The 45,826-nt window shown below is 57.3% G+C and carries 46 protein-coding genes and 1 pseudogene; 18 read left to right on the top strand and 29 right to left on the bottom strand.

Features of this window, described 5'->3' with window-relative positions; genetic code table 11:
- Positions 1–581: 581 nt before the first annotated feature.
- A complete protein-coding gene (locus AWB72_RS27235; RefSeq protein WP_143754702.1) occupies positions 582–1,061 on the top strand; it encodes a hypothetical protein in 480 nt (159 codons plus the stop codon).
- A 31-nt stretch (positions 1,062–1,092) separates the two neighbouring features.
- Here the strand turns inward: AWB72_RS27235 and AWB72_RS28710 are convergent, their stop codons facing one another.
- Positions 1,093–1,896, bottom strand: a complete 804-nt coding sequence (locus AWB72_RS28710) for a hypothetical protein (RefSeq protein WP_143754701.1) — start codon at positions 1,894–1,896, stop codon at positions 1,093–1,095.
- A gap of 712 nt (positions 1,897–2,608) precedes the next feature.
- Positions 2,609–3,109: pseudogene (locus AWB72_RS27230) on the bottom strand (tyrosine-type recombinase/integrase); the annotation flags it as partial.
- Positions 3,110–3,970: 861 nt separating this feature from the next.
- Between AWB72_RS27230 and AWB72_RS27225 the strand changes: the two are divergent.
- The 4 genes from AWB72_RS27225 to AWB72_RS28700 are packed head-to-tail and all read left to right on the top strand — an operon-like array spanning position 3,971 to position 9,455.
- A complete protein-coding gene (locus tag AWB72_RS27225; RefSeq protein WP_143754700.1) occupies positions 3,971–5,068 on the top strand; it encodes a hypothetical protein in 1,098 nt (365 codons plus the stop codon).
- Complete coding sequence (locus tag AWB72_RS27220) at positions 5,065–8,172, top strand: hypothetical protein (RefSeq protein ID WP_087129038.1); 3,108 nt, start codon at positions 5,065–5,067, stop codon at positions 8,170–8,172. Before AWB72_RS27225 ends, AWB72_RS27220 begins: the two co-directional genes overlap by 4 nt.
- A 57-nt stretch (positions 8,173–8,229) precedes the next feature.
- Positions 8,230–8,997, top strand: coding sequence for a hypothetical protein (locus AWB72_RS28705; RefSeq protein WP_143754699.1), 768 nt, complete (start codon positions 8,230–8,232; stop codon positions 8,995–8,997).
- Between the two features lie 20 nt (positions 8,998–9,017).
- Positions 9,018–9,455, top strand: a complete 438-nt coding sequence (locus AWB72_RS28700) for a hypothetical protein (RefSeq protein ID WP_143754698.1) — start codon at positions 9,018–9,020, stop codon at positions 9,453–9,455.
- A 794-nt stretch (positions 9,456–10,249) separates the two neighbouring features.
- On the opposite strand, the gene tnpC (AWB72_RS27215) is transcribed toward AWB72_RS28700, so the two are convergent.
- The 6 genes from tnpC (AWB72_RS27215) to AWB72_RS27190 all read right to left on the bottom strand — a co-directional run bounded on the left by tnpC (AWB72_RS27215) (position 10,250) and on the right by AWB72_RS27190 (position 15,106).
- The gene (gene tnpC, locus AWB72_RS27215; RefSeq protein ID WP_087129006.1) at positions 10,250–11,842 is read right to left on the bottom strand and encodes an IS66 family transposase; all 1,593 of its coding nucleotides are present in this window, start codon (positions 11,840–11,842) and stop codon (positions 10,250–10,252) included.
- Between the two features lie 29 nt (positions 11,843–11,871).
- Positions 11,872–12,243: an IS66 family insertion sequence element accessory protein TnpB gene (gene tnpB / locus AWB72_RS27210; RefSeq protein WP_241269968.1), complete on the bottom strand. Its 372-nt coding sequence runs from the start codon at positions 12,241–12,243 to the stop codon at positions 11,872–11,874.
- Positions 12,240–12,626 (bottom strand): IS66-like element accessory protein TnpA, encoded by a 387-nt coding sequence (gene tnpA, locus AWB72_RS27205; protein WP_244285770.1) that lies wholly within the window; start codon positions 12,624–12,626, stop codon positions 12,240–12,242. The genes tnpB (AWB72_RS27210) and tnpA (AWB72_RS27205) overlap by 4 nt, the downstream gene beginning before the upstream one ends.
- A 79-nt stretch (positions 12,627–12,705) precedes the next feature.
- Positions 12,706–13,299, bottom strand: coding sequence for a hypothetical protein (locus AWB72_RS28695; RefSeq protein WP_143754697.1), 594 nt, complete (start codon positions 13,297–13,299; stop codon positions 12,706–12,708).
- A 246-nt stretch (positions 13,300–13,545) separates the two neighbouring features.
- Positions 13,546–14,472: a DUF3553 domain-containing protein gene (locus AWB72_RS27195; protein ID WP_159459413.1), complete on the bottom strand. Its 927-nt coding sequence runs from the start codon at positions 14,470–14,472 to the stop codon at positions 13,546–13,548.
- Between the two features lie 97 nt (positions 14,473–14,569).
- Positions 14,570–15,106, bottom strand: a complete 537-nt coding sequence (locus AWB72_RS27190) for a recombinase family protein (RefSeq protein WP_087129034.1) — start codon at positions 15,104–15,106, stop codon at positions 14,570–14,572.
- A 193-nt stretch (positions 15,107–15,299) separates the two neighbouring features.
- Here AWB72_RS27190 and AWB72_RS27185 point away from each other — a divergent pair, with 193 nt between their 5' ends.
- Positions 15,300–15,938, top strand: a complete 639-nt coding sequence (locus AWB72_RS27185) for a recombinase family protein (protein WP_087129032.1) — start codon at positions 15,300–15,302, stop codon at positions 15,936–15,938.
- Between the two features lie 206 nt (positions 15,939–16,144).
- Entirely contained in the window at positions 16,145–16,336 is a 192-nt protein-coding gene (locus tag AWB72_RS29010; RefSeq protein WP_087129031.1) for a hypothetical protein, read from the top strand.
- A 274-nt stretch (positions 16,337–16,610) separates the two neighbouring features.
- Here the strand turns inward: AWB72_RS29010 and AWB72_RS27175 are convergent, their stop codons facing one another.
- A complete protein-coding gene (locus AWB72_RS27175) occupies positions 16,611–17,876 on the bottom strand; it encodes an RNA-guided endonuclease InsQ/TnpB family protein (RefSeq protein WP_087129029.1) in 1,266 nt (421 codons plus the stop codon).
- Positions 17,877–18,161: 285 nt separating this feature from the next.
- Here AWB72_RS27175 and AWB72_RS27170 point away from each other — a divergent pair, with 285 nt between their 5' ends.
- The 7 genes from AWB72_RS27170 to AWB72_RS27140 all read left to right on the top strand — a co-directional run bounded on the left by AWB72_RS27170 (position 18,162) and on the right by AWB72_RS27140 (position 22,634).
- Positions 18,162–18,443 (top strand): hypothetical protein, encoded by a 282-nt coding sequence (locus AWB72_RS27170; protein WP_143754696.1) that lies wholly within the window; start codon positions 18,162–18,164, stop codon positions 18,441–18,443.
- A gap of 7 nt (positions 18,444–18,450) precedes the next feature.
- On the top strand, positions 18,451–18,753 hold the full coding sequence (locus AWB72_RS27165; protein ID WP_087129026.1) for a hypothetical protein: 303 nt from the start codon (positions 18,451–18,453) through the stop codon (positions 18,751–18,753).
- Positions 18,754–18,774: 21 nt separating this feature from the next.
- Positions 18,775–19,383: a hypothetical protein gene (locus AWB72_RS27160; protein ID WP_087129024.1), complete on the top strand. Its 609-nt coding sequence runs from the start codon at positions 18,775–18,777 to the stop codon at positions 19,381–19,383.
- Positions 19,384–19,538: 155 nt separating this feature from the next.
- Positions 19,539–19,748: a DNA-binding protein gene (locus AWB72_RS27155; RefSeq protein ID WP_087129023.1), complete on the top strand. Its 210-nt coding sequence runs from the start codon at positions 19,539–19,541 to the stop codon at positions 19,746–19,748.
- Positions 19,745–20,110: a hypothetical protein gene (locus tag AWB72_RS27150; protein ID WP_087129021.1), complete on the top strand. Its 366-nt coding sequence runs from the start codon at positions 19,745–19,747 to the stop codon at positions 20,108–20,110. The genes AWB72_RS27155 and AWB72_RS27150 overlap by 4 nt, the downstream gene beginning before the upstream one ends.
- A 70-nt stretch (positions 20,111–20,180) precedes the next feature.
- On the top strand, positions 20,181–22,271 hold the full coding sequence (locus tag AWB72_RS27145; protein WP_087129019.1) for an AAA family ATPase: 2,091 nt from the start codon (positions 20,181–20,183) through the stop codon (positions 22,269–22,271).
- A 174-nt stretch (positions 22,272–22,445) separates the two neighbouring features.
- A complete protein-coding gene (locus tag AWB72_RS27140; protein WP_087129018.1) occupies positions 22,446–22,634 on the top strand; it encodes a hypothetical protein in 189 nt (62 codons plus the stop codon).
- Positions 22,635–22,961: 327 nt separating this feature from the next.
- On the opposite strand, the gene AWB72_RS27135 is transcribed toward AWB72_RS27140, so the two are convergent.
- The gene (locus tag AWB72_RS27135; RefSeq protein WP_143754695.1) at positions 22,962–23,399 is read right to left on the bottom strand and encodes a hypothetical protein; all 438 of its coding nucleotides are present in this window, start codon (positions 23,397–23,399) and stop codon (positions 22,962–22,964) included.
- A gap of 748 nt (positions 23,400–24,147) precedes the next feature.
- Between AWB72_RS27135 and AWB72_RS27130 the strand changes: the two genes are divergently transcribed.
- Positions 24,148–24,747 (top strand): YjaZ family protein, encoded by a 600-nt coding sequence (locus AWB72_RS27130; RefSeq protein WP_510183655.1) that lies wholly within the window; start codon positions 24,148–24,150, stop codon positions 24,745–24,747.
- A 779-nt stretch (positions 24,748–25,526) separates the two neighbouring features.
- Entirely contained in the window at positions 25,527–26,228 is a 702-nt protein-coding gene (locus tag AWB72_RS27125) for a replication initiation protein (protein ID WP_244285771.1), read from the top strand.
- Positions 26,229–26,465: 237 nt separating this feature from the next.
- On the opposite strand, the gene AWB72_RS28690 is transcribed toward AWB72_RS27125, so the two are convergent.
- The 7 genes from AWB72_RS28690 to tnpA (AWB72_RS27095) form a co-directional block, all read right to left on the bottom strand.
- The gene (locus AWB72_RS28690; RefSeq protein ID WP_143754693.1) at positions 26,466–26,735 is read right to left on the bottom strand and encodes a hypothetical protein; all 270 of its coding nucleotides are present in this window, start codon (positions 26,733–26,735) and stop codon (positions 26,466–26,468) included.
- 162 nt (positions 26,736–26,897) lie between these two features.
- Positions 26,898–27,299, bottom strand: coding sequence for a surface-adhesin E family protein (locus AWB72_RS27120; RefSeq protein ID WP_087129011.1), 402 nt, complete (start codon positions 27,297–27,299; stop codon positions 26,898–26,900).
- Between the two features lie 253 nt (positions 27,300–27,552).
- Positions 27,553–27,792 (bottom strand): type II toxin-antitoxin system HicB family antitoxin, encoded by a 240-nt coding sequence (locus tag AWB72_RS27115; protein ID WP_087129010.1) that lies wholly within the window; start codon positions 27,790–27,792, stop codon positions 27,553–27,555.
- 30 nt (positions 27,793–27,822) lie between these two features.
- A complete protein-coding gene (locus AWB72_RS27110; protein WP_087129008.1) occupies positions 27,823–28,470 on the bottom strand; it encodes a division plane positioning ATPase MipZ in 648 nt (215 codons plus the stop codon).
- A gap of 720 nt (positions 28,471–29,190) precedes the next feature.
- Complete coding sequence (gene tnpC, locus AWB72_RS27105) at positions 29,191–30,783, bottom strand: IS66 family transposase (protein ID WP_087129006.1); 1,593 nt, start codon at positions 30,781–30,783, stop codon at positions 29,191–29,193.
- Positions 30,784–30,812: 29 nt separating this feature from the next.
- Entirely contained in the window at positions 30,813–31,184 is a 372-nt protein-coding gene (gene tnpB / locus AWB72_RS27100) for an IS66 family insertion sequence element accessory protein TnpB (RefSeq protein ID WP_241269968.1), read from the bottom strand.
- Entirely contained in the window at positions 31,181–31,567 is a 387-nt protein-coding gene (gene tnpA / locus AWB72_RS27095) for an IS66-like element accessory protein TnpA (RefSeq protein WP_244285770.1), read from the bottom strand. Before tnpA (AWB72_RS27095) ends, tnpB (AWB72_RS27100) begins: the two co-directional genes overlap by 4 nt.
- Before the next feature lie 93 nt (positions 31,568–31,660).
- Between tnpA (AWB72_RS27095) and AWB72_RS27090 the strand changes: the two genes are divergently transcribed.
- On the top strand, positions 31,661–32,215 hold the full coding sequence (locus AWB72_RS27090) for a hypothetical protein (protein ID WP_143754692.1): 555 nt from the start codon (positions 31,661–31,663) through the stop codon (positions 32,213–32,215).
- A gap of 298 nt (positions 32,216–32,513) precedes the next feature.
- Complete coding sequence (locus AWB72_RS27085; RefSeq protein ID WP_208863192.1) at positions 32,514–33,287, top strand: HNH endonuclease; 774 nt, start codon at positions 32,514–32,516, stop codon at positions 33,285–33,287.
- Positions 33,288–33,858: 571 nt separating this feature from the next.
- Here AWB72_RS27085 and AWB72_RS27080 read toward each other — a convergent pair.
- The 12 genes from AWB72_RS27080 to AWB72_RS27020 form a co-directional block, all read right to left on the bottom strand.
- Positions 33,859–34,101: a type II toxin-antitoxin system CcdA family antitoxin gene (locus AWB72_RS27080; RefSeq protein WP_087129002.1), complete on the bottom strand. Its 243-nt coding sequence runs from the start codon at positions 34,099–34,101 to the stop codon at positions 33,859–33,861.
- Between the two features lie 939 nt (positions 34,102–35,040).
- Positions 35,041–38,187 (bottom strand): error-prone DNA polymerase, encoded by a 3,147-nt coding sequence (locus AWB72_RS27075; RefSeq protein ID WP_087129000.1) that lies wholly within the window; start codon positions 38,185–38,187, stop codon positions 35,041–35,043.
- Between the two features lie 12 nt (positions 38,188–38,199).
- Positions 38,200–39,663 (bottom strand): Y-family DNA polymerase, encoded by a 1,464-nt coding sequence (locus tag AWB72_RS27070; protein ID WP_087128998.1) that lies wholly within the window; start codon positions 39,661–39,663, stop codon positions 38,200–38,202.
- Positions 39,587–40,300, bottom strand: a complete 714-nt coding sequence (gene imuA / locus AWB72_RS27065) for a translesion DNA synthesis-associated protein ImuA (RefSeq protein WP_087128997.1) — start codon at positions 40,298–40,300, stop codon at positions 39,587–39,589. Before imuA ends, AWB72_RS27070 begins: the two co-directional genes overlap by 77 nt.
- A gap of 304 nt (positions 40,301–40,604) precedes the next feature.
- A complete protein-coding gene (locus AWB72_RS27060) occupies positions 40,605–41,237 on the bottom strand; it encodes a hypothetical protein (RefSeq protein WP_143754691.1) in 633 nt (210 codons plus the stop codon).
- A 59-nt stretch (positions 41,238–41,296) separates the two neighbouring features.
- A complete protein-coding gene (locus AWB72_RS27055; RefSeq protein WP_087128994.1) occupies positions 41,297–41,611 on the bottom strand; it encodes a hypothetical protein in 315 nt (104 codons plus the stop codon).
- Positions 41,612–41,714: 103 nt separating this feature from the next.
- Positions 41,715–42,041, bottom strand: a complete 327-nt coding sequence (locus AWB72_RS27050) for a hypothetical protein (RefSeq protein ID WP_087128993.1) — start codon at positions 42,039–42,041, stop codon at positions 41,715–41,717.
- Between the two features lie 45 nt (positions 42,042–42,086).
- The gene (locus AWB72_RS29580) at positions 42,087–42,794 is read right to left on the bottom strand and encodes a DUF2283 domain-containing protein (RefSeq protein WP_244285769.1); all 708 of its coding nucleotides are present in this window, start codon (positions 42,792–42,794) and stop codon (positions 42,087–42,089) included.
- Between the two features lie 54 nt (positions 42,795–42,848).
- On the bottom strand, positions 42,849–43,937 hold the full coding sequence (locus AWB72_RS29005; RefSeq protein WP_087128992.1) for a BPSL0761 family protein: 1,089 nt from the start codon (positions 43,935–43,937) through the stop codon (positions 42,849–42,851).
- A 17-nt stretch (positions 43,938–43,954) separates the two neighbouring features.
- The gene (locus tag AWB72_RS27030) at positions 43,955–44,275 is read right to left on the bottom strand and encodes a hypothetical protein (protein ID WP_143754689.1); all 321 of its coding nucleotides are present in this window, start codon (positions 44,273–44,275) and stop codon (positions 43,955–43,957) included.
- A gap of 125 nt (positions 44,276–44,400) precedes the next feature.
- Positions 44,401–45,054 (bottom strand): hypothetical protein, encoded by a 654-nt coding sequence (locus AWB72_RS27025; RefSeq protein ID WP_087128988.1) that lies wholly within the window; start codon positions 45,052–45,054, stop codon positions 44,401–44,403.
- A 116-nt stretch (positions 45,055–45,170) separates the two neighbouring features.
- The gene (locus AWB72_RS27020) at positions 45,171–45,707 is read right to left on the bottom strand and encodes a GIY-YIG nuclease family protein (protein WP_087128986.1); all 537 of its coding nucleotides are present in this window, start codon (positions 45,705–45,707) and stop codon (positions 45,171–45,173) included.
- Between the last annotated feature and the right edge of the window lie 119 nt (positions 45,708–45,826).

Below are 45,826 nucleotides of genomic sequence, written 5' to 3'. Positions count from 1 at the left end.
CGCTGACCCACTTCGCTATCACACATCACGCGCTCTACCACCTTACTCTGAGGGGCGTCGTTCGCGGATCGCTTACGGATAAAAAAGTCGATAGTCAAGACACAGACGGGAGCTGCTACGCGGTTCAAGTCTGCGCGGAGGCGGCTCTTGCGTTGGCTCGCAGGGCTGCTGATTGCGGGTGTCGCGACTGCGCTGAGCGGCTTCGTTACAGGTCAACTGCAGCCGTTGTTGACGTCAGCCTCCGAAAAGCTAGGTGGAATCAAATGCCACCTTCTTGCTACGAAGCCAAAACAAGACGACAAACGGCTGCTTGTACTCATATCACCTCTTGCTGGAGACGATTCAAGCGAAACACAGACCGCGCGCCTCCTCGGCGCATTTCGCGGACAAGGCGTGAATGCGTACACCTCCTGCGAGCGAATTGCATTCGATCCCGTGAAGGAAAACAACTCATCGCAGGAGGAAGTGGTCCGAGCTAGCAAAGCTTTGTTGCAAAAGTATGGCGGAGATGTGCTCATGTTCGGAGAGGTCGGCGTCACAGATAAGGCCGTACGCGTTTGGCTTGTCAACGAACTCGGCGGATGCGAAGAACGACCGACGCTAGTCGTCTTCGAGAACGGTTTCCCGCCTCCTTCAGCAGGGTTAGCTCCAGCGATAACTCGGAAAGCTTTGGATCCGATGGTGAGTGCAGTGTTAGCCGCCTGCAACGCCGTGCTGCGGACTATAAAGGTTTGGAGCGCAGGACCAGAAAGGTTGGCGTCTATCTCGAGCACTTCAAAGCAGACAGCAAATTAGAGCTAACGAGTCCGGTAGCATGGGCGTATGCCACAGCATTGAAACTTCTTTATCGCGAGCAATTCAAACAGAAATGGTACGACACAGCGACCGCCTTCAACCTCGACCGGGCGAATCGAATCTTTGCGCAAGATCCGAGAGGTCGAGCTCTCTGGCTAGCAATGCAAGCCGATATGGAAGCCCAGAGGGCCTACTGGTCTTCGAGCGAAAAGGCGTTCGACACGGCACTCGGTCAGGCTTATCTGCTAGCGCAGCGGCTGCCGTAAAAAATCCCCTTCCGTCCGGCCCGCATTGCTTTTAGTTTGCATGGCTGCAATATTCGTCTGTGGGTAAAGATCGGAGAACGGAAATTTTCGATCCCGGCAGCACGATGAATTCGGACACGCCGTAGTGTCCTGACGCACCATCGGTGTTGCTGCCCCAGTCATAGGTATATCCAAGACGAGTAAAGGGATATCCTGGCGCACCGCTGTCGCCAACGACATACGCGTAAGCCATCTGGTCGTTGACAATACGTAATTCGATTTGGTCCTGACTTCCATCCGCCCGAAGCGCACATTGCGGACGGCCATCATCGGTTGAATGTACGCCAAGACATGGGCGCGCAATATTGCTCCGCGGCGCGGCCAGCTCAACAAACGCTACCTTACGATAAGAAGGAGGAGAGTTAGGAGGAAGCCCAAGAAGCTGTTCTAGTCGATTCCGAAGTGCGTCGCCGGAAAGCCCCCAGCTTCGACAAATCAGCTGAATCTCGGTAGGCAATGAGACCCAGATGGGTGTAGCTCCAACGGTTATTTCGCACGCCCCCTCGGCTTGGCAGTAGTGTTTAGAGGCACCTACCCAGGTGACGACGGTGACGACGTCGCCTTCTGGAAGCGGCTGCAAGGTTCTGACGTTGCGTGGAGTAACCACTGCCGCGTCCACGATCGCGGATTCATATCGGTTGTCGGCGCCAGAGTTACCAAGCGAGCCGACGGCGCACCCTGAAAGTGAAAGCGCAAGAAGAGCCAATAGAGACGCGGCTATTCCACTTCTTGCGACCCGTTGACTGGCGGTCTGCGAACTGACGCAGCAGCGATATAAACTGATTAGGCTTAGCATCACTCAGTCCTCCGCGATAGTAGGTGCTGACTTGCGCCAGCCGAACTGCACCCGCATCCGACGTAAGAGGCAGGGCGGCTGAACGTTCAATTCCGCGCGCCCATTACATCGGATTGCCAGATGTGTTAACGCGTACGAACGTACACGTTCGAATCGTCCGGGACAGCGCACATCATCGATGCCATATCACTATCCCTACGGTTTGGACGGAGGCGGCGCTGGCGGCTTCTCGGTCGACTGCTTCTTTAACTCCTCAATTTCCTTTATGGTTATCTCCTCCTCCTTTGATTGACCTGTCGCGCCACATCTCTGGTCTTGGGCACTGGGAGAACTCTCACTCCGGTTTTCCTCATTGCTGCCATCCTGATGTCCCGCGCATACCAAACCAGCGTGCGCCGAAGCCGGTCCGACTCTTCGTTGTAACATAGCACCCTCCGGCAAAAAGCGAATTGAAGCTGATAAAAAAATTAGCCCGCGCTAAGAACTTGGTGCGGTGTGCGGCACGAGTCTGTCAGACATGACGGTGGTCGTGGCATTCCATGCAGTTACTTGGGCTACGATGCGAACATCTAGTGGAAAAGCGGCATAGTCGTCGCTTGAGATGAAAATCAATCGTTCCTGGTTTATCGTTTCCCCGGGCTCTATCCACTGATGCTCCGGAGCAAAGATGTCAGAAGCCCCGAGTGTGATTCACTCTCGGTTGATGAACGACCTTACGGCCCTTGCCCTGTTCGACACGCAGCGTCATGCGCTGGCTATCGATGTCGCCCACTTGGAGCGCGACCATTTCGCCGGCCCGCGACCCGGTGCCGTAGGCGAGCGACAACGCTGTCTAATGCTTTGAATTACAGGTTGCCGCAATCAGTCGCCGGACCTCGTTCGGGCTGAGGATAACCGGCAGTACGCGCGGCACGCGCACCGGCTGCATCGAGCTCATCAATTCCGGCTTCCAAAGCGTAATGTCGAAGAAGAACTTCAGGCCGGTGATTGCCGCATTGAGAGAGATAGGCGATGTTCCGCGATCGACCAGATACAACTGGTAGTTTCGCAGGTCTTCGACCGTCGCGGTGTCGGGCGAGCGTTTGAGATAGCGAGCGAATTCACGCACGATGCGCAGATAGTTCGCCTGAGTCTTCGGAGAAAGCTGGCGCATGCGCATGTCATCTGTCATACGCTGACGCAGAGGGCTGACGCCCGGTTGAATGGAGGTCATGATGCGGCTCCGTTGAAGAACGGGGCGGATTGCCCCGACCTTCAACATACGGAATCGCACCATCCACCTCTCAATACCCACCAAGTCGAACCGCAGCCCCTACCGCGCGAGCGGTTTCGTTCAGCGGCCACAAAGCGACAGTCAACAATGACCGAACTGAAAGAACCGGAGTGTGAATTATTTACAGACATTCGAGCTGCCAGAATTGCTGGCCACGTGAGGAAGAGCATCTTTAATCACAGCCGACGCGGGACTATGCTTCGATGAAAGTATCAGAGCCGTCCACCGTGCATTAATTTGGGACAGGAAGTAACCCCAGTCTTCGGGGTCGGCCGACCAGTCCGTTACGGCTGAATCCGTGTTGTCTGGCCTTGAAGCGCTGGTTCCCAGCACCGGCATGGACTCTCCTGGTCAGTACTGAGGTTCGGCGTCCGGAATAAATTGCGAGTCAGTAGAATTCAGTTCATTGCGCAGAAACGGGTAACCGCCGAGAGACCACTTCACCGTTTGTGGAAACCGCAATTACAACTAGCCAGCAACCTACGCTCAATCCTCGCCGGTATTAGAAGGGCAGCACTTCATTAAATTTTCACTTACATCCGCAGATCGCAACCCACTACACGCTCTAATGTGGGCAACCCAACATAACGAAACATCGGATGCCAAAATCAGCTCCGAAATATGCCAAAGCAATCCCGTAATGCCTAAAATTTGAAACCAAGTCGTCTGCGTAATGGAAGAGCGCATCGATGCAAATAGCGGGCTCTCGTAGCCTTATGCCCTTCTTATAACCGCGGGTACGTCACATGAGGCGGTTCTTCGTTTTCCGCAGCGTATGGCCATGGAAGGAGGATGCACCTCATGCAACCGGCTTACTGCGCACCCCTTGCTATTTCCTGCAGACGGGATTTCAAAGCCATGAAGCGACACAGTTTCTTCGACGGTCGCTTGCGGATCTTGCTCGCCCTTTTCGCTTATCTGCTCATCGACCCGGTGCACGCGGATCCAGTCGCCACGGTAGCGCAGCTCTCAGCGCAAGTTTGGCGTCCCGCTGCCCCATGGTGTACCGATGGGCAGGGAAAAGCGTTCCCATCAAAGGTTGACGCCAATGGAAATTGCGATGACGGCGACGCAGTGATTTTCAACGGTCTGCTTTGCTATTCGGGCGAAAACGTGGCTTGTGACGCCGTGCAGAACGCTCAGTCTCGCGAGGCGGCTTTACCGCGCCGCGGCGAATGGTTTCGTTCACCCCGTCTCGCGCTCAACCCGGAACTGCACCCTTCGAACTCCTTCTCCAACGACCAGAACCTTGGAGTGCTGCTTAGTGTCGTCAACCATCGCTCCGAACAGAAGTATCTAGATCGGCTTTCCGCTTGGACAACGTGGATCGAAGCCAATGCAGCATGCATCATTGGGAACGAGCCTCTTTGTCTGCGAGGATGGCCGCGCTTTTGCAGGGACGACAATGAGCATGGTTGCGGATTGCGCCCTGGCGACATCGCCACATTGGCAACTGTTTTGCACCGGCTGAATCTTCCGTTACCGCAGGGCCCAGGCGGAGCCATGGGGCAGTTATTTGACGCTTTTGTCGAAGCGGCTATCCCGATTACCTTCGCGGACGCGAATACGAACGACACCGACTATCCGCTACATCTAGTAGCGGTCGAAATTCTCTTGTGGCGTAGTTTCGGCGCCAGCGACGACACCTCTCCGATTCTCGACCGCGCAGCTGCCATCCTCCATCGCCGCCAGCCGAAAAACCCATTCTTCGCATACCTGGCGGGCGAACCGAAGAACACTGTCGCGCAAGGGGTCTTGCAATTTTGTCCCGACAGCGCACTGAGCGTACCGAAAGATAAGGTGCAGTGGACTTGGGAGCGCGCCGACGGCACGGGCGCAGAAAAAAAGAGCATGGTTTGGGATTGCATTTTCATGGCCAACCTTCTGGCGCGCCCATGAAATTACGCCAAGTATTGAAGCATTCCGTTCTCGGGATTGTCTCCTTTGTCACCGCGCTAACGCTGAGCGCGCCGGCTCTTGCGACAGACGCGAGCGTGGGTCAACTGTGCTTCAGCGGAGTAAGCGGGAGACAGTTCCAAGGAGACGTATCGACCAAGGGCAGTATTGACTGGGTCCGAGTGAAATATCAATACCCAGGGCCAGGGACCGAGCCCAACGCTCGATTCGTGATTTTCTCCAAACCTGTTGATGACCCTCGGCCGACGCCAAGCTGTGATCGACAACTTGCGCTAGCAAAAGCGCAGGGAATTAGCGTGCTCATCGCGGGAAGGATCGAACACCTGACTCTTGACGGTCGCATAGGTCGTGGTCTAAGCAACTCGTTGTGGATTCCAAGCGGCGAAGGAAAACTCGATCTAACGCTCGGTTACGTCTCGACCGGATTGCTTCCTGTCGGCGGAGGAAAACTTGATCTCGCAAAGTCAAGGTTATACATCGAGAGCACGCGCGAGTGGCTTGTCCAACCCAGTTCCGTCGAAGGCGAAGTCGAGATCCACGGTTACTTTCCCCGAGCAATCACCGGTGTGCAACTAGCATTTCCCGGGCAGGCGAAGGCGACGTCGGACCTTAGATTGAAAGATCCTGCAAACGACAATCTGCAGATTAGATTGGACATCGCAACGGGGGCCGCGACGATATGGCAGGGAAAGTATGCGATGATGCCCGTGACGATCGATGGCGACGAACTGGATGTAGGTCCCATGAGGTTCGGAAAGCCGAAACTCTCGACGCATGGCGCTAGTCTAACAGCAGACCATGGGAAACTGATCACGTCTGTGAATGATGTAAGTGGTTCTGCTGCCAACTTCTCAACGACCGCCGGCGGCTTGAGCGCTCAAGGTAAACAAATTTCACTGGTCGCGACTTCACTTAATGGATCAACGTCCCAAAGTACTACCGCATTCGCCATCGAATCCCTCGCTGCCACCAATATAAAGCTCAGTGGCGCCGACGTTGGTTTGTCTCCCAAGGAAGGGAACTCCGATATTGTAGAGGGGCCTATGTCGGCTACTTTCAACACTTTATCGAAAGATACACTCGATGGGATTGTTGATTGGATAAAGCCTAAGGTCTCGGGTCTACCGCTTCGCTTTGCGCAAGACTCTGTACAGCGTATCAACGTTCAATTGAAGGGAACAACGAATGCGCCAGCCGTCAACGGATGGCTGCAGGCCGCCTCTTTCGGATGGAGGGGAGTAGGCATTGCAAGTCCTGTTAAGCTCCTGTTTGGCCGAGCGCCCAATGCTCAAGAACTGAGACTGCCCATTGATTTGAACGTGCCCGCGGGTGGCGGTAGCATAGAACTGAGCGATTACGATCAGAAAGTACTTGTTACAGCGAAGCTCCAGCGACTTCGTTTGAAAGCGGAGGTGGCTATTCCGATAACCGCCCCCGATGCGGCAAGGCTCGAAATCGCTCCCAATCAATTCGACGTGGCCATGCAAAACAGCATCTCCACTGAGCCGTGGCTTGCGGGCACAAAGCCTACGCTAGCGAATCTAAATGTCGAATTATCTAATCCTGTTGCAGTGCGTATAAGCGAAGACTTAAGTGTGGGACACTTCATACTTAGCACGGATGTCTTAACTCTTGGTCAGCCTATACTTCGTATTGGCAAAGGTGGAACCGAGCGGCGCGCAAACCTTGATCTAGATTTAGACGGAAAGGCACTATTCGCGATGCCAATTGCTTCTCCCTCGTTGGTACTAACGAAGGCGATACTAAAAGCCAAAGCTGGGTTCAAATTTATCGACGTAGCAGGGTCTAGTATAGACATCGGGGGAACAATCGTTACCGAACCGAATGTCGAGCTCAAGAACCTAGAAATAGACATCGACGCTCTGAGCAAAACGAACTCGATAGTCGCACAAGGACTTAGCATCAGTGGTTCGCGGTTTGAGCGTCCTCGCCAAAGTCCATCTGAAACGGCCTTTTCAGGAAGGCCAGAAGGCGCGTTTCAGATCGAAAAGATCGATGCTATCCCTCGTTTGAGTTCGGCGAGTATGTTTATCGATGAGATCGATGCTTCCGGTCTACGCCTTTCTCTCACTGACGCAATGCTAACCTTGGGTGAGACATTAGTTCTCGATAGTGCGGGTATCAGCGTTAGCGTTGATGTTGTCGCATCTAAGAATGAACGCGATAAGAACGACGATGGAACCGCGAAATGCGACGAAAACTGCAGGCCGGTTTCGGTAGCCCGCCAGTACTTCACAAACCTTGAGGTTCACGCGAGCGGAAGACTCAAGGAATCGGAGTTCTCACCAAACATGGCTCTCGATGTGCCCCCCACTGTGAGTAACCTCGTGCTAAAAGTATCAGGACGCTCGGACAGACTAGATGGGGCGGGTAAGGTTCGAATCGGGGCGTTCAGCGGAACCTATTCGACCCCTTATGAATTTGCATTCGGGTGTGAAGATGGCTCCAAACCGAGAACAACCCTTGACGGCCGATTTGCGACTGGCGGAACCGTTGGCGATCTCGCAATCTCCGTCGATAAAGGTGACTTTGGCGTCTCAGGAGCATTAGCAGCGGTTGGATATGCCTTCACCAGTAACAAAGCGACCGGCTGCCCAGGTTCGAGTAAAGACATCATAGTTTCCGAAGAGAAAAAGATCTCTATGACTGGCTGGTGTCCTACTTGGAGTAACCCGGGCCGCACCTGCGAGTGGTACACCATCATTCCAGCTATTAAGTTTTCCTATAGACTCCAGTTTGACTTCGGCGCCATGGCGGGAGGCGCCGCAGCCACTAGCGCCTATCTGAAAATGGATAAAAGCGAAAATCTCGTTTGTCTTGTTCCACCGATGCAAGTGACACCGCAGGGAATAGCTATGGGAATTACGCCGCAATTCGTTTTCAACAACACCCTCCCTCAAATTGCAAAGGATATTGTTAACGGCACGATCCGCGCGACGTTACTATCTTACGAGTCAGCACTATTGACAGCAATTGGAACATCCGCAGCCGGTATTGCTGGCTTCGTGTTCAACGACCCCGTCTTAGGTACTTTAGCGTGCCAGATATTGGGTAAGAAACACTGACAGATCGGTGGGCTCGTGGACATACGCCTACTATCCCATACAACGAAACTGCGATCGATGGATACTTGGAAAAAGCTTCTCTTCATGATCATTTTCGCATCTTGGATGGTGATATCGTTTGCGCAACCGAATATCTCTGTCGTAAGCGTTTCGATTCCGCCAAGGAACACTTGGTGTGCGCAGACGCAGATTAGAAGTAGTGACGCAGATTCGCTCGATAAGTACGCTGCCACACTACAACAAGCGCTTCGAAAGCTCGATTCCACTTTGATCTCGGCGAACGCGCGAGCCAGTGGGACGCCTTTTCTTGGCGGATACACGAAGCTCGAAGGTAAAGACGAAGGTGGAAAATTGCTCAAAACGCTGAGCTTGGACGTTTGCACAGTCGTTTCAACGTCACTTCCTTCACCAACGACGCCTGATGTGACATTACATATAGAGCCGCAGTCCAACGCGATCGTGACGGTTTGCGCTCGAGCTAGTTCAGACAGCTGCGTTGCGGACCTTCGCCAAGCAGTTGCTCAACAGTACCCGCAGTTATCCATTGATGAAATAGGAACATGGAACTGGCGTATGGTCAGCGCCAAGGGCAGCACTGTCAGTGAGCAGAATGCGCGGGACGCTCTAACGGACAGTACCTCGCGGCCGATAACCTTGAACCCTTCGACCGTGGTAAGCGGCGACATATCTGTGCCGGATCCGCACGTTTTTCGCCCCTTCCTGAGCGGCAGTGGCAACGTCACGGTTACACAGTTTTTTCCCACCGACTGGGTCTTGGTAGCCATATTCCCTCCGCCGCTTCCAGCGGCGGCTGCCGGTCACTAAACTCAACACGAGGTGAAAATATGCCCAAAAATCGCTATCAAGCATCGTTGATATTTAGCCTCTGTATCATTTGCTCGATTGGCTCTGCCGCACCTAGATCGTTGATCGCCTGCTTCGAGCCGATTGACTCTACAGACAAGCGTTTCGTGCCCTTCTGCGTGGCGCGTATTGCTTCAACCTCTATACCGCAAGGCGCGAACATGGTTTCGCAATCGGCGATGAAAAAGATCGTTGCATTGGCATTTGCTGGGCTCGCGACACCATCACCTCCGCAGGCCGGCTCATACAAAACTACTGGGCAGGCGGACGCACAACCAGACGTCGCTGGAATCATCGGTCCCGAAGATATCAGTTCGATTGTTGGAGTCGTTATTGAGGACTTGCGCAATCAAGGCAAGCAAGCACCCGACGTACTATGTCAACTCCGAAAGGATATCAATTCGCTAGGTAACTCATAGATGCACGCTGACACCAACCGAGCCGACTGAGGTGACGCGCCTCGCCACACAGGCAATTCTCAATTTAACGGTCAAGGAAGGAAAAATTCTGGCCACGTCCGTCGGTAAGAGGCGGCCAACTTTCGTGTATAAAGTTTGAATGCGCCGCTGACCGTCATCTACAGACTCTTCACCGAGACCGAAGTCGCCCCGGCGAAAATCAATCACTTAGCGAGACAATTCGATGAAGAAGGTATCGTGCCCCTTTAGATATGGCGCGCCGAGAAATAATTGATTCGTTCACTTTTCGGCGTCAGCCGACATACGGTTTGTCAAACGACCAAGAATGGCCGCTTTGGAAGGGGTAGAGTCGTTCGCAGAATTCAGCTGAGAGTTAGCTTCGGGTCGGCTAGGGACGAACAATCGGGCCGCACGCGCCCGTGAACGGACGGTCCAGGTGGTCATCCAGTCGGCAATCGGGGGGCCCGTCCGCCTTGGCTCAATGACCGTTGTCCGCAAAGCCGATCGCCGCCGGCGCTACCGCAAGCGGGCCGTGAAGGGATGGTCGAAGTCGTCGTCCAGTTCAGTTGGACCAGACCTTATCGGCCCTCGTACAATGACCGCTATTCAGCGAGCACATCGCGGGCCGCACCGCCTCGACCCGGCCAATTCCGGACATCAGGTCGACTCGCCGTAGCATTGATGAGCATAATAAGGAGGCTACGCGTGCTGAAAACTATCGATGAGCAAAACAAAGAACTATCAGAAAAGCGTAAGCGTGGCTCCAGCGACGTCTTGACTGGAGACTGAGATCTTTAGAGCGCGGTGCGGATCTGATCGGCGACGACCCACGGTGTGAGTTCATCGATGCGGTTGATCGCATGCCCCGCGATGCGCGCGAGCACGAAGCGCAGATACGCCTCTGGATCGATGCCGTTGAGTTTTGCGGTGCCAATGAGGCTGTAGATCGCGGCGGCACGTTCGCCGCCGGAGTCTGCTCCAGCGAACAGATAGTTGCGTCGACCGATGGCCACCCCGCGTAGCGCGCGCTCGACTGGCAGGTTATCGATTTCGAGCTGGCCGTCATCGCAATAGCGTGTGAGCGCTTCCCACCGGTTCAGCGCATAGAGGATCGCCCGGCTCGTATCCGATTTGCGCGAGAGCGTCTCCAGCGTCGTTGTGAGCCACGCGTGGAATTGATCGAGTAGCGGTCGCGCATGCTCCTGGCGATGCGCACGGCGCTGGTCGGGCGGCTTGCCCCTGATCGTTTCCTCAATCCTGTATAGTGCGCCGATACGCGCAAGCGCCTCGGTGTTCAACGCATTCGGGCGCGCTGCGTGCAGTTCATAGAACTGACGTCGAGCGTGCGCCCAACAGGCCGCCTCTGTGACGCGCCCGGTTTCGTAGATGGCCTGGTAGCCGCCGTATGCATCGGCTTGCAGCGTGCCGTCGAATGACTTGAGATGCTGTCGCGGATGGATACCCTTGCGATCTGGCGTATAGGCGAACCACACCGCGGGCGGCGTCATATCGGCCGATGTACGATCATCGCGCACGTACACCCACAAGCGACCGGTCTTCGTCTTGCCGTTACCCGGTGCCAGCACTGGAACCGGCGTGTCGTCGGCGTGGAGTTTCGTCGCCGACATCACGTGTCGACGCAGCGTTTCAACGAGCGGCTGCAGCAGCGTCGAAGCGTGACCGACCCACTTCGCAAGCAGCGAGCGATCAAGCTCGACGCCTTCTCGCGCGTACATCACCGACTGCCGGTAAAGCGGCACATGGTCTGCGAACTTCGAGACCAGCACGTGTGCCAGCAGCCCTGGGCCGGCGAGACCGCGTTCGATAGGACGACTGGGTGCGGGGGCCTGTGAGATGTTGTCGCAACACACGCACGCAAACTTCGGGCGCACATGACGGATAACCCGGAAGCTTGCCGGTACGTACTCGAGTTGTTCGGCAACATCTTCGCCCAGCAGCTTCATCTCGCCACCGCAATCGGAGCACTTCCCGGCAGATTCGGGCAAGTGCGTCCGGAGCTCGCGCGGCAGATGTTCAGGCAGTGGCTTGCGCGGCGCTTGTTCCACGGCCGCGCGCGGCGTCCTAGGGATTTCGACCGGCGTCGCGCCTTCGTCGGCCTCAAGTTCTTCGAGGCGCAGTTCGAGTTGCTCGATCTGATGGTCCAGTTTCTCCGACTTGCGGCCGAACTGCATGCGGCGCAGCTTGGCAATGAGCAGCTTGAGGTGTTCGACTTCGGCGATGCGTGAAGCCAACGCAGCTTGTTGCGAGTCGACAGTTTCCTGCAGTTTGAGCACTTGTGCGTCGCGCTCGCGCAGCGTCGCTTCCTGGCTGAGCAGCATGGCCTTCAGCGTTTCGACATCGTCGGGAAGTGGGCTCGCGCGCGTCATGCAGGCAGTTTACGCGCCCGCAACGACGTTTACAACGCCGAGGTCGGTCGTGCCGTTCTCGTCGGTTGCCGCCAGTCGATGCCTTCCAGCAGCATCGACAGTTGCGCCGGGCTCAGGCAAATAACGCCACCGTCGGCCTGCGGCCATACGAAGCGCCCCTTCTCGAGTCGCTTCATCAGCAGGCACATGCCATCGCCGCTCCACCACAGCACTTTGAGCAGGTCGCCGCGTTTGCCGCGAAACACGAAGATGTGCCCGCAGAACGGATCCCGTTCGAGCACGGTCTGCACCTTGGCGGCGAGACTGTTGAACCCGGCCCGCATGTCGGTGACTCCCGCGGCCAGCCAAACGCGGGACCCGGACGGCAGGCCAACGGCGGACGGCAGCATCAGCAGGCTCATCGGGCAAGGCCCCGCATGATCTTGATCAGGGTTGCGATGGGCGTATCCGCGCTCAGGCGTAGACGGACGTCGCCACATTCGACCTCGTACATGCTCGCGCTGTCCGACGCTGGGCACGCCGGTACTTCCGGTGAAGACTCAGCCACTGCCACTGGTAGCCAGTTGAGCACAGGCGCCTCTGGCAGCGTGACGTCGGGCATGCCGAAATCGCCGGCAAGATAATGACGACGCCATTTGAACAGCAGATTGGCGTTGATGTCGTGCTCGCGAGCGATGAGCGCGGCCGACGCACCCGGCTTGAGCGTCGCCTCGACGATCTGCCGCTTGAACTCGACAGAAAAATTGGGCCGCTTCGGCCGTTTGGATTGAGGAGAGCTGTCCACTGTTGCGTCCACCATTCATTTGGTGGGCACCAAAGTAGCCAAACTCAACGACGAAATCTACACGGTAATGAAGACGCGCTTACCCCTGCGGTACAGGGTCGGTGATAACAGTCGCATAGAAATAGATTTTCTCTGCGGACGTGCCATCGTCACGGCGCTCGGCGACAATGACGCCCACCTCGCAATCGTCCGGATGATACAGATTGTGGTTGCGAACAAGATCGCGCCACTCGGCGAGATAACGTGATGCATGGCCACCATGCGACCACGCGCAGGACCACTCGTCGCACACAATCAGAACCTTCAGGCGTGACGTAAGCGCACAGAGCTTCCTGACTTCGTGCCCTGCGCTTGGTGTGTTGTTCTCCGACTCGACATGAATGATGGGCACGAGCGTCGCCTTTTCCGCCGCGCTCTGCCCGACGCAAAACGTTGAGTCGACGCGAAACAACTCGTACACGTCAATAAGACCAAGGCACTGCGCGACCTTTGGGAGAATGCCGTTTTGATAGAAACTCGTCCTGTTTGCCGCCGACTCCCAAGCCCAGGAAAAAGAGCACGGGTCAGTCGCCTTGAGTGCGTCAACAAAACATGCCTGAAATTGGACCCAAAGCGCCTGACTTCGTTGCTTTGGTGAGGCGTAGTGCCGCCAGTGGAACGAGGGATTGACCATGTCTTTGTTCCTTTATAGGTTTTTTGCCCAGCGGTCTGAAAGCCAGGCTCGTCGCGATGAGCGTTTTTATTGCAAAGTCGAACGGCAGTGCCCGGAACTTTGGGCTGTTGAAGCGGATGGTTCGGCTACCGTCACGGCACATGCAGTTCTGAGTGCCGCCGGCGGTCCTTGGTCTGTGCGGGACGACGGCTTCCGTGCGGGTCATCGGAGGCCACGAAGACAGCGAAGGAAGGAAAACGGCGCTGCTTAGCTTTCCGCATAAGTGGGGGCGGTGACCCAGATAAATGATTGCACGTCGATCATGTCTCGCGGGACGAGTTCCGCGCGGCCATCCTTGATCAATCTGGCCTTCAGCGTCTCGAAGAGCGTCTGGACGCAGCGATAGGTAAGCCAGTTCAGCTCGGGCCGATAGTTGATATCGATCCGAAGCATATCGGCCGCAAACTTGGTGGCTTCGGGCTTAAGGAAGGCATGTGTCTTCGGAAAGCCGATGAAAAGGAAATATGTTGCGATAGGCCACTTCGCTGCGCCGACCTTGTCGAGCATTTTGCTAAAACGCTCGAACCGGTGTTGCTCGGATTCAAGGCCGTTAAGGAGATCGTTGAGCGCTTCAGCGAACACCTGTTGTCCACCATCGCGCGACAAACCATTCCCCAACGCGATCTTTTCCTGCTGGTGAATTAAATTGGTCTTGTTGATGACCGCCTTCGCTCGGTCGCATATTTCATTGAATGCATGGGCTTCGAGCAATTCGGTGAGCACTTTCTTTTCAAGACGTTCGTGCAGCAGGGTAACGGCCGAGTCTTTGTAATCCCGCTCGCTTCGTCGCCCGGAAAGGTAATCGGGATCGTTGAATCCTTTCGGAAAATATTTGAGAAAGTTTTCGGAGGCTTTCTCAAGGGAAAGGATCGTGGGCGGCTTCCTTGCCTTCAATGCCGTTCCTTTGACTGGAGCCAACTGGTGAGCAACACGTTCCGTCAGACGGACCGACTGCGCCTCATCGCCCGTCACGTTCGTGAAGCTCGCCCTTGTTGGATCGAGTTCTTTCAACCCCTCGACTTCGAACATGATACGAACGCGATCGGCCGATTGATCGGCGAGAACTTCTCCGACTCCCCATTCGGGTCTTGTCGCGTGCTTCACTCGATCGCCTTTCTTCAGTTTCGCTTGCATCCGCATCCTCACCGTCTTAGCGCAGTGCGTAGAGGCTAGTGCTTTCGGACCAATTCTCTGTGTGTGGCGACGAACAGTTTTCCTATTATGCAGGTGTTTAGTTGGTCCGCATATATTGGTGCAGCGTTTCCCGGCTAATCCCAAACGCCTTAGCGACGGCGGACTTGGTTTCCCCGGCTTCGACGCGCGCCTTCAACCGCCCGACCTGTTCGGCGGTCAATGCCGGCTTACGGCCCTTGTAGACGCCCTTGGCTTTCGCCAACTCGATCCCTTCGCGCTGGCGCTCTCGGATTAGCGCCCGCTCGAACTGAGCGAACGCACCCAGCATCGTCATCATGAGTTGCTCCATTGGATCATCGTTTTGCCCGGTGAACTCAAGCCGCTCTTTCACGAACTCAACTTTGATGTGCTTCGCGTTCAGCTCGCGCACCAGGCGCAACAAGTCCTCCGTATTGCGGGCGATACGGTCCATCGAATGGACGACGAGGGTATCGCCATCGCGCAGAAATTCGAGGGCTTCTTTCAGCTTTGGGCGGTTCGTGTCTTTGCCGCTCGCCTTGTCCGTAAATTCGTTGTCGATCTCAACGCCATCAAGCTGCCGTTCGGTGTTCTGATCCGCTGAGCTGACGCGCACGTATCCGACCCGTTTGCCTTTGCCCGCTTGGTCTTTATTCTGACACTGTCACCGGGGCCGCCTGACAGTCAAATTAGGCTATGCCTCAAGCAGACCGGTGCGGCACCTCTCATATCGGTACATAAAACCCCTTTACTGTACTTATATCAGACCGCATAATCAAAACCAGTTAAACCAGACCGACAGGTTAGAGATGCCGAAAAGCACTAAGCGCCATGTGTTCACCTACCTGCGTGCATCGACGAAAGAGCAAGACGCCGCGCGCGCACGCGCAGCCCTCGAAAAGTTCGCGGAAGAGCATGGGGAGCGCGTCGCCGCGGAGTTTGTCGAAAACGAAAGCGGTGCCACTCTGAAACGCCCGGAACTGTTCAAGCTGATCGAACGCGCGAAGGCTGGGGACGTGCTTTTGCTCGAACAGGTTGACCGGCTTGCACGACTGAATGAAGACGATTGGAAAACCCTTCGCCGCAAGATCGACGAGAAGGGCATCGTGATTGTGGCGCTCGATCTGCCTACGTCACATGCGGCACTCGCTTCGGGGGCGACTGACGCATTCACAGGCCGCATGCTTGCCGCCATCAACTCGATGCTGCTCGACATGCTCGCGGCAGTTGCACGCAAAGACTACGAAGACCGCCGCCGCCGTCAGGCCGAAGGCATCGCTAAAGCGAAAGACGAAGGCAAGTTCAGGGGTCGTCCGGTTGACATTGAGAAGCGTCGTGCGATTGCTGACGCTCTGCAAAAGGGCCTTAGCTGGTCGTGGATCGTCTCGCATCTCGACACTAGCCGCGCGACCGTCGCAAGCGTATCGGCGGAACTGAGGGCTGCTTGAACGCTTGAGTGAAGAGCGGGGCATCGACTCCGCTGGGATCACTCATGATCCTGGTCGATTGGCGGCGAGAGGATCACCCGCGCCAAAAAAACGACCCTTTGTAGGGAGTCGTGAAATCGTTCGCGGCGCAAATACCGGTTCCTTATACTTGATGTGTCGCAGCCCCTTTCATAACCAACAACAAGAAGGAGCACCAGTGCAGTTCAATGAAGAACTGCTTAATCGAAGGCTGGGGCCCTCATCGCCGTCATATTGCCAGCAATCCCGGAAAGACGGATTGCCAGCGGTTCACCCAGCCTTGCGGGACGCAGTTCGCGGCGAATGAACAGCAGCTGCGCGCGGGTGGTGGCTCGGAAGAACACGAACCCTGCATGGGGTTCACGGCAGACATCGAGTGAAACCGCACGTCTGGCGTTGCCCCCTCTCGCGGTGCTGGCTCTGTACCCCGCATGGGTGGCGAAACCCGCTCGCGATCTGCGGCACGCCCCACGGCGCATATTGGCGCTACTGGCCCGCGTGGCCGGCTTTTTTTTTTTTGCCCTCTACAACAACATTTGGCGCCCGTCGCGTAGTCGTTATCCGGCGTCCGTGGCATCCGTCGCTACACCAATGGCAAACAACAAGTCGTGGCATCCGTCGCGACGGAATATCATCCTCTTGGCGTCCTCGTCGCTAGGAGGAATATCGTCCTCGTGACATCCATCGGCTTTCGGCGACTTCTACTGCGCCCGGCCATGAAATGGCAAGGTCGCTTCGATGGGTTCCTGTTGCTGACGGAATTGCTGCACCGTTCACTCGGCAGGCTAACTGGGCGTGCCCCGCCCTTAAAACGTTCATCGCGCCAACAACATCGGCGTGATTGTGATAGCTACATTCCACACATGCGAACTGCTGTTTGCTTCGGTTGATCGCAGCGACATGTCCACACGCGGGACAGGTCTGGCTCGTGTACTTCGGTGGTACGGCAATGAAGATTCCGCCATTCCAAAACACCTTGTACTCAAGCATGCGTCGGAACGTGCACCAGCCCTGGTCCAGAATTACGCGATTCAAACTCGACTTCTGGCGAATGCTTTTCCCCGGCGCGTCAACCGTACCGGAAGCCGACCTGGTCATGTTTTTCACCTTCAGGTCTTCGACGCACACCATTGCGTGTTTTTTGCTGATGGCAGTCGACGCCTTGTTGAGAAAGTCACGACGAACGTTCGCGATCCGAGCGTTCAGCTTCGATACACGCGCCTTTTCCTTTCTCCAGTTGCGGCTGTTTAACACTTTGCGATCCATGCGACGCTGAGCCTTCGCAAGCGCATCTTGATGTTTCTTGTAACTATTGAGCGGCGCGATTGTCTGGCCCGTGCTCAGCGCCGCGAAGGTGGTGACACCGAGGTCGATACCGACAGCGCTTCGCGATTCCGGCAGCGGAATCTCCACCTCACGCTCGGCTAGGATGGACGCAAACCATTTCCCGGCTCGCAACGATACCGTGACGCTCTTGACGGTCCCGACGATTGATTGACTGTTTCGATAGCGCATCCAGCCGAGCTTGACCAGCCACACACGCCCATTTTGGTGGTCGATCTTGAAGTGCTGGGGGAACCGGACGCTATCGCCGTCGCCCTTCTTCTTGAAGCGCGGGCAATCAGCGCGCTTCAAGAAGAAGTTCACAAAGGCGGCTTCCAAATTCTTGAGCGCCTGCTGTTGCGTTTGCGCAGTGCCGCCCGCCTTAAGCCACGGGATCGTTTTGTCGGCCCGCCACTGAGTCAGCATCAACCCCATTTGACCAAAAGTCAGCCGCTTCTCGCCGCGCTCGAACCGCTCATTCTGCAACGCAAGCGCCTTGTTATAGACGAAACGACAAGTGCCGGCGAACTGCCGCAGCAAGCGGACTTGTGCGCCATTCGGGCGAAGCTCGAACTTGAAGGCTTGGTGTCGTTTCATGGACGAAAGCGTAGCCCAGGTCCATATCTGGCCGCAACGGTGAGTTGCGCGATGGCATTACCGTAGGAAGTATGTGCGGCCCCATCACTACTGCACGCCTAGACGGGCTTGCGGATCGTCCAGCGCGGTCCGACGACCACCGCTCAGCCATTGTATCGATCGTCGATACCAAAGCGAGTCTGACCGCGATACCAAAATAAATCTTCGACATTATGCAAATAAATGTCAAATCCCCAGCCGGCCGGCGTTGGGCGCTACCATTTAGGGAACCAACGGGAGGCTGCAATGGGCGCAATGATGGAAGACAAAGAGGCCGAACTGCGTGTAGAGAGGGAGCGCCGGGAAGCCAAGTGGGAAGCGGAACGAGCGGCAGTGCGGGCACAGGAGGAAGCGTACAGACGCGAAAGCGAACGCAAGTTGCGCCGATCCAAGTGGATGTTTCGCGGGTGGATCGGGACGCTCGGGGTGGTCTATGTGTACTTTCTTGGGCCGACGATCATTCGTGTTCTGATCAAAGCGGCTCACGAGTGGGGCCAGCTCTTTCACGATCTGCCCAGTCTTCTGTGAGGCCAACATGCTGACCGACGAAGAGCGCTTGCAGCGGTCACGCGAGACCGTCGACCAGATGCAGGACACCGTGCGGCAAATGCGCGAGGACAACGAGCGCTGGTTCAAAGCACGCGCGGCCGAACGCGCAGCGGAAGACTTGCGGAAGGCACAAGGTAAGTGGGGCGCAGACGATTGGATGTTGCTGCTTGCCAGATTTGCGATCGGTTTTATGCTTCTGATGTTCTGCGTGCTGATATACACCACGCTTCCTACGATCATTAACGCCGTCATCAAGGCGACGACTCAATGGCAGGCTTTGTTGCGATAACCTAAAACTGACACTGGAGAAATGATGAAAGACGTTGGCTTGCTGCAACTGCGGAAACAACTGACCGTTGAAGAAGCAGCATGCCTGCTCGCCGTTAGTGGACACGACGAGGGGCAGTGGTCTACGTTGCTCATCGAAGCCATCGAGAGCGGCGATTTGCTGGCTGAGCCGATTGTCCACTGGGAAGTGGTTGACTACCAAAGGGGAAACTACCTTGGCGCTATCAACCCAATGGCGACGATCGTACAGCGCGTGGATTTGGACGCCTGGTGCCAGCAGATGGGCATTACCCTGCCGAGCAAGACGGCCAATACTGCGGGCGAAGCAATCGCTGCCAGTGCGATGACAGCGGTAACGCCTCGCCCTAAAGAGCGCCGAGGTATTCTGGACGCCCCGATTGATCAGGCGATTGAGAAAGCGGGAAGGGGCGCTTCTAAAGCGGCGGTTTTCCTGGTGTTGAGAGAGATGGCGCTGGCTGAGGTACACCCTTTTTCCGGAACCGTCACTGAAAAAGGGCTGGAATACACTGACACGCAAAACAGGAAGGGCATGTTGACCAGAGACGCCTTAGATGCTCGTCTTCGCCGCCGCGAAACCGGTCCGACGGTTGCCGTCGATAAGCGTCGGTAAGATACCGTAGGCGACGTAGCTATAGGAACGTTGGCCATTCAGAAATAAGGTTGCAGCTAAGCGATTCGCAGCCAGCCCGGTCGATAGATAGTGCATTCCACATCGAAGCCCCGGACTCCTGTGACGTGAAACCCTGTTTCATGCTTGGAGACCTTATGACGAACCGAACCATGTCGAGCGAGCCTCAGCGCAAGCTCATTTCCACCGAAGAACTCGCGGCGAGTCTCGCGCTTCGCCCGCACTCCATCCGCAAGCGTTACTACCAGACCGGCGCGTACTTTTGCTTGCACCCGGTGAAGCTGCCGAACGGCCGCCTCATGTGGCCCGCCGATTCCGTCGAGCGCCTGACGGGAGGTGCGGCATGACGCAGGTTTCGGCTGACCACCTCATGCTTGATTTCTACAATACCCCGCGCGAACTGTTCGAAGTCCTCGACACGATCTGGGCAAAGTCTCGCTGGCTCGACCCATTCCGTTTCTCGTATGCGTGGCGTGAGAACGCGCCGCGCGGAGTGCCGCCTTTGTCCATCGATATCCCCCTCTCACAGCGTGTGACTTCTCTCCTCGACTACCTGGGCATTGCGGACACTGTCGCATTGGAATTCGAGGGATGGGGTCTGAAGCCCGTGCGCCGTTCTTCTGCAGCGGTCAGCACTGGCGTCTACTATCCGCCGTCCGCGCTCGGCGCGACATTCAATCCTGACATCTTTTTCATGCTCGGCAACTAAAAGAAAGCTCCAACCGTCTGCGCGAAAACAGGCGGTAAGCCGTTAAGGATAACTTACGTTTACAAAAACCATGGTAGCAAGCCAAACTCCCCAAGTCCTTGAAGAGCGCCTCTTGTCGGCGTCTACCGGTAAAGGAAACCTCGGCATTGTCCGCCCTACGAAGCCGATCAGCTTCGCCACGCTCGAAGCGTTTGTCTCGAAGCCGATGCAAAACCCGGTTCCGCACAGCGACTTCATGGCGCTGGGCAAAGCGGAGCGCAACGAAGCAAAGCAGCGCGATCCGTTCATCGCATGGGGTGCTTTCGACGGGGACAAGCGCACCCGTGATGCTCTCAAGTACAGCTCGGCAGTGGTTCTCGATTTTGACGATGATACGGTCGAGCTGTATGCCGCTCTCGAGCGGGGCGCTGTGCTCGCGCCCTTCGATTACGTAGCACATACCACGCGATCCCATACGCCGGACGCGCCGCGCCTGCGGATTATCGTTCCCAGCGGACGCGATATGGCCCGTGAAGAACGCCTCGCGGTGACGCCCGACATCGCTTCGTTTTTTGGAGCGAAGCTCGATCCTGGTTCGGCGCAAGCCGAACGCGCCATGTATGTGCCCGTACAAAACCAGGGAGCTGAATACAAGTCTTGGGCGCATCGCGGGGGCGGCTACTTCAACCCCGACTATTACTTGGTGAGTCCCAGCTCCGAAGTGGTGACGCCGACTGAAGCTGAAGCGTGCAACGATGACAATTTCAGCATGTTGGAGATGAAGCAGCCCGATCTGCGTTGGTCCCTGAAGCGCGTCCAGCACGAGCTGCTGTCTCACCTCGATCCAAACGCGGCGGAATGGGATCGCAATCGTTGGCTGAAGCTCGGCATGATCCTGCATCACCAAGGCTGCGGCAACGACGAATGGCTCGAATTGTGGGATTCCTGGTCAGCAAACGACGAGCGCGTGAAAGATGACGGCGAGCTGATGTATCAGCCTGGCCTATGCGAAAAGGAATGGGAAAGCTTCGGCCGTGCGAGGAACGTCGCAACGATCGGAACCCTGATTCAGTGGGCACGGGAAGCGCGCAAGGCAAGGAAAGACCGTCAGACCATCGACCCGCCGTCTGGAGCTGCGCAGAGTCCTGCGACTGTGCGCTTTCCTCTGCGCTCTGCTGCCGACTTGGCGAATGCGCCGCCGATGAAGTGGCTGGTGCGCGGGATGTTGCCGCTCGAAGGTCTGGCCGCGCTGTTTGGTCCGAGCGGAAGCGGAAAATCGTTTCTGATGCTCGACGTTGCTGCCGCCGTGTCGGGTGGCGATGCCGAATGGTTCGGACGTCGCGTCACGCAATGCCCGGTAACTTACTGCGCCTTGGAAGGCGACGCTGGCATGGGCAAGCGCGTCAAAGCGTGGGCCACCCACCATGAAAAGCCGTTGCCTGACGATCTGCGCTTCATGACCGCGCCTTTCGACTTGCTCGACGACGCAGGCGTGGCCGAGCTTGCTCACTTGATCGAAAGCGCTGGAGGTGCTGGCGGCATGGTTGTGCTGGACACGCTGAACCGCGCTGCGCCCGGCGCGGACGAAAACTCGTCCGTGGATATGGGCAACATCATTGCCGCTGCCAAGCGCCTGCAGAGCCTGCTCGGCGGCTTGGTCCTGCTCGTCCATCACACGGGCAAGGACGCCACGAAGGGCCTGCGCGGGCATTCGAGCCTGCATGCAGCGCTCGATGGTGCCATCGAAGTGAACGCGACCGACAGCCGTCGCGAGTGGATCGTGGCCAAGTCGAAGGACGATGAGACCGGCGCTGCTCACCCATTCAAGCTGCTCATCGTGGAGCTCGGCGACGATGACTGTGGCGATTCCATCACGAGCTGCGTGATTGTGCCGGATGAATCGGTGCAGGCGGTGAAACGGACGAAGCTGCCTTCTGGTGGTAATCAAAAGATCGCGCTCGACACCTTGGCCGAGCCGCTGCGCAATTCTTTCGAGACCGGGAAGGATGGCGCGCCGGAAGATCGACCTTGCATCCGCCTCGATGAGGCCATTGCGCTCGTGGCCGAACGGATGCTGTGCGATCAGCCAAGGAAGAAGAAGGAGCGAGCCAAAGACGCCGTGAAGGGCCTAGTGGCAAGAGGCATCTTGGGCGCGAAGGGCGACTGGCTGTGGCGCGTCTGATTTTCTTGTGATTTTGGATTTGCCCGAAATCCCCGAAAACGTGCAAAACCGGACGTGGCACGAACCGGCTTTCGCATTGACACGCTCACAGCGAAACCCTGCTTCGTGCTAGACACCACAGACCAGAACTGGCTGATGCCGTAGAACGATTGCAAAACTAAATAGAGACCAGAAATGAAAAGGGAAAAGACAGCCGCAGACTACAAACTCCTCGCCCAACTCATCCTTTGGGGCTTTATCAGCCTGCCATGGATCAAAGAATATGGCACTGGTGTTGGCGCTTGGATTGGCGGCGCCATTGCGGCCGCAATCTGGTACGGTTTCGCTTTTCTCAGTTGGCTTTGCAACCGTCACGAAGAATAGTAAGTACTGCCACTCGCTCACGGCAATAAGCTCCCATCATAATGCTTTGTGCGGCGGAACTCGGGAGTGAACGGCGTAGTTCCTTCACCTCGCCTAAGCTCGTGGTACTGGCGGGGCCGCTGTATACTGACATTCGAACGGCGGAGGTCGGGAATATCACTGCGACCGCCAGCAATCCCGGCTACGTCCGAAGTCCGGCCGGGGGCCGTTCCTCTTCTATACTCACCGATGAACGGTGATCGTCGGAATGTGCTGGACGATCCGCAAGCCCGCCTAGGTTTGCAGTACTGGCGGGGCCGTTCACGCTGCTCTTTGCTGAGTCGAACATCAATCCTCGTGTGTATTCGAGGCGTCATCTCCGAAAAGTATCTGACGTTCCTCGTCATACGGCAGAAGTTCTTCGAAGTAGTCGGCAAAGCGACCCTGATCAGCCCTGCAAAAAAGGCCTTTGTTCGCCTCAGCCATAACAAGAGGCTGGAATTCGTCAGGTAATTCGCGCGTGGCTTCGTCAGCTGCTCGCCTCAGCATGCGCGTTCGATATTCATTGGGCTTCAAGAAGTCCGCGTGTGCGGCGTCGCTATGGAGAAGCACCACATGTGTTAAATGCTTTTGCGTCAGCCAGTCCCATTGTTCGATTTTCTTTAGCCACATGAGCATCCTCGGCGTCATGCCAGAAGTACTAGGCTTAAGCGTCGCTTCATTCGGGGCCGAGTCGATGGTAGTGATCGGCGCGCTGGCTTTCTCCGGCGGCAGTGTTAAGGTCATCTTCCGTGTCCTGTTAATGATCTTGTCTACCATCATGACACTGTCGAGCCCTGCCAAGCCAGGCAATACGTGTACGAGCGGTGGCACCAAAGCTGGTCCGCTACATCGGGCGCTGAACCCTTCGATCGAGCCAGACGTTCTTGCCGATTTGCGTTGCCAGAAGACTTTTGTGACCGTTTGGTGTAACAGTCGTTTACACAAGGGACAATCGGTGTAGTTTTTCGGGCCATGCTTCTTATATAGCAAGCCACCTGATATTTCTTGGTGGCGTCCTTCATCACACCATTGGGAGGCGCTATGCCCATCGAACCAATTTCCCATTTTTCCCCGACTTGTCGTTCCTTTGAAGCTACTACCGTCGCCGAGCGCCTGCTCGCCTAGTTGCGTGCTTTGCGGGAGCATCGCATTGGAACGCTTCGCGATCTATGCAAGACCGATTCGGAACACGCGGTGCAGTGGGAGTCGTTGCCCCATGATGTTCGTCGCCGTGTGGGGCAGGTCTTCTACCGTCTCGTTCATGAGCAGCCTCGCGGTCAAGGGGAAGCTCACATCCGGTGCTGCAACTTGCCCGGCGGACCCTCGAACGTGCATGCGATCTACGAGCTCACTCCGATGTCACGTCTAGCGTAATGGCAAAGCGTCGGCGCTCAGCGTAGGAAAGCACGCCGCTGGTTAGAGCTGTTGCGTGTAATCCGAATTGCCATCTGTCATCGGGTAGAGTAGCAAGTTTTCCTTCTTCGATTCCACGATGGCTGCGCCATATCCACCATTCGAGAGCCCAGACGGTAGAACTTACACCTTCGACCATATGCAGCCGATTAGCTCTGTCATGTCGGTGACCGTCCAGGGCAAGCGCTATCGTGTTCCTACCGTAGTAATTTTTTCGCCTCACTGCTACACCGACGGGAAGCGGAGCACGGTTCGCATGGATAGCCCACTTTACTTTATGACGGACCACACAGGGCATCGTGATTTTTGCCCCCGGCGCTACCAAACATCGTTAGCTCTTCCCGAGCGTATGCGGACGCTTATTGAGCAAGGTGGTAGCTCTTGTTACAAGCTCGACAAGGGAAACTACATCCATATTCACGATGCTACGACTACCCAAAAGTGGCGCGGATGGTACGTGTTGTTTACGTTTGATCGTTCTAAAGCTGGGAGTCCTGTCGCGCTTAGGCTTAGCGTGACCAGTTACCACTATAGGCAGAGCAAGCCTGAGAACCTGAGGTGGACTGGTTCGTTGAAGTTACCCGCCCTAGTTGCGGAGTGGTTCAAGCACCGCGAGGATTTCTTGCAAAACTTCTCGGCTGATGATGGCGATACTGAGAACGACAAGCAGCAGAAATGAAAAAGCCCGCTCGAAAGCGGGCTTTAAGAATAATGCTGGGCCTCTTGGGTATGTCCACCTTTGGCGGAGGCCAGCTCATGAAAACATGAGTTGGCGGCATGGGCGCTACCTCCTGAGAGGACACCAGCGTATGCGCTCCACGGAAGAAATCATACATCAAAAGTACTATAGGGTGCAAAGATATCATTTAATTCCCGCGCCTATGCACGGCAGGGCACAAGCTCACATGTACCTAGGGGAGCCATGAACTGCGTCTTTTTCCGGGTTGCCTTGGCGTGAAGGTTTTTAGATAGTTTTTTCTTGTTTATAAGAGGCTGTGAGCCTTACCCCGCAAGGCTTTGAAGGATGCTATTGCGTCTTTTTCCGGGTCAACTACGTCTTTTTCCGGGTCTGTGCGTCTTTTTCCGGGCGCTATCCACAAGCAACCGCGGCCCTCTTCTTGGGAACTTGGTTTCTTGCTTGCAAGCAACCTTCCAAGCAAGCTTGGAATCAAGGAATCAAGGAACCAAGGAACCAAGGAATTAAGGCATCGCATGAGGTATGGATGGCCATATGTATGCCCAAACGCCGGACACAGGCAGGCGGGCAGGAAAGTAACTGTACTGATCTCTGTATTGCGTCAAGTTTCGGGTAATTGCGTCATGAGATTTTATTGACGCAATGGGGCGATTGCGTCAGAGTCTCCGCACGACGCGGAGGAAGATGTGAGCAGCAATGTAGCGAAGACAGCGAATTACTTGCTTGGCCTTAACCGACCGGCCGGCGATCGATGGATCTCTATGAGCAACGCCCTTACGCGAGCGGGACAGGGACTGACTTTGGCCGAAAAGCGCATCGTTGCCGCGGCGGTCAGCAAACTGGATAGCCGTCGAGCTCCACAAGGCGGTGAGACGCCCATTACCCGGATCACGGCTACCGAGTACGCGGAGACGTTCCACGTCGACCCCAATACCGCATACGAGCAGCTTCAGGCTGCGGCCAAGACGCTCTACAGTAGATCGATCACTTTTTATGAGGCCGCGCATCGTCGCAACGGCGCCCCACTTCCACCGACGAAGGTTCAAATGCGTTGGGTGGGGATCGTGAAATACCAAGTCGGTGAAGGATGGGTGGAACTTCATTGGTGGCCTGACTTGCTGCCCCATTTAACTGCGTTGAAGGGACAGTTCACGACCTATCAGCTTCAGCAGGCGTCTGCGCTGCGATCGATCTATTCCTGGCGGCTGCTCGAGCTGCTGACGCGTTTCAAGTCGACCGGATGGGCCGAGTACGACATCGACGACTTTGCTACCGCGATGGATGCCACTGAGAAGCAGCGCGAGAACTTCAACAATATCAAGCGACGCATCATCGAGCCGGCCGTTGCGGAACTCAACGCGAAAGACGGCTGGATCATCGAATGGGAGCCGATCAAGGCGGGTCGCAAGGTGAAGGCTGTCCGTTTCACGTTCGAACGCGATCCGCAGGGCCGGTTGCTATGACCGGACTAGAAAGCGTGGCCCTTGAAGACGTGGCCGCAGCGCGAGTCACTCGATGTATGCTCGCGCTGCGAACGGCGACCCGGTATCAACTCGCGCGACTCGTGGCCCGCCGCGGCCCGGACTTTCCTCCGACGGACTTAGGCGCGGGGCTAACGACTGCCCGAACCGGAGCGCAACCTCTCACGAGGAACGCTGTGACGTGTATTTTCCCGGTCTGGTAGCGATCCTCAATGAGAGTCAGGCGTCACTTTGACGCAACCATTCACTGGCGCGCCGAAAGCCCCATATGCTTGCTTGGACAACGAGCGGCACCGCTGCCGCGATCACGACAGCAACGAGTTCCGGATTGTTGTTGATGAAACCGCCAGCGGCACCTGTTGAAGAGTGGGTTGCTGCTGGCGTGCTGGTGTCGTGAGTCGGGGTGCTGTCGAACGAGGATGGTGGCTCGCTATGAACGGCCGGATTGAAGTCCCAAGGCTCGTGATATGCGCGCTCTAAATAGTCCATGGCTTCTCGTTCTGGTTGAGAGGAAAACGCGATCATCCTACCTACATTGCGTGCGCCGCCCGCACAAAAACCCCGCCACCCAGGGCGGATGAAAGGGGCGTGTTAGCGTTTCACCTATGGCGCCTGCCGCTGGCGGGCATGCTGCAACGCAAGATTGGGCGCTTACGTTCCCGGGCGGCACAGCGTCGTCCAAATGGCTTCACCCATTGAATCAGGGATAACCTCGGATGGTTCTGAATAACCGCCCATTGTGAAAACGGGGTTTCCAACTAAGTACCAATAGGACGGCCCAACGGAATTCATGCGGGTCTTGCAGTAGACCAGGGTGAGATACTTATGATCGTCATAGGCCACCCCATTTGAGAGCTTCATTGGGATGACTTTCGGGCGCTCCTGAATCCAGGCGCGTACTGTGTCGTTTTGCCCCTTAACGATTGAGTCCGTATCAATCAGGTATGTGCTCACATTGCTTTGCGCTGACAACATCACCCAGTTTGCCCCTTGCGCCACCCCGAACACGGTCAACCCCACCAGCACCACCATTCCCCGTAGTGTTTTTTTCATTGTTGCTCTCTTCTTCGTTGTCGTTCAAATCATCGAGCGGACACGCAGCGATCCATTCACAGCGCCGCGCTTCGCTGCACTTCTAGTCACATTGCGCCCATGCCTGGGCGTCGTCGCCAATGCCGGATACATCGGCAAAAAGCTGCACTAACTTTACCCACCGTCCTGCTGTTGTGCACTGGTACATCAAAGCCCCCCTTCGGGTTAGAAAGAAGGCTTCAGCTTGGCGTCACGACTTTTGGTGGGCCACGGTCTAGCCGATCTCCTGCGCGATCAGCCCGCGCACCAGCTGCGCGATGGTCATTCCGTTTTCGACGGCACGCAATTTAAGCTGCCGATGCAATTCAGGGTCTAGGTCAAGATTGAGGCGAACCGGCTTAGGCGGTCGCGTGCCGGCCTGCGATTGAACGAGGGCGGCACCGGAAACGAATTCTTCGCGCGTGGCTGGCTTTTCCGTGCGGGTTGTGTTGCTGGAAATCTTAAATTTACTCATTCACTCAACTCCAATGAGTTAATCATCAACTCAGATTGATGGCTCTAGCTCGAAGAATTCCTGAGCCAGCAATTGGATTTCGGCGCGCGCCTGGGAGTTGTCCCGTTCCACCACTCCTTGCCCACTAAGCAGTGCATCCCGATAAGCCTTGCGGTCGCGAATGATGGTATCGGCCAGCTCCAGTTGGTCGAACTGTGCCATCAGTTCGCGGGCGTCTTCCACTTCACGAATCACCGGGTTCGATGGAGCCATCGACAACACCGCCGACGCCTTCAATTCAGGGTTCAGCCCGCGTGCGAGGGCGATCAACTCATTAACCTTAGGCAGCGTTTCCAGGTCGGCTTGACTGGCACGCGTCGGCACTAACAGCAGATTGGCAACCGCCATCGCCGAACGCATTTCGCGCGAATCCCGGCCCCCTGCATCCACCACGATGACTTGATAGCGGCGCGCCAAGTCTCGTAGCGTGGCGGCCACGTCGCCCGTGCGCTGGACGCACGGAACGGGGGGAGTTATGCCGGCTTCGTCGCGGCGCTCGATGAAACGGGCGCACGTCGCTTGCCCGTCCGTATCCAGCAGCACCACGTCTACGCCGTTATGCGCTAAATGAACGGCTAGATTGCTGGCGATGGTGGATTTCCCCACGCCCCCTTTTTCTGCACCGACTAGAACAATCATGGCAGCCTCTGAGTTGAGTAAATGAGTTGATTATCTGAGTTGAGTGCGAAAGGAGTCAACGATGACGCTAGCGCTCGTTGCGTCTAGGCAACTGCCAGAAAGTGCAGTAGTGGGCTGGAGCGCCTGAATAGCTACGCGCGGGCGCGCGATACCTGTATGCGGAATCGATGGCACGCTCCTCGCTGATGCTGCCGGCGAACTTTGCCAATCTCTATGAGAGAGCCGCCCTTAACAGAGCATCACAGCTAGAAATTTTTAAAATTTTTCGGGGCCCTGTCCGCTACCACGCGACGCGATGGGACCCGTTTCGGTGTTCAAGCTGGTATGCCGGGGGCAGAAAAATCAATGCCAGCGGGGAATTTTTTGTCCGCAGCTGGAAACAAGAGCTCTGCGCGACGGGGCAATGTAGGCGTGTATCACCCCGACGACAGGCTGGCTTGGTCCGGATTTGCCCGGTTTGCCCGTTTTCGGTCCTTCTGGCCAATTGGCATCCGGTCCGTTTTTGCCCGCTCCACCTATAGGTAGCGGGCAAAAACGGGCCAATCCGGGCAGGCAGTTATTTATATGAGAGAGGGTCCGCTTTTAGGGCCGACTTCCGGTTTGTATAGAGGGTCGCACGGTGCGATGCCAGCTGTCGGCACGCTGTAAATTATTTCGCCCTGCACCGGCCCCTGCGGGTAAGCGTGGCTCCAGCGACGTCTTGACTGGAGACTGAGATCTTTAGAGCGCGGTGCGGATCTGATCGGCGACGACCCACGGTGTGAGTTCATCGATGCGGTTGATCGCATGCCCCGCGATGCGCGCGAGCACGAAGCGCAGATACGCCTCTGGATCGATGCCGTTGAGTTTTGCGGTGCCAATGAGGCTGTAGATCGCGGCGGCACGTTCGCCGCCGGAGTCTGCTCCAGCGAACAGATAGTTGCGTCGACCGATGGCCACCCCGCGTAGCGCGCGCTCGACTGGCAGGTTATCGATTTCGAGCTGGCCGTCATCGCAATAGCGTGTGAGCGCTTCCCACCGGTTCAGCGCATAGAGGATCGCCCGGCTCGTATCCGATTTGCGCGAGAGCGTCTCCAGCGTCGTTGTGAGCCACGCGTGGAATTGATCGAGTAGCGGTCGCGCATGCTCCTGGCGATGCGCACGGCGCTGGTCGGGCGGCTTGCCCCTGATCGTTTCCTCAATCCTGTATAGTGCGCCGATACGCGCAAGCGCCTCGGTGTTCAACGCATTCGGGCGCGCTGCGTGCAGTTCATAGAACTGACGTCGAGCGTGCGCCCAACAGGCCGCCTCTGTGACGCGCCCGGTTTCGTAGATGGCCTGGTAGCCGCCGTATGCATCGGCTTGCAGCGTGCCGTCGAATGACTTGAGATGCTGTCGCGGATGGATACCCTTGCGATCTGGCGTATAGGCGAACCACACCGCGGGCGGCGTCATATCGGCCGATGTACGATCATCGCGCACGTACACCCACAAGCGACCGGTCTTCGTCTTGCCGTTACCCGGTGCCAGCACTGGAACCGGCGTGTCGTCGGCGTGGAGTTTCGTCGCCGACATCACGTGTCGACGCAGCGTTTCAACGAGCGGCTGCAGCAGCGTCGAAGCGTGACCGACCCACTTCGCAAGCAGCGAGCGATCAAGCTCGACGCCTTCTCGCGCGTACATCACCGACTGCCGGTAAAGCGGCACATGGTCTGCGAACTTCGAGACCAGCACGTGTGCCAGCAGCCCTGGGCCGGCGAGACCGCGTTCGATAGGACGACTGGGTGCGGGGGCCTGTGAGATGTTGTCGCAACACACGCACGCAAACTTCGGGCGCACATGACGGATAACCCGGAAGCTTGCCGGTACGTACTCGAGTTGTTCGGCAACATCTTCGCCCAGCAGCTTCATCTCGCCACCGCAATCGGAGCACTTCCCGGCAGATTCGGGCAAGTGCGTCCGGAGCTCGCGCGGCAGATGTTCAGGCAGTGGCTTGCGCGGCGCTTGTTCCACGGCCGCGCGCGGCGTCCTAGGGATTTCGACCGGCGTCGCGCCTTCGTCGGCCTCAAGTTCTTCGAGGCGCAGTTCGAGTTGCTCGATCTGATGGTCCAGTTTCTCCGACTTGCGGCCGAACTGCATGCGGCGCAGCTTGGCAATGAGCAGCTTGAGGTGTTCGACTTCGGCGATGCGTGAAGCCAACGCAGCTTGTTGCGAGTCGACAGTTTCCTGCAGTTTGAGCACTTGTGCGTCGCGCTCGCGCAGCGTCGCTTCCTGGCTGAGCAGCATGGCCTTCAGCGTTTCGACATCGTCGGGAAGTGGGCTCGCGCGCGTCATGCAGGCAGTTTACGCGCCCGCAACGACGTTTACAACGCCGAGGTCGGTCGTGCCGTTCTCGTCGGTTGCCGCCAGTCGATGCCTTCCAGCAGCATCGACAGTTGCGCCGGGCTCAGGCAAATAACGCCACCGTCGGCCTGCGGCCATACGAAGCGCCCCTTCTCGAGTCGCTTCATCAGCAGGCACATGCCATCGCCGCTCCACCACAGCACTTTGAGCAGGTCGCCGCGTTTGCCGCGAAACACGAAGATGTGCCCGCAGAACGGATCCCGTTCGAGCACGGTCTGCACCTTGGCGGCGAGACTGTTGAACCCGGCCCGCATGTCGGTGACTCCCGCGGCCAGCCAAACGCGGGACCCGGACGGCAGGCCAACGGCGGACGGCAGCATCAGCAGGCTCATCGGGCAAGGCCCCGCATGATCTTGATCAGGGTTGCGATGGGCGTATCCGCGCTCAGGCGTAGACGGACGTCGCCACATTCGACCTCGTACATGCTCGCGCTGTCCGACGCTGGGCACGCCGGTACTTCCGGTGAAGACTCAGCCACTGCCACTGGTAGCCAGTTGAGCACAGGCGCCTCTGGCAGCGTGACGTCGGGCATGCCGAAATCGCCGGCAAGATAATGACGACGCCATTTGAACAGCAGATTGGCGTTGATGTCGTGCTCGCGAGCGATGAGCGCGGCCGACGCACCCGGCTTGAGCGTCGCCTCGACGATCTGCCGCTTGAACTCGACAGAAAAATTGGGCCGCTTCGGCCGTTTGGATTGAGGAGAGCTGTCCACTGTTGCGTCCACCATTCATTTGGTGGGCACCAAAGTAGCCAAACTCAACGACGAAATCTACACGGTAATGAAGACGCGCTTACAGAAAAGCTATTGGCAGAAGAATTCAAGCAAATGCATGAGCACCTTCGTCAGCGGGAAGTAGCGATGACGCAATTGCTTACTTTGATGACAACGGGCGTAACGACAGCAACCGGTGCAATTGCGGCGTACGTCTTCCAAATCATTTCATCGTCACCGGAGAGAATCACATGGTGGCACTGTTACCTGCTCCTTGTTCCGGTTCCATTTATTATGTTTGGAATGAAAATGCTGACGGCTCATCGCGACGATATCTTTAAAATTGGCTATTACATTAACGTATTCTTCGAGGAACGGTTCAGCGGCCCTGCATGGCATATTCGCTTGGCTCATTTGCGGTATATGGGAGAATCACAAGATCCGGCTGTGTACGTCGCATGGACGCTGTTCAGTTTTAACTCCATTCTTTTCGTTATCTCAATCTTCATCTGGACAAAAGAAGTTAGCCCTCATGCATTGGTGATAGTGCCGGTATTTTTTGTAATGTTGTGGCAAAGCAAGCAATTCTTAAAGAACAGGGACTACATTAAAGATGCCTGGATCGATGTTCGAAATAACGAAGGGTAAGGGGTGAAGGTTGCTTGATGGGACCACGTCCCGCCGGGCCCGTTCCGGTCATTCGGGCACACTGTGCCTCGAGGTCCACGTCAGCACGGGGGACATCGCCCTTCGCATCCGGTGAACGGCGGCTTTCGAAAAGCCCGACGTGCGGTTTAGGGTCGGCTACGGTCTTCTTTAGCCCAAGGCGCAGCATTGTGCCTGTTGGGACGAGGAACTATCTAGCGTCGGCAATGATGGGATAAAGTGCTGAGCTGAGAAAGCAAATCTCTCAACCGGTCGAGACGAACCTTGCTACGAGACAGCTATGCCCAATCGCGAGGACTTTAACGACGACGAAGTGAAGATCGCGTACAGCATTGCGCGTGGCGTCGCTCGCGGAGATCTGACGCGGAGTGCCGGAAACCGACTCATCATCGAAAAGCTCGGCGCGAAGCCCTATACAGCTGCGCAATTTACAGAGGCCTATCCGGCGATGCTCGACGGCATTCTCTACAAGAAAACATTGAGCGATCTTGCCGTGAACATCTACGTCGAAGCCATCACCGCCGAGCACGGTTTGGCGAAGCGCGTGTTGGCGCTGCAGGCGGTTCTCAGAAACATCGAGTTCTGGGAAAAAAACGAAAGCGAACGACTCGGCAGGCGGGCTTTCCGAAAGAGCCAACGCGCGCTTTATCAGATGTTGCTCGCCGCTACGCCCTTAAACGTCGTCTACCCCGACGACGTTGTAGGGTCGAAGACCTATTCCGAAGGTGCGGTAACGCAAGTGCTGGTCAACCGCTACGAACGAGACCCAGATGCAAGGGCCGCCGCGATCGCGCACTACGGTTGCAGGTGCTGTGCGTGCGGGTTCGACTTTGAGGCGAAATATGGAGAACTCGGGCGTGGCTTCATTCACGTGCATCACATTGTCGATCTAGCCACGATCGGCGCCGAATACCAAGTGGATCCGATAAAGGACCTGCGCCCTGTATGTCCCAACTGCCATGCAATGCTTCACACGGATAAGCCAGCCATGGACATCAGCGTTCTGCGGGATTTGATCGCTGCCACGATTCGCAGACCTGACGCCGTGCGCTAAGTCAGTTTTGGCCGAGTACAGGCAGCCGACGTGACAGCACGGATGGCCGCTGTGCCTTGGAAGCGGCCGTCGTGCAAACGCAGCCGCGTATGACCGAAGAGGGTCGCAAGTACGCATTGGCGTTGGCGAAACGCGTCGCTCACGGCCGATTTGGTGGGAACGGCCGGAGAGCGTTGTAGAGCCGACATACCCAAGCCTACATCTGAACGTCAGCAATGGCCGATAAGCGTGGATGAGTGTCGGGCGGTTCTGGACTCAACCGGTCCGTTCGAGTGTTTGAGACCTTCGAAGGAAAGGCCCGCGAAATACAAATGTTTCGCCTAAGTGGTCGTCCGTAAGCGTAGGCAGCCAGTTTCTGCCGCTCGGCTCGGTCATAGGATGGCTAACACGCCATCCGTCGTGTCCATCAGGCTCTCCAACGAGCTCAATTACACGGTTTGATCGTCATACCGGCGCGCCTGTAGGCGAACGTTTCGGAACCGTACCTATGTATTTGTCCCGCCGAGTTGAGCGGATATTCAACAGGTCGCAACGTATTGTTGGGTGCGGATAGACATCGAATTTATCTATTTCAGAACATCCGGAATTCATCGAGCGGCAGGCCGTTTTGCCGCACGTAGGCGTTGTAGCATGTGATCGCTTCCATGTTCTCCTTCGCCCAAATCTCGGCACGCTTGTACGACACTGCTCGAGCCGGACCCGCTTCTGCCGCCTGAGATACCTTTACGCCGAGATCCTTGTCCTCCACGAGTAGGGCTTCCTTCAGCGAAACGTTCGTCGCTGTCTTCGGGCCTGGGGTGTTGTTGACTGCCATAGTGCGTGTCTCCCTAACAAACCGATGCCTCTATGGTGTCACGAACGCCGAAGATCCGGTCGGTAGGCCCGCCGTTTGTGCCGGCGTTCGCAACGTGGTTCGCGCTGACGCAAGCCTGACGGCCCTTACTGCTTGAGCCAGTACTCCGTTTCGTGCAAGGGGCCCTGGCCCTGCACGGGGAAGGAAAAGCTCGCTCATATCGGCGGGCTGAATCCACATCGACTGGGACATGGAGGAGACAGAATCAGTATAAATCCGCGATTGCCGTATGCAAGCGCTCTGGCTCATCGCAGCAATGCGTGCACCGGGCGCGCCGTTTCCATCGCTTCAGTCCGGACGACGTACTCATGAAAATCACCGCTTCCCTAGCCAGGCCGAGCGCGAAGCTCGATTTGTCGACGCGCAGCCGCTGGCGCGGTACGCATTGACGGTCCATCACGGCCTCGCCCTGGCCGCGGAATTCCAGCCTTGAACTGAGACTTCGTTGCGCGACGCGGTCATCGCAGTGTCCGGCGCGCGGACCGGACGAACGGGCCCTTCCCGGGCCGAAAGAAGGATACCAAGTGAATCGTCTTGGTCGCCGTCAAACCGGCATTCATTATTCCGGCGAACCGGCTCCGGACGCCATCAGTTCGGTGAATGCCTCTCGAGCTTGCTGGAGTTCAGCCAGAGCGGCCGTAAGGCGAGCGAGAAGCAGCGTTGACGGACCGTCGCTTTGCTCGTGTCGATAATAAGGCTCGATTGCAACAGAGGCAGCTTGCACTTCACGAGCAGCTTCGGCTATACGAGCAACTGCCGCAGCCTCGGCACAAATTTTTCTAGCTTGCCCCATAGTTCTCTCCTGCTGAGGCGTTCTCTCGTAGACTCGCAGACGGTCGTGCCATCGGTCACCATCTTATGTGCAGATGAGTCGGAGCCACCGATCTTGCTATTTGTCTCTCAGCAGAAGTTCCGACTCACCGTGTTTAAGCCACCAAGCAGATGAGACATGTCTACGAGCCGCTGCGCAACGAGGTGTCGAACCTCGCCTTCACATTGCCACGTGCCATAGACGCCTAGCAACGCCGCACCGAGAGCCTCACGCCGCTGGCGTTCCAACAGTGACGGCCAGATGATGACGTTCACGTTGCCGGTCTCATCTTCAATCGTCACGAACATGACGCCTTTCGCCGTACCGGGTCGCTGCCGTACCGTGACTAGGCCGCAGCCCCGGGCGAGCCGACCATTGCGGTACGTAATCAGAGTCGAGGCCGGCATTAAGCGCTGCTCGAGTAATGTCGGGCGTAGCAACGAGAGCGGGTGACGTCCGAGTGTAAGGCCTGTCGAGTTGTAGTCAGCGACGATGTTCTCTGCCTCCGACGGCGCGCCAAGGACCGGCGTCTCATCATCGATGCGCGCTTCGGCAAGGATGTCGCGGTCCGGGACCGCCGCGACTGATTGCCAGAGCGCCTCGCGCCGGTTACCGGCGAGCGAAGAGAGTGCATTTGCTGCGGCCAGCACCTGGAGGTCACGCCGGTCCAGTTGCGCACGCCTTGCAAGGTCGCTGACGCTCGAGAAGTGTTTCACGGCTCGCGCTGCCTCGATACGCTCTGCCGCACCATCCTTCATGCCTTTCATGAGCGAGAGTCCGAGGCGCACGGCCACAGAGCCGTCAGCTTGTTTCTCCAGAACGGAATCCCACCCGCTGATGGTTACATCAACGGGAACGACCTTCACTCCGTGACGCGTGGCGTCTTGCAACAGTTGCGACGGAGAATAGAAGCCCATCGGTTGACTATTGAGCATCGCAGCGAGGAAGGCGGCGGGTTCGTGACATTTCAACCAGCTGCTTGCATACACGAGAAGCGCAAAACTAGCTGCGTGGCTCTCCGGGAAACCGTATTCGCCGAAGCCGTGGATCTGCTGGAAGATGGACTCTGCGAATTCCTTATCATAACCTCGCTGCAGCATGCCTCCAACGATACGGTCATAGTACTTGTCCAAGCCTCCTTTGCGTTTCCACGCTGCCATTGCCCGGCGAAGCTGGTCGGCTTCGCCCGGCGTGAAACCAGCAGCAAGGATGGCGACCTGCATAACCTGCTCTTGGAAAATAGGCACGCCAAGCGTTCTACCGAGCGCTGTTTTCAACGCTTCGCTTGGATAGCTCACGGGCTCAAAGCCTTGGCGTCGTCGCAGATAAGGATGAACGGCGCCGCCCTGAATAGGACCGGGACGCACAATGGCAACTTCAATAACGAGGTCATAGAACTCGCGCGGCTTCATGCGAGGCAGCATGCTCATCTGAGCACGCGACTCAATCTGAAAGACACCCACTGTATCGGCGCGCGAAATCATCTCGTACGTCGCGTCGTCTTCAGACGGAATGTCCTGCAACTCAAACCGCTCGCCACGTTGCTCAGAGACGATGTCGAGCGCGCGCCGGATGGCCGACAACATACCGAGCGCAAGCACGTCAATCTTGAGAAGGCCGAGCGCTTCAAGGTCGTCTTTGTCCCACTGGATAGCGCTGCGGTCTTGCATGGCGGCGTTCTCCACAGGCACGAGCCGCGTAAGTTTGCCGCGACTGATGACAAAGCCACCAGAGTGCTGAGACAAATGGCGTGGGAAGTTCAGTATCTGCGCGGCCAGCGTCGCCCACATCGCAATGAGCGGATTCAAAGGGTCGAGGCCGGATTCCTCGAACCGCCGGAGCAGGTCCTGTGAATGGTCGAACCACTGGTGCGATTTAGCGACCTTGTCGACGATTTGGGGGTCGATGCCGAGCGCCTTCCCTGTTTCGCGCAGTGCCCCGCGCGGACGGTAAGTCGAAACAGCAGCGGCAATCGCGGCGCGGTCGCGACCGTATTTGCCATAGATGTACTGGATGACCTCTTCACGACGCTGGTGCTCGAAGTCGACGTCGATGTCAGGCGGCTCGCCTCGCTCTTTCGAGATGAAACGTTCGAACAGCATGTTGCCGCGAGAGGGGTCGACCTCGGTCACGCCGAGGCAGTAGCACACGGCGCTGTTAGCAGCGGAACCGCGCCCCTGGCAGAGGATGTGCTGGCTGCGAGCGAAGCGGACGATGTCATAGACGGTGAGAAAGTAGGCCTCGTATTGCAGTTCACGGATGAGCTGCAGTTCGTGCTCAATCTGTTCCTGCACCGCGTGCGGGATGCCGGACGGGAACCGACGATGTGCGCCGATGTACGTTTCCTGTCGCAGGTAGGCCTCGTGAGTGAACCCCTCGGGGACGACTTCGTCCGGGTATTCGTATCGAAGCTCGTCCAAAGAGAAATTGCATCGCTCCGAAATATTGAGCGTTTCGGACAGCGTATGCGGTGGATAGAGATTCGCCAGCCGCAACCGCGAGCGCAAATGCCCTTCTGCGTTTGGCGCCAGGTCATAACCGCACTCGGCAACGGGCTTCCCAATGCGGATTGCCGTCATCGTGTCTTGTAGCGGCTTTCTCGACCGCACATGCATGACGACGTTGCCCGTCGCGACAACCGGCACGCGATACTGGTCGGCGATGTATTCGACCACGCCGCGGTGGATGTCGTCCATCGCGCGTTGGTGCAAGGTGAGCCCGACCCATGCCCGCCCGGCAAAGACATAGTTCATCCACTCAAGTTGAGCCGCGAGCGCGTCTTCCTTTGCGGGGAAATCTGGCACGAGAATCGCGAGGCAATCGGGCATGCCTCTTAGATGTGCGTATTCTTTCTCGGGCCTCGCGATGTCATTCGGTGTGAGCAGATACTCGCCCTTGGCGGCCCGCATGCGGCCCAGCGTGATGAGCTCAGACAGGTTGCCGTAGCCATTGCGGTTTTGAGCCAGCAGAATGAGCCCGAACGCCGGACTCCTGTCTGCATTCACAAGCCGGAAAAACGAGCCAATGATAAGCGGGAGCTTTTCTTCTTTCGCCTGGACGTGAGCGCGCACGACACCCGCCAGCGAGCACTCATCGGTAATAGCGACGCCGGAGTAGCCGAGCTGCGATGCGCGCAGCACCAACTCCTCCCCGTGCGACGCGCCACGTAGGAAAGAGAAGTTGGTGAATGCGAATAGCTCCGCGTAGTCCGGCAACGCCGACGAGGGGAAGTCCACGACGACACCTGCTTATCCGAACAGGCCGTGGAGGAACCATCGGACTTCTTCCGTCTTCACGCTCGGGCGTTCGCGGTATATCCAGTAGCAGCTCTTGTCGCTCGCCTCGGCGACATAGTAGTCGCGTGTCACCAACTCGCCATCATGCCAACCTGCTTCGATTCGTTCACCGGTTGAGACGAGTTTGAGCGGGGAGCCGTAGAAAGGTCGATGATTCTTCATCATCAAGCGTAGCGGCTCGTCGAGCAGCCAGGTCGGACGCGGCAAACCCTCCGGTGGCACCGACAACTTCGCGTCATCCTGGACGGACACCCATCGGTTCGCGAGTTCGGGCCGGTGGTCGGACGTTGGCGCCGGGCGCAGCACATTTTCAGCACCCAGTCTTGCGACCAGCAGTTCAAGGAGGCGGTTGTGGTCCTCTGCCGAACCGCCCGGGTCCGGGAATAAGTCCTCCGACGGCGGTTCAGCGGGTTGGACCTTCGACGCGGTCAAGCGCACCGCGATAACTGCCGCCTGTAGTTCCGTGCGCCCAAGCCGCTCTTTCAGCAAACGAACGAGATGCTCCTCGTGCCAGGTTGGCTCCGCGAGCGCAATTTCCAGGACGGTCGGCTCGACCGCCTGTCGACCGCGCTCGTGTTCGAGCGACACCGTCGCGTGCGTGAGCGCAAGCTGTTGCGCGCTAAGCCAGCCGCAGAGCTGCACGATAAGCCGACGCGCCGAGAACAGCACCGCTTCGGCATGCTCGACACGGTCCGGGAGTTCGGTGCGCGCGCTGAAATTCGGCGGGACCTCGAGCCATTCGTAGAGCTCGGGGGAAAGACCATAAGCGCGGTCAAGTGAATCCAGCATATCGACACCACATCTCTTTTTTAGCCCAGCGCGCGGCAGGCGCCGGATGTCACTCAACGCTCGGCAGCCGAGACCGTGGAACCAGTCAGCGAATGCGCGGACTTCCTGTACGACCATGAACGGCAACGAGTCGAGATGCCGCTCGAGCGAGCGCATCTTGAGTACGCGGCAGCGACCGCCCTTGGCAAGCAGCCAGGCGCCTTGCCCGGTCGGCGCCACGCTCATGCGAACCGTTACGCCTATCGACTTCACGACGCTTCGGATTTGCGAACAGACGCTTCGAATGCCGCCGAAGAGTCGCAGGCTGGCGGTCACGTCCATGACGATGGTTTGTTCGTCGCATACCGCGACCTGTGGGGAGAAGCGCAGCAGGCCGAAGGCGACTGCGCGCTGCATCTCCGCCTCAAGCTGGACGCTTCGGTCATACACCGCAGCGTCCGGGGCAAGCGTCGTCACCCCGCCTCGTTTCATCCCCGGTAGAACGCCTGCTTCTCGTGCCGCCGCATCCATCACAATCACCTTGTCGCGCTCAAGCACCGCACACCCGTGTTCAGTCGGAGGTAACCACCTCGGACGAAACACCTCCAGCGAAAGCCGGGGCAGGAAGATGGCGACGAACACGGCCATAAGGGCTCAAGAGAATCGGCGATGGTTGGAGTGAGACGGACAGCTGTTCGATTTTGGTTGGGCCTCGTCGCTTCACCACATCGACGACGAGGCCGCCATCAGCGGGCCTCACTCCAAGCCGCAGCGTTGCTGGCGACGCGTCTTGCGCACTCGCCAACGGCCGGATGAGCACGAGCAAAGTTTCGGTCGCTTGGGCAGCCAGGTGAAGACGCCGCAGAGCTTCAGCCCTGATGTGCTGCTGCCAGAACACCAGCGCACCGCAACTTTTGGCTTGCAGCACGCGTTCGGCGCACCAGAGGGCGTCCGCCGTCTTTGACGCTTGCAACCTCAACAGCTTGTTCAACGGCAACCCGAGATACGAGAACGCCAACGCGTTTGGAACGTGCGGCGCCTGCAGCAGCACGACGGGCCGTGTACTGCGTTCCATAATTGCCGGCTTCAATAGCCGCATCTCGCCTATTCCCGGCTGCTGGACAAGCAACTCCACCAGCGCGCCCAGCGGCCAGCCGCCGCCCGGCAACTCAGCTGACAGCGCAGCGTACCCCGTGTCGACCGTCTTGCCGTATGCACGCGCGAGCTGAGACCCGCGCCAGAGGCTGGGATGAATCGACTCGATGGGTTGAGGCAAAGCGGCCATCTTTCTGAAATACTGTATGGATGTACAGTATCGTAAACCAAAAATGGGACCCATGAACTGGCCCTTTTAGTTGGTACTCATAGCGCGATTTGCGAGTCGGGATCGGAGTTCGCGAGGGCTACACCCAGCCTTTCTTTCGATCTCGCTCCGCACCGAGCGCGCGACCGCGGGCGATAGAGAGCATGTAGGCGCGAATACACGCTCGTGGGAGTGAAAGCCGCGTTGATGTTTGCGACCATCTTGAATCGCGGACGAGACTTAGAAACGTCCGTGAATCGCGAGGCCGCGACCTGTACCGGCACGTTCAAGCTTCATAGGTCCCGCGCATTCGGCGCGCAGCCGTCAACACCTCATCCCGGCGTTTTAGCGCATCCTTCGGGGCAATAGGTTTCGTGCCATCGACAAGGTCGGCAATCCACCCACTGGGGTAGTGAAACCAAGCGGCGGTCTCCCACGCATCCGCCACTTCGCCAATTTCCTGCAGGATGTCCTTGATGATGGGAAGGGGCCGATACCCGTCGTCGAACTGATATCGCGCGAAGTAATTCGTCCCGTCGTAGGACACCGCGAAAATATGGCCTCGCCGCTTCCAGTCACTGGCCGGACGCGATTTGTTTCGTGGCGGTGAAGCTTGCAACCGATTAATGTCCTCGGAGGTGAGCCACTCTCCTTGCTCAAACACCGCCTGCATCGTCTTTCGACGCAGCACCCGCTCCTCGATCAGTCCGGCATCTGGCTGCGTCAGCCTTGTGATTAACTTCGCGAGATCGTCCGCTCTGGAAAGCAGGCTCGCGCTAAGGTCCAAGCCGATCGCGCAAATTGCCTGCTCAACGCCGGATTGAAGTGAAGCCGCCAAAGCCGGACTCAAGCCACGCGGCAACGGCACGGTGACAAAGAGATTTGCCGACTCTGGCTCTGACTTACTCAACTTCTTCACGTCGACCTCCGCCTGTCGCGCACGCAAACGCTGGCTTTTTGCGAGCGAATGCGAATTCGTCACCAAGCCAATAGGTGCCGTAGTCGTTGGATCAGCCACGTCGTCTCTGACGGGCTTGTCCAGCCCTTACGTTGCACAGCGGCGGTGACGCGATCAAGCACCGCTTGATGCGGGTGCTCTTCAGCGTCCTTCAATGCGATCGCGCAGAGCTGATGGGCGAGGTCTTCACAAACCTCGTAGCGCTCAGCTCTTACCTCGTCGGAAGATTCTTCCCGATACTTTCCGTCCTGGCATAGAACCACGCAGACCTTTGGTTGCGCGCCTGCGACGACGCCGGGTGCGGCACGAGGGAAATCGTTGGGGACTTCAATCATTAGTACCTCCGCAGCACCGCGCTGAAGTGTGCTCGTGCACGCAACAACATCGATACTACGTCGAAGCCCTGTTGGTGACCGCAGGGGACGCGAACGATGTTGCTCATCTCTTCGCCTTTGCCTGCGCCGCCCGGCACAGCACGCTCTCGAGCGGCTTGCGATCTTCGCGCCGACCTTCGTCCTCCGCGGCCGTTCCCTCTCCCATGGACTCCAGTGGTGGGATGACGCCGCCTACCGAAAACAGACTCGGGCCATTAGTCTGCGGACGGACGAGCTGAGCATGCGTCTCAGCGTCGATCACGAATGCGCGCGGCGTGCCGTCCTTGTCCCGCAGCACCTTGACACTGTCGGGACCCGGCCCATCAACCATCTCACGCATCAGTGCGCCGAGCGTGTCGATCAAGGCGTCCTCCTTATCCGGAACGATCATGCGTTGTTTCTTTTATATTGACTGTGCGACCCATCATGCGCCCGATCATGGCTCCTCCGACCCCGGGATCGGCTCCGTGGGATCATCGTTGGGGCCGACGGAGCCGCGGTGCCGACGGAGCGCGTCGAGGCGCCGACGCAGGTGCCTGCCTTTGTTTGGGTCACAGACGCTCTCCCACCGATCAGGCGGCACAATTGACGCCAGCCCGAGCTGAGTCGCCGTCTTGGTAGGCAGTCGCAACACCACCCTGGCGCCGCGTTCACGCGAGCAGGAGTCACACGCGAGCAACTCAACGCCGATATCCTCGAGATCCAAGTACACCACGCGCGACTCGCCGAGCTCTTCGTAGAGGTGCCAAGCCGGTTCATCGCCTTCGGATGCATGAAAAGCGAGAGTTGCCTTTGTGCTCATGGGGTTGCTCGCTTGGCGCGCGACGGAGGGTTTCGGAGAACACTCCGGGGTCGCTTTTTCGTGGTCCGTGCCGATGCTATCAGCCCATGCGCGGGCCTCCGACATCGGTACCAGATGTCCGGCAGTCACGTCGTCCAAACCTTCCTGAGTCATGCGGCGCTGCACGTCCTCGATAGGCCAGAAATTATTGGCCTTCGCGTCGAGGATAGTGATCTCCGCGAGGCCTGTCTCGGAAAATCCCAAATTGACGTTCCAGCCGTGAGAGACGTCTCGGACGATAGGCGCGTCCGAAAACGTGATGTGGAGAATGTCTTCGTTTTGGTCGTAGTCGATCCTCATCATGTGCACACCTCGGAATCCAATGCGGATAAACAACATCGTCGCGCGGTCACTGAACTATCCATGCACCGGTCCTACCACATGGTCTCTCGCTGCTTCCACCACGGCTGCCGGGTCCGATCCGAGCAGCTCGCGAGGACGCTTGCCACGAAGCAGGGCGTTTGTTGACTCGAACCAGGAGGCGACTCGGAATGGCCGGTAGCCCTTGAAGATCTTCAAGACCTTTGCTACTTCCGGAATCGGGTTGCCGAGCTCGTCAAAAACGTACAGAGGGTACAGGGTCTGTCCGGCTCGCTCGATAGAGAAGATCTTCCCAGCCTTCTTCCACCTGCGCGTTGCATCCAGAACGCTCGATGCGTTCGAATCGTCCCTGCGTCCAATCATCTCGGCGGTCAGCCACTTGGTATTGTTGAGCACAGCGTCCACCACTCGCTTCTCCATCTCAGCGCGGGATGGCTCCAACAATGCGACCGGAGACGCGTCGATAAGCGCCTGGAACGCAACGCTCTCCTGCTCACCGACCTCGGCGCGTACCAATGCGCAGGAGTCGACTACCCATGCAGTTGCCATCCGCTTCAGCCTGCGATATTTCTCGTTGTCGTCAAGACATGCGAGCGGCGTGAAGCCACCGAGGTCTTTTCTTCGTGAGGTCAAGAACAATAGTCGATACTTCTCGGGCAGTGGCTCGATGATTCGGCAGACCGTGTATAGCCGGCGTCGGAACCTTTGATGTACGAAGATGGCTGGGAAGTACTTATCCCGATCGATCTTGACTGAAAAGATGCTTCCTTGCGAATGTAAGCGACGGAAGTGAGCGGAACTCAGTTGTAGCGTCTCTCGAAGAGCGTCTCGCGAAATGAGCTCCCCTGACTCAACTTTGGTTCGCCAGTGCGCCAGCTCCAGCCCCGGGTCAAACTCCGAAAGCCCAGCAGTGCTGACAGGACTTAAAGATCCGACGAACGTTTCGGAAAATATTGTGGGGGCCCTCGCTGCTGCAATGGACATATCCATGTCTCCCGGGTAGTGCCTCAGGATTCCGATGGCTCGCAACTTTAAGGCTTCAGGCTCAAGTCGCCCTGTCGTTATTTCCATCAACAGTTCACGAGCCTGCCTCACGGCGCGCGCTCTTTCGTGTGGCGTCGTCATGTCGCGCCGTATTGCGGTTAGTTAGGGTCAATGTCACTAACAAACGGCTGGCTGTCGCGCTTCAAGTCGATCGTACCGTTCGACAAGATAACAACGCGCACCTGTCGCTGACGTACATACCGCCTCGAGCGCTCCTCAATATCGCGGTCATTTCCCGGGTAGAAGACCGAGTACCCATGCCCCGGTTGGCTGCTTTCTTCGAACGTCCAAGCCTCCGTCGGAACAGTGACGGTCGCAATCTCATCCGCTTCGTCGATCCAGGACCAAGCCTCGAGAAACAGGACGACGCTGTCGGGGTCTACGTTGGACAGACGCTCTAGCAGTTCACGAACCTTCATAGAACACTCCATCGTCAGCAAAAACGTCCTGGCGCCGAACACGCAAAAATGGACCACCCTCTATTGCCTGTGTGTTCTGCACCGCGCGTCAGGCGACGCTGACTTCCGTAGCGCGCCAACGAGCGTTAATTCGGTGATCTCTTCATGAAGCCTTCGGCGGCCACTAGTACTCTCTTAACCTCTTTGTTCGCGAGAAGCTGAAGTGGCGTGGAGCCACCCTCCGGCCCAATCGGTGTGGTGAAAAATTCCCACTTTTTCGATCCGGATGCATCACGCAAGCGACGGATGACCCTCGCGAGGTCATTGCGGTCGATCACGGACGGAAGAAAGAACGCAGGAATGTACGACTCCCGCCCGACGTCAAAGCTAAAGAGCCGGCCCGACGCGACATTCTTGTTCAGCTTTTTCTCTGTCAAACCCGCGGCCTCGCAAAAGTCGATCGCGCGCAATATCTTTCCCTGTCGAACCAGTGACAAGCCGTCCGAGCTTCCCAATACGGTTGCGTTTGGCGGCCCATGTTCCGTCGTTCGACGTTTTGAGGCTCGGTCAATGCGCCTGCTGAGGCTCTGTTCTTCATTGCGAATCGCGGGAAGGTCCAAGTTATAGATCGTTGCCACGCCTACGACTTCCCATAGTTTTGTCTTAAAGCGTCGGCCAATCTCTGCATCGGAGAAAGCAAGAAGCGCTTTGGCACCCACTGGGTCGAAGATAACGGCGGCGATTGCGGCGCGACGGATGACATGTTCAATTCGAGCGTTCTCGAGCGAGGTATTGGTCATCTCATCACCTGCACCGGTTCGCAGTCGATACCTTCTGTTTCGAGTCGATGGCACGCACTATCCGATGCGCGACGCTTCCGTGTGCCCCTATCGGCCTAAAATTTCTCTGTTAGCTATCACGATTCGCCGTCCCCGTCGTTCTCGTCTCTGTTTTGTCCGTGCTCTTTGAACAAGTCATCGCCGTACATAATGTGATTTAGCACTTGCATCAGGGCCTTGAAATGGTCTTCGTTGTATGTCTCGGGGTTGTGAATTCCAAGCTGCTTTAGGTGCTGGCGGACGCGCGGACCACCGACAGGGTCTGTCCATATAGCGTCGATGCGATCGAGAAAGAACTCGTAGTTCTCGTAGTGAAGATCTCCTACGTTCACAATCTTCGCCAGCATTTGATCAAGGCCTAGTCCGCAAAAGAACTCTCGCTGCTTTGAGACGCGATGCACATGAAGTTCCTTGTGCACATCGCGCTCGTAGGCTTGTGCCGAGGGGTGATGGAACGTGCCAACAATATAGAACGGTGTTGGCACACCCGGGGGGCTGCTAAGTTGGAAAGCCCGAGCGACAGGGTTGCCACTGCATCCGATCTTGTAGATGCCCGGCATGGATTCATTAGCCAACACGTACAGGTGGTCAATTATGATCATGGCTTTCGGCACACTCCCGTTATCGAGCGAGCATCACTGCATTACAATGTCTAACACTAGTCGACTGCGTCATTGATTTTGCACCGGACGAATCCGACGCGAAGGGTCGTCATACTTCCATTTGACGGGCT

Source organism: Caballeronia concitans, from assembly GCF_001544615.1.
Lineage (GTDB): Bacteria > Pseudomonadota > Gammaproteobacteria > Burkholderiales > Burkholderiaceae > Caballeronia > Caballeronia concitans.
Note: the sequence above shows the minus strand (reverse complement) of the source record. Positions and strands in the feature narration are given on the sequence as shown.

Bases quoted from the DNA above. Each gene is read 5' to 3' on its own strand.
- AWB72_RS27235 (WP_143754702.1), top strand. From the start codon at position 582: ATGCGAAGAACGACCGACGCTAGTCGTCTTCGAGAACGGTTTCCCGCC.
- AWB72_RS28710 (WP_143754701.1), bottom strand. From the start codon at position 1,896: ATGCTAAGCCTAATCAGTTTATATCGCTGCTGCGTCAGTTCGCAGACC.
- AWB72_RS27225 (WP_143754700.1), top strand. From the start codon at position 3,971: ATGCAACCGGCTTACTGCGCACCCCTTGCTATTTCCTGCAGACGGGAT.
- AWB72_RS27220 (WP_087129038.1), top strand. From the start codon at position 5,065: ATGAAATTACGCCAAGTATTGAAGCATTCCGTTCTCGGGATTGTCTCC.
- AWB72_RS28705 (WP_143754699.1), top strand. From the start codon at position 8,230: ATGGATACTTGGAAAAAGCTTCTCTTCATGATCATTTTCGCATCTTGG.
- AWB72_RS28700 (WP_143754698.1), top strand. From the start codon at position 9,018: ATGCCCAAAAATCGCTATCAAGCATCGTTGATATTTAGCCTCTGTATC.
- tnpC (WP_087129006.1), bottom strand. From the start codon at position 11,842: ATGACGCGCGCGAGCCCACTTCCCGACGATGTCGAAACGCTGAAGGCC.
- tnpB (WP_241269968.1), bottom strand. From the start codon at position 12,243: ATGAGCCTGCTGATGCTGCCGTCCGCCGTTGGCCTGCCGTCCGGGTCC.
- AWB72_RS28695 (WP_143754697.1), bottom strand. From the start codon at position 13,299: ATGGTCAATCCCTCGTTCCACTGGCGGCACTACGCCTCACCAAAGCAA.
- AWB72_RS27195 (WP_159459413.1), bottom strand. From the start codon at position 14,472: ATGCAAGCGAAACTGAAGAAAGGCGATCGAGTGAAGCACGCGACAAGA.
- AWB72_RS27185 (WP_087129032.1), top strand. From the start codon at position 15,300: ATGCCGAAAAGCACTAAGCGCCATGTGTTCACCTACCTGCGTGCATCG.
- AWB72_RS29010 (WP_087129031.1), top strand. From the start codon at position 16,145: ATGAAGAACTGCTTAATCGAAGGCTGGGGCCCTCATCGCCGTCATATT.
- AWB72_RS27175 (WP_087129029.1), bottom strand. From the start codon at position 17,876: ATGAAACGACACCAAGCCTTCAAGTTCGAGCTTCGCCCGAATGGCGCA.
- AWB72_RS27170 (WP_143754696.1), top strand. From the start codon at position 18,162: ATGGGCGCAATGATGGAAGACAAAGAGGCCGAACTGCGTGTAGAGAGG.
- AWB72_RS27165 (WP_087129026.1), top strand. From the start codon at position 18,451: ATGCTGACCGACGAAGAGCGCTTGCAGCGGTCACGCGAGACCGTCGAC.
- AWB72_RS27160 (WP_087129024.1), top strand. From the start codon at position 18,775: ATGATGAAAGACGTTGGCTTGCTGCAACTGCGGAAACAACTGACCGTT.
- AWB72_RS27155 (WP_087129023.1), top strand. From the start codon at position 19,539: ATGACGAACCGAACCATGTCGAGCGAGCCTCAGCGCAAGCTCATTTCC.
- AWB72_RS27150 (WP_087129021.1), top strand. From the start codon at position 19,745: ATGACGCAGGTTTCGGCTGACCACCTCATGCTTGATTTCTACAATACC.
- AWB72_RS27145 (WP_087129019.1), top strand. From the start codon at position 20,181: ATGGTAGCAAGCCAAACTCCCCAAGTCCTTGAAGAGCGCCTCTTGTCG.
- AWB72_RS27140 (WP_087129018.1), top strand. From the start codon at position 22,446: ATGAAAAGGGAAAAGACAGCCGCAGACTACAAACTCCTCGCCCAACTC.
- AWB72_RS27135 (WP_143754695.1), bottom strand. From the start codon at position 23,399: ATGACCTTAACACTGCCGCCGGAGAAAGCCAGCGCGCCGATCACTACC.
- AWB72_RS27130 (WP_510183655.1), top strand. From the start codon at position 24,148: ATGGCTGCGCCATATCCACCATTCGAGAGCCCAGACGGTAGAACTTAC.
- AWB72_RS27125 (WP_244285771.1), top strand. From the start codon at position 25,527: ATGAGCAACGCCCTTACGCGAGCGGGACAGGGACTGACTTTGGCCGAA.
- AWB72_RS28690 (WP_143754693.1), bottom strand. From the start codon at position 26,735: ATGGACTATTTAGAGCGCGCATATCACGAGCCTTGGGACTTCAATCCG.
- AWB72_RS27120 (WP_087129011.1), bottom strand. From the start codon at position 27,299: ATGAAAAAAACACTACGGGGAATGGTGGTGCTGGTGGGGTTGACCGTG.
- AWB72_RS27115 (WP_087129010.1), bottom strand. From the start codon at position 27,792: ATGAGTAAATTTAAGATTTCCAGCAACACAACCCGCACGGAAAAGCCA.
- AWB72_RS27110 (WP_087129008.1), bottom strand. From the start codon at position 28,470: ATGATTGTTCTAGTCGGTGCAGAAAAAGGGGGCGTGGGGAAATCCACC.
- tnpC (WP_087129006.1), bottom strand. From the start codon at position 30,783: ATGACGCGCGCGAGCCCACTTCCCGACGATGTCGAAACGCTGAAGGCC.
- tnpB (WP_241269968.1), bottom strand. From the start codon at position 31,184: ATGAGCCTGCTGATGCTGCCGTCCGCCGTTGGCCTGCCGTCCGGGTCC.
- AWB72_RS27085 (WP_208863192.1), top strand. From the start codon at position 32,514: ATGCCCAATCGCGAGGACTTTAACGACGACGAAGTGAAGATCGCGTAC.
- AWB72_RS27080 (WP_087129002.1), bottom strand. From the start codon at position 34,101: ATGGCAGTCAACAACACCCCAGGCCCGAAGACAGCGACGAACGTTTCG.
- AWB72_RS27070 (WP_087128998.1), bottom strand. From the start codon at position 39,663: ATGGCCGTGTTCGTCGCCATCTTCCTGCCCCGGCTTTCGCTGGAGGTG.
- imuA (WP_087128997.1), bottom strand. From the start codon at position 40,300: ATGGCCGCTTTGCCTCAACCCATCGAGTCGATTCATCCCAGCCTCTGG.
- AWB72_RS27055 (WP_087128994.1), bottom strand. From the start codon at position 41,611: ATGATTGAAGTCCCCAACGATTTCCCTCGTGCCGCACCCGGCGTCGTC.
- AWB72_RS27050 (WP_087128993.1), bottom strand. From the start codon at position 42,041: ATGATCGTTCCGGATAAGGAGGACGCCTTGATCGACACGCTCGGCGCA.
- AWB72_RS29580 (WP_244285769.1), bottom strand. From the start codon at position 42,794: ATGATGAGGATCGACTACGACCAAAACGAAGACATTCTCCACATCACG.
- AWB72_RS29005 (WP_087128992.1), bottom strand. From the start codon at position 43,937: ATGACGACGCCACACGAAAGAGCGCGCGCCGTGAGGCAGGCTCGTGAA.
- AWB72_RS27030 (WP_143754689.1), bottom strand. From the start codon at position 44,275: ATGAAGGTTCGTGAACTGCTAGAGCGTCTGTCCAACGTAGACCCCGAC.
- AWB72_RS27025 (WP_087128988.1), bottom strand. From the start codon at position 45,054: ATGACCAATACCTCGCTCGAGAACGCTCGAATTGAACATGTCATCCGT.